The sequence below is a fragment of the Pseudobacter ginsenosidimutans genome (assembly GCF_007970185.1).
Classification (GTDB): Bacteria; Bacteroidota; Bacteroidia; order Chitinophagales; family Chitinophagaceae; genus Pseudobacter; species Pseudobacter ginsenosidimutans.
On the sequence record NZ_CP042431.1, the window covers coordinates 6,574,549 to 6,632,219 of the forward strand.

The following is a 57,671-nucleotide window of genomic DNA, read 5'->3' on the forward strand; positions in this document are numbered from 1 at the left end:
TTTTCTGGAGGGCATCCACCAAACTGTTCTTCGGAAAGTTCTTTGTTCCCTTGAAAGCCATATGCTCCGTGAAATGCGCAAGGCCGCGCTGATCATCTGTTTCCAGCAGTGAGCCCACTTTGTTCACCAGCATCAGGTAAGCCTGCTGGCGGGGCTCGGCATTCTTCCTGATATAATATGTGAGCCCGTTGGGCAATACGCCTGTTCGTACAGCAGTATCACTGGGCAACGGATTCACCTTTGTTTCCTTACAAGCCACGGCAATCCCGATGATCAGCAGGAAACAGGAAAACTGTAAAATATTTTTCAATGGTAGTTTCATAATCTTCAATATCACTTATGGATGTGTGTTATATACTTCTTCGATCTCAGACAGCATATCTATTATGCCTTCCTGCCTGATGATAACCATACCATGACGGTCATTCGATATACCGTTGGTAAGCTCGTAGGTGTACACAGGCGAATTGCCCTGCATCACGGTTGGCATGAATTTGAATTGTATGCCTGCTGTATGCAGGCCCAGCGCTGTTCCCACTTCCACAATATGTGTGGAGATGATGAAGATGCAACGGTTGAAATCATGGAATGCTTTCGAGAAAGCGAGTGTGGCATCGTAAGCATCTTTTACGTTCGTTCCCTTGAACAGCTCGTCGAACATGACGAACAATCTTTTTTGTGCCGATACCTGTTCTGCGATATGTTTCACACGCAGTACCTCTGCATAGAAATGACTGTAGCCCATATTAAGGTTATCAGCCACATTGATACTGGTATAGAGGCCTTCCATGGGATGAAAATGCATGTTGCGGGCGGGAACGGGAAAGCCCATATGAGCGAGGTAAACGCAAACGCCGGTCGTTTTCATCAGGGTTGATTTACCGGCCATATTCGCTCCTGTGAGGAACATGAAATTGGATGACGCCCCGAATTCAATATCGTTCCCCTTTGCATTGGTAATGGCCGGGTGGAAACCACCTGTAATATTCAATTCATTGCCTGCTCCCTCCAGGGCCTTTGCAAAGGAAAGCCCCAATCGTTTGGCTGTATTGCCAACAGAAATATTTACATCGAGTTCATATAAAAGATGAAGCAGATTTGCAATCGATTTATTCATCTTGTTGAACAGCCAGATCTCATATCCGATCAGCTCCTTCCAGCCGATCTCTGCAGCGCTTTTGAAAGTCTGCGCCTGTTTCAGTTTCGGATCAGCAAGAAAAATGTTCGCTACATCGATGGCTGCTTTAATTTTTTCAGGCGCTTCTTTTACCCAGGCTGCATCCAGGAATACACGTACTGCATTCAGCACCTGCAATGTTGCGAACAATCCTTCTGCTGCTTCTTCCATTTCTTTCTTCACCCCAAGCATGTTCAATGCCTGCCTTCTTGTTCCACGCATGAACAGTTGAATACGGGTATCGAAAGGTCTGTCCTTCACATAATCCTCCATTCGCACAAACTGTGCAGGACTTACCGGGAACTGAAGTTGCTGACTGCTGAAGAAGGAATAAATAGCTGCGCGTTCATTGATGGTTTGCGCATTTGTAAGCGGATTTGTGAAGAGCTGGTCCAGCTTACGTTCGCCGTCCCTGGTTTTGGTGGCATTGAATATACTGAAGATGGAATTCTGTTTGTATTTGCCAGAGATGTTCAGGTCTTCCATCGTTTGCTGATCGGTTTGAAATGCGCCCTGCCCTGTTGAAGTCTGAACAGCAGAAGATTCACGAAGCATATCCAGCATGCCTTCGTTCTGAATGATCAGCATACCATGACGATCGCCCGTCACTCCTTCTTCCAGTGTATAAGTATAACGAGGTACAGACCCCTCCATGTATGTAGGCATGTATACATACCTGATATTATCGCAGCGCTGCTTCAGTTCATCGGCCGCTTCGATGATATGGGTGGATACAACAAACAATGTTTGCTTTTGCATGGCAAATGCATGCGTGATGGCCACAGTGCCATCGCCTGCATCCTTCACATTGGTGCCCCTGAACAGCTCATCGAAGATCACGAAGAGATTATGCCCCTGCCTTACCTGCTCCACGATATTCTTCACGCGCAACACTTCAGCATAGAAATGACTATGCCCCATGTTGAGGTTATCGGCCAGGTTGATGGTGGTAAAGATGCCATCGCGCACGGAGAATTGCATGGATTTTGCCGGAACGGGGAATCCCATATGCGCGAGGTACATGCAGATGCCCATCGTTTTCATGAAGGTGGATTTGCCGGCCATATTGGCTCCGGTGAGGAATACCACCTGCTGTCCGGGCAATAGCTCAAAACTGTTGGGCACAGCCCGCTCCACCAGCGGATGCCAGGCTTTGTTCAGCATCAGTTCCGAATTGCCATCGGTGGCTACAGGGAAAGCCAGTTCCAGCTTCGTGGCAACATTGGCAACACAATGGTAAAGATCGATCGCATAACAGTAATGCACAACCTTCATGATGGTTTCCCGCAGCGTGAAACGATACAGTTTGTCCAGCAGCGCAGTATCTTCAAAGGACCTCTTCTTCAATGCGGCCAGTTGCAGCACCTGTTTAAATGCAGGGTCTTCCATACGGGCAAGCACATGCGCTGTTTCCTTTTCTATATCCTCGTTCCCTTTCAGCACATCGGAGTTCACGAAAGCATAGATGGCTGTAACGATATTCGAAACAGCATCCACACCATTCGCTACAAACTGAAACGCAGTATCGGACCCGATGAGGGAGGAGAATTTCCGTTTCAGGCTATTGTCTTCATGCGTCAAACGTGTACGTGCATCCGAATTCTCCAGGTAATGCCCGGCAGCATCGAACCACATTGACTGGAAAGGCAGCTCCGGTTTGCGTTGCTGGAAATGGCGGAAAATAGCGCTTCTGCGATTGATATCTTCCCTGTTAGACAGGGGAGCGCGGAACATTTGTTCCAATAATTCCGCGCCCCCTGCCGTATGGGTCTGATTAAAGAACGCATAAATGGAAGGTTTTCCACTTTTGCTGAATATGCTGATGTCGTTCAGCGTTTGCTGGTCTGTAATGAAACTCATTATTTACCTCTTCTTTTGATCCACAGTAACAAACTGAATGCAAAGAGCCCGATAGGTAATACCCATTTGAGGAAGATCTTGAAACCTGTCCATACGCCTTCGCTGGTGCTGGCAGTATAATCGGTAGGATCGGGCCTGCTCATATCGATGGGCACTTCATTATCGGAAAGCCAGTAGAAAGAAGCAAGGATCAGGTTGAAATTGGAAGCATTCATTTCATAGCGTTGTGCGCCAAGCTCTCCATTGCTGATCCAGTCTGCATCACCGGTAACAATGATCTTCTGTGTTCTTCCTTTCACTTCTCTGCTGAGCGCCACCACAGTGGGGAATGGTTCAGCCTTCTCTCCCACTCCGGGATTGAGAACAGCTTTCTCATCGATGAAATTGGTTGTTTCCAGTTCATTCCATGAACCTGTGGAGTCTGAAGTGAGCCAGGTAACGGCCTGGAATCCCTGTGTGGGGTTCACAGACAAGGGACTTGCATTCGGCATGGTCACCACACTCTGTCTTTTCTTCAGATCATCCAGGTACATATTGGAAGCAGCGCCTGCAGCTGTGGGTTTGGACAGCAACAGATCTGTCTGGTACTTCGCAGAAGGTTTCACCAGGATGCCTGGCTCCAGCTGCACGCCAAGTGGCGCAATGATGGGGTTCACACGATCACGACTGGCAGGATCACCCAGCACAATCATATTGCCACCGCGTTCAATATAACGTTTGATACGGTCTATCTCTTCCTGGCTCAATGCAGTGCGTGGCTCTGCCAGGATGAGGATGCGGATATCATCAGGCACATCATTGGCCAGCGTGAAATCCTTTATATCGAAGCCCTGGTTGATCAGCGCATAACGGAAAGTTTTTTCCTGCGCAATGAGATTGTAACCACGATCCTGGAAAGATGTGCTCTCGCGTTCACCATGCCCTGTAATGAAGCCAACTGTTGGCAGGTCCATCACCAGGCGTTTGAACGCCGCCGTTATCTCGCGTTCTGTTGGCATCACCTGGTTATCGTCGAACACACGCAGGAAGGTTTGTTTGCCATCTGCTTTCTGCAGCAGTTTCACATAGCGGAACCTTTCGCCGGAGAGATCCACCTGTTGTTTGATCTCGTCATAGGATTTCACGGGGAAAGTCAGGTTCATCATTTTGGACATCGTGTCCCAGCGCTGCTTGCCGTTCATGTTCGCATACTGCTTATCCATCATGGGATTGGCCACCAGTTCATAGTAACGCTCGGTCTTCATTTTGATACGGGGCTTGAAGCGGGTGTATTGCTCAAACAATTGCCTTTCGAACATATACATGGCAGGCAATGCGTAGAAGAAATGCTTCTCCAGCATGTTTGCGTAGGTATGGATCGTCAAATCATCTTCCCCAAGTTTTGCCAGTACATCCTGGCTGGATTTGGTAAGCGTGTTCAGCTTCGTACGCGTTACATCGTAATACCCTTTGAAAATGGGCATGGAAGTGAAATAGCCGAGACCGAACACAACCACCAGTACCACTGCATATTTACCGAAGGAAATGAAGAAAGAACTTTTATGTCTCATGGAATTCAGGCGGATGGCCGTAAATGCAATGAACATAAGAGAGATGAGCACGAAATAGATCAGACGGTCTGTAGTGATCATACCCAGTACAAATGCATCCACCCTTCCGGAGATCGATAACCAGTGCGTGAGCTCGCGCAGTCCTTCAACGTCCTGCCAGAGTGTACGTGTGTAAGACAGTACAGCCAGCAACGCCAGCGTTCCCATGGCAGACACAACAGTGTAAGACGTGAGGGAGCTCATGAACAGACCAATGGCGGCATAAGTACAGAAGAGCAGATAGATCCCAAAGATCCCACAGAGGAGCACAGGGAAATCAGCACTCTTGATACCGATCACACTATGGATCCCGAACACAGCCAGTACGCCCATCAGCAACAGGCCGTAAACGAGTAACGACAAGTATTTGCCGAAGATGATCTGGTTGGTGGTAACGGGAGATGAATAAAGCATTTTGATACTGCCTGTGCTCAGCTCTCGACTAATCACGCCCATGGTGAGCAGCGGCACATACAGGTAGAGATAGCTGAGTACATGATTGAACACGCCGGTTGAAGAAGACCAGATATTGACTGTCTGGCTCATGGGTACATTCAATTTGATATATCCCATGGTAACGGCACGCATCAGGCTATCGTAGTTGCCGGTATAAACCATACCTACCTGGAATGTAAAAATTATCAGTATCAACCAGGCAACAGGCGAATAAAACATAGCCTGTAATTCCGCCTTTGCTATTTTCCAAATGACTTTCATTTTGTATTCGTTGTAGGTTAGGATTGTGATTGTTTGTTGGACAATTCAATGAAGACGGCTTCCATGGAGCTCTTCTCGAGATTGATCTCCACCAGTCGCCAGCGTTTTGCCTGGCTGACCTCGATGAGCTTCTCGGCCGCTTCAGGCCAGGCTGTGAACCTGACGCGCATTTTGGTGCCATCCAGTTCCTCAACACCTGTAACGCCAGGCACAGCCATCAATTCTTCTTTGGATGGTTTGGCGAGGAAGGATGCCATCAGTGAGCTCGGTGCGATATAGTTATCAAACTCATCGATTCCGCCGGAGAAAACAACGGAGCCATCATTGATCATCCAGATATGATCGCAAAGCGCCTGCACTTCCTGCAGGATATGGGTAGAGAGGATCACTGTACAGTATTCGCTGATCTCCCTGATCAGTTGCCTTACTTCAAGGATCTGGTTGGGATCGAGGCCGTTGGTAGGTTCATCCAGCACCACAAATTCTGGCTTGTGGATGATGCTTTGTGCAATGCCTACGCGTTGCTTGTAACCACCAGATAAATTCTTGATCAAGCGCTCACGCATATGCGACAATCCGCATTTCTCCATTACCTCTGTAACGGCAGCAGGGATATCCTTGTCCGGCATCAGCCTGATACCGGCTGCATAGGTGAGGAATTCCTCTACATTGAATTCTCCCTGGAGTGGTGGCTGCTGTGGCAGGAAGCCCATGTATTTTTTCGCTTCCACAGGATTCTTCTGGATATCGATCCCCTTGATGGTGATGCTGCCCCTGGTAGGCTTGATCACACCACAGACAACATTCATGATGGTGGACTTGCCGGCGCCATTGGCACCCAGCAATCCAAAAATACCACGCCTGTTCAGCTCGAGGTTGATATCACGAACGGCCCACTGCACACTGTACCGGTGTGAAAGCCCTTCGATTTTTACAATTGATTCGGCCATTATTTACTGTTTGTTTTTTTGAGCAAAAGGATCCCCTGCACCCGGTTTACTCAGGCGTTCAGCAGGGAATACTGTTATATTGTTATTGGATTATGCCTATTGTGGTGATCCTCCCCTTAAGCTGATATCAGCAATGCGTCCGAGCCCGCTCAAACGGTGCAGCTCAACCGGTCCTCCACTCAGCAATGACTGGCTGGAGATATCGTATAAGATCACAGTACCATCCGCAAGGCCCACGGCCAGTTGCTGACCATCCTCACTCTGCGTAAGCGCCGTGATGGATGCAGGAAGTGTATGGTATTTTTTGGTAGCGCCGCCGATGCTCACATCGTAGTAATACAAACCTTTGTTATCGGCATCTCCGGAGAAGAACAGGAAGCTCCTTGTTTTGATCGCCACGAATTTTGTATTGGCATTCAGGTATTGCTTACCGGTGAATGTTTGCTTCATGCCGGGAGTATGGATGGTTTGGATGCCCATGAGGTTCATGAATGTGAAAGGTTGCAGGTATACCTCACCGGTAGCCTGCTCGCGCACAATGAACACAGGGTTGGAGGAAACTATAAGGTCATCCTTGAATGTACCGCCCCAGATATAGTCGTAACCGGTCAGCGGTAATGATGGATTGATATAGCCAGCCGGTACAGGTAAATAAACAGGAGGAGGCGGAAATGTATCGATCTTCAGCGTAGCTCCGAAAGTGATATTCTGTACCAGTTTCAGCGAAGCATAGAGCAGCCTGTTGTTCAGTTCATCATACATCACCGTATACATCGTATAGCCTGACTGCACATCCCAGAGATGTTTGATCTTCATTCCCTTGCTGACCTCCAGTGGAATGTTCAGCCAGGGAACAGTGAAGGCGATCGGGTTGGTCTGGAAGAGACGGGCATACAATTTTCCATCATCGTTCACCAGCAGGTCGGCAGTTTCATAGAAACCCGCATTCACGGGATTCAGTCCTGCGGGTCTGCCGCCCACGAAGGATTCATTTACCACCAGCCTCTTTTCGTAATTGAAACCAGAAAGCTCTACCGATCCCTGTCCACCCTGCTGAATAATGCCCACGCCCCTGCCTCCGTTCACGTAGTAATCCTTGATGCGGAGCGGATGACTTCCCAGGCTTTCACCATTGTTCTTGTCTTTATACAGGGCCAGCTGATCACGATATCCTGTGGGTGTTTTGCGAATATGCGCAATCTCAGATTCCCCGTCCTTTTCATACAGAACAACCCAACCGGTTTCATAGGGAGAGATCACGGTCATAGTAACAGGACCCGTTTCAAATCTCAGCCCTGTTTCCTTATCGATCATGTAATAATTGAGCATTACATATCCCGGTTTTGAGCCGAGGTAAACGAGATCAGCATCTTTTGATAGCAGCTTCCCATCCTGATACCATTCATGATCATAATCATTAATGGTTTTGCCGGCCACTTCAAATTCCCTTTTGGGCACAATGTCAAGCGGCTCATCGATCACGGCTACCAGAGCACTGGTGATATCGAAAGAGAGCTTAACCGGATTGCCTTTTACGTAGTCGAAATTGCTCGTGTCTTTCACACAGGACAACTGCAGGAACAGACCTGTGATGAGGAGCAAACGAAAGATATTACTGGTTTTCATTGTAGTCAGTTTGGTTGAATGATTAGCCAAGCAATGGAACGGTACTGAGCATGTCTGCGCCATCTTCCATATACACCGGGGTACCATTTTGCTTTTGGTTGATCAGGTAATATTTGAACTGAAGGAAATAGATCAGCCGCTGGTTATTGTTGAGCGGTTCCAGATCGCCCACGCCTGTTACTTCCATGAATTTTCGGAATTTCTTTTCACTGTAGCGGCCCAGGTAATACAGATCCATATTACTGTCCCACCAGGTTGGCTTACTAACGCTGGCAGTCAACCGAATGATCTTATACGTGGCTTCCGTCTGGCCGGGCTCAATCTGACTACCTCCTTTGAGATGCAGTACCAGCCTAAGGTTGGAGGTTTCCAGCCCGGGTGTATTCTTTACAGTTATCCAGGCGGTATCACGGGTAACTCCTTTTCTGAATACCTGTGCTGCAGGCAGACTGTAATTGGCTGCTGTAGCAGTTCCTTCTGAAAGCAGGGCTTCCACGGTGTATTGCTGGTCTTCTGAAAATAACTGGCCTATAAGTTTAACAGGCATCCCGATGGTCACTTCATTTTTTCCCAGATGATAGAAAAACGAAAAAGAGATGGAATCCTGGAAAGGGGTTACAAATTGCAGATACCTGCCGCTGTTGTAAACGCCTATTTCTTGTTTTTTGCAGGATGCCAAAAACAAAATGGAAGCAACTGTTCCTGAAAATATGATGGTTGAGATTGTCTTTTTCATGCAGTCTTTTTTCCTGTTACTAGAAAATTTGCTCTTGCTGAGGGATGGGCAATATGAAACGATCGTCCAGCACAATCACCTGCGAGCCACGCATCAGGTTCCGCTGCAGGCGTTTGTAGGCAAAGAAGGTTTGTCCTTCATTAATGAACTCACGGCGATATTCCGCCAGCAGTTCCTGGTAGAACGCTGTTTCATCTGACTGGGAGAAAGTGGTAAGCTTACCTCTTGCATTCCGCACCTGGTTCAGCACGTTCAGTGCCTCATTGGTCTCACCGTCTTTGAACAGTGTTTCACTGTAGATATAATAAACCTCGCTCAGGCGAAGAACCGGCACAATGGTATTCTGCGCTTTCACATCATAATTTATGGCCCGGCTTTCCAGCCATTTATCAGAAACCTTTCCTTTCTGATTTTGATTGTCTGTCTGGAATTCACTGATGAAGCCGGCACGGAAATCACGGTCTGTTGCAGGAAACCACTGATCAACATCTGTTGAAAGCCTGTAACTGTTCTGATAATTTGCAGAAAGATTGGCAATAAGATCTGCATCATACGCAGCGAATAAAATATCATCGGCCAGTTTGCTGTACCTGTTGCCACTGGTGGTGGTAGCATTGAGCTCCGAAGTGAATTCCGAGAATTTCAACCGGCCATGCGGTCCGAAATTCTCATACACATATTTAGCGGACTGTTTTGCTTTCGCATAATTGCCTGCATAGAGATACACACGGGCCAGCAATCCATGAATGGCAAGATAGTTGAGTCTGTGCATCCTGAAAGCGAAGAAAGCATTCGCCTGGGTAAATCCCACACTGCTCAGCTTGTTTTGTAAACCATTGGCCAATCCGGACCTGTTCACGATGGTATCATTTTCTGCCACCAGCGATTGTGCCTTTTCAAGATCAGCAGTGATATTGTCTATCACCTGGCTGGTTGCTACGGGCGGGTTCAGTTTGGCAGGATAGGTATTCACATAGGGAATAAATTTTCCGTTGGGATCCTTTGCAGGTGCAGGAGCATAGAGCCTGAGCAATTCGAAATGCATCAGTGCGCGCATAGCCATAGCTTCACCAATGATGAGATTGCGTTCGGAACGTCCCTGTGCAAAGCTGCTTTCGGAAAGTGCTTCGATCTCCTTCAGGAGCTTGTTGCAGTTGGCGATATTATTGTATGCTTTTGTCCAGATCTCGTTTATGATGTCCTGGCTGAAAGGATTCGTTTTATCGAAATTATAGGCAAGGAATCGATCGTTCGACATATGCGCGCCATCATACTCCTGCGAGTAGGCAGTATTCAGGCCCCAGCTCAGGTTCTTACCAAAGAGCTCTTTACCGGCAGCCTGGATATATACACCATTCAGGGAATGGCGGAAGCCCTGGGCCTGGCTGAACAGCTCTTTATCCACGATCTGATCAGAAGGTTGTACATCCAGCCATTTCTTACATCCTGTAAGAGAAGAAATGATAACAAGTAGTAGGGTGATTTTTTTCATGATCAGTAAGTTTTAAAGTCCTGCTCTGAGTGTCAATTCGAATTTGCGGTCAAAGGGAAAATCCAGGCCACGCTCCTGTTGTATGGAAGAAATGGTTGCCAGGTTATTGCCGGTAAGCTGGATCTTCAATCTCGACAATCCCATTTTGGCCACCTTTTGCTGAGGAATATCGTAAGCGAGGGTCACGGCGTCGATCCTTACGAAATTATTCTTCTGAATGAAACGTGATGTGGGTCTTGTGATGTAAAGCCTGTCTGCAATATCTTTCAGCGAAGTGAGTTCGCCGGGTTGCTGCCAGCGCTGGTCCAGCACCCTGCGGTCTGCATTGGTATTGTAGAGGTCCACATTTTCCACTTTACTTACGAGTGTGTAATTGTAGTCAAGTCCACCGAACTGGTACATAAAGTTGGCGTAGAGTGAGAATCCTTTGTACACTGCATTGAAGGCAAAGCTTCCCTGCCCTTTCGGAGTTGCATCGCCTATCACCACCTGGTCGCCTGCAGTCCATACATACGTGATGGAACCATCAGGGCGCATATACACTTCCTTTCCATCAGCAGGGTTCACGCCCAGTGAACGCATACCATAAATGGCCGTTACGGAAGCACCTTCAACATATTTGGTATGGGCTGTTGTATATTTCTTTTTACGGGCAGGGTCTTCAGTAACTGCCAGCGCATCATTGAAGTCTTTGTACTCATCATTCACCAGCTCATTGTAACGTCTGAGTGAATTGGATAATTCAAGAAGTGTATTCTTGTTGGATGCGAAAGTGCCGAATACGCTGAAGTAAAAATCCTTTTTCCTGATGATATCGTAAGACAATCTCAATTCGATCCCGCGGTTCCTGATCTTGCCTACATTGTCCTTGTAAGTTGGGAAGCCGGAGGAAATGGGCATATCAACATCATTCACGAGGTCCTTCGTTACCTTATTGTACCAGTTGACATTTACCATCATCTTGTTCTGGAGCAAGCTCATTTCAACTCCCAGATCAGTGGTATTGGTGATCTCCCAGGAGAGCAGCGGATTCTCCATTGCTCTTATGAGTACACCTGTACCGGTGCTGTAAATAGACTGGTTAACGGTATAAGTTCCTTTGGCAGCGTAGGGAGCAAAATTCGTTTTACCCAGCTGTCCGAAAGAGCCGAACAATTTCACACGGTTGAAGACCTTGCTTTTGAAGAATTCATAGTTGTGCAGGTTGATGCCACTACCTACACTCCAGAAAGGAGCAAACCTTCTTTCGTCTCCGAAACTTGAATTACCATCCACCCTTCCTGCAAGGTCCAGCAGGTAGATATCCTTGTAAGTATAGTTCAATTGTGTGAACATACCTATCAATCTGTTGACGTTATCAACGTAGGTGGATTTGCGATCCATGAAAGCAGCATAGTTGGGAGAGTTCAATTCGCCGGAAGGAAAGCCGGCATAGAATTCAGATACCTGGGAGCCTTTGTCTTCTTTTATATTCACACCTCCGGAAAGCATCATATTATGTCCTCCGAAATTATTCACGTAGCTCGCAAAGATATTGGTGTTGAAAGAGTAGGCGTCCCTTCTTCCGATGGTGAGTTTTCCTTCCCTGCCCTTGTCGTCAATGCCTGTTTGTGTGGCAGAAGCCGGATCGATGAATTTGTCGGACCTGGCAATGTTGCGTCCCAATGCGATCTCACCTCTCACTGTCAGTTTGCTCAACGGCGTCCAGGTGATGCCGGTATTATTGGTGATGGCCTGGTAGCTATTGGTGCTGAAATTTCTGGTCATGAGGGCTTCATACAAGGGATTGACGCGCGCCAGTTCGGAACCCATCCAGCGCCACCTTGTTGTTTTGTCCAATGGTTTTCCATTTGCATCGAAAGCCTCATCATAAGGGTTCTTCCTGGTATAATCCGAAAAACTACCATAAGGTGAGTCCTGGGCATCCACGATATCGTAAGTGAAATCATTCTTTATCTGGAATTTCTTCAGCCGGTAATCGATCTGCAGGTTAGCGCTTTTACGTTCGCGGCCTGATCCTTTCATAACACCCTTCTCTGTATCATAATTCAACCGGAGAGCGAACCTCAGCTGATCGAAGCCACCATCGAAACCCAGTGAATGTTTCTGGTTGAGCGCATTTTGAAGGGGCTGTGCAATCCAGTCCGTATTAACACCGCGTTTGATCTGGTTTCTCTTGGCCAGTAATTCCTGCGTAAGATTTGCGTCAGTGTATGAACCTTCGGGCTTATAATACCCCGCCAGTTCTTCTGCACGTATTTTCTCTTCGGCATTCATCAGGTTGTAATCACGCAGATCAGGTACACTGAGTGTGGAGGTATAATTGTAATCCACATGCAGTTTACCAGGCACCGGCGCTACTGTTTGTATCACCACCACGCCATTGGCTGCACGTGAACCATACACGGCTGTTGCAGCAGCATCCTTAAGAATGGTAACACTTGCAATACGGTTGATATCGAAATCATATACACGTTCTACGGAGATCTCAAATCCATCCATGATGAAGATGGGAAGGTTGGGATTGTTGCTGAGCGCGGCTTCCGATACATCCACCGGTTCCAGGGATTTCTGACCGATGCCGGAGCGGCCACGGATATAGAATTCCGGCATTGTATTGGGATCCGCTCCGCGGAGATTGTTCACCTCCAAACGGAAGGAGGGATCAAATGCCTGAAGGGCGCTGATCACATTCCTGTTGCCCAGTTTCAGGATCTCATCCTTGGTTACACGGATGGAGTTGCCGGTAAAACTTTCTTTCCTGAGTTTAGTATAACCTGTTACTACTTCATCCATTCCTTTGGAAGAAAGTTTCAGGTTCACATGGAACACAGGCGCAAGGTATTTGATAGTGAGCGTGGTGGTTTCATAACCAACATAACTCACTTCAATCACGTCTCCGATCTCCACCTGGATCTCTGCGATACCATCGGTATTGGTGACTTTGGAGATCTTTTTGTTCCTCACCATTACAGAAGCCCTGGGCATGGGAATACCCAGCGTATCGATCACCCTGATCTTTACAGGGAATGGTATCGGTTCATCATTACCGATAGTAATACTTTGAATAGGTTTAGGATTTAAGGGTACGGGTGCATCAGGTTTCTGGAACAGGAGTATGCTCCTGTTGTTGATCTCGTATCCTATGGGTTGGGTTTTGAACAGTTCTTTCAGGAACTGCTCCAGGGGAACATTGCTGGCGTGAATGGTCACGGGGTGTGCAATGGTGAGTAAGGAACTGGGATAAAGGAAACTGTAGCCTGTTTGCTTTTTGCACTCGGCAAACACTTTTTCGATCGGCACATTGCTTCCTGTAAAACTAATGTTCTGGGAAAAGCTCTTGGCGCTTACGTTGAGGAAAGCAGCAGTCAGTAAGAGTACAGTCAGTTTCATACCTAATAGTATTGGCTTTAATTTCCGCCCGGCCGGCAGCAGTTCACGGCGCGTAGCGGATTTCCCCCTTCTATGGGAGAAGGAAACCACATTTTGCATAACTTTGGTACGTTTGGGTGAAGTAATAAGCAGTCTTTCGCGAGACCTGTTTTTAATTAATAAACTCGAACTCTGCCGGGAGTGACGCAAACACTTCCGGTTTTGTTTTTTAATGCCATCTCATAGTTTTGGTTTACGGCAGAATTGTAATGGTCCTGCCTTCTCTTTCGAACTTTATATTCAAGCGGGAAAGATACTTGAGTACATCTGATAACGGGATCTGTCTGTCGAGATCTCCATTCAGTTTTACTGTGGGTATAGCACCGCGGTATTCTACCTTGATATCGTACCATCTTTCCAGTTGTCTCATCACTGTTTCAATGTCCGCTTTCTCGAAACTGAAGAAGCCATTCTTCCAGGCCAGGATATTCGCCAGCTCAGGACTGAATACTCCGGTGATCTCGCCATTGTTTGATGAAACAGCCTGCTGGCCCGGTTTCAATATTACATTACCGCTGTTGGACTCTAACGGCGACACACGTACGCTTCCGTTGACCAGTGTGGTCCTTACTACCCTTTCATCATCATAAGCATTGATATTGAAACTGGTGCCCAGTACCTGTACGCTTGTATTGCCGGCCTTTACCATAAATGGCGACTGCTGGTTCTGCGCCACTTCAAAATACACTTCACCCGAAACTTTAACTGTCCGATCCTTACTGCTGAACTTCGAGGGGAACTCAACGGATGAAGCAGCATTCAACCATAGTTTCGATCCATCAGGAAGTACTGCCTGGAACTGTCCTCCACGTGGTGTGGAGAGTGTGATCATCTTATTTGTTTCCGCGATCTTTTCTCCATCATTATAGACGATGGCATTGCCTGCGGTAACGATGCCTGATTTCTGATCACTGAGATTGATCACGGAATCACCGATAGTAAGAATGGCCTGGTTCTTTCCGGGCAGGATCTCCGTATTCTCCACAACTGCCACAGGTTGTGTGTCCGTTTTTGCAACAAGAAAATACACACCTGAACCAATTGCCAGGAACAATACAGCTGCAGCTGCATAATGCCAGGGTTGACGGAATAAGCGCACCACTTTCTTTTTATCCGCAGGCGTCCATTTACCGGAGGCCACCATTTTGTTCCAGGCTGCATTTTCATCAAACTGCTGCAACTCATCCAGCTTTGATTCCAGTAATTCCTTGTTTTGAAAACTGTTGTACAGCTCCCTGTTCTCTGAGGATGCTTCCAGCCATTGATTCAATATCTCCTCCTCAGCGGCGTTGAGGGGCTGCTGTAATTGCTTTATCAGTAATTCTTCTATCGATGGTTGATGCGCCATTCTATTGTGTTAAGACAGGTTTCTAATACTATTACAGGCAGTGGAAGGTTTTTCCATCGCGAAAGGCAAAGTTTTTTTTTCGATGCTTATAATAAGAGCATCAATCCGCGCTTAAGGAGCAGCGCTTTCAATAGTTTGATGGCTTTCAGTTTTTGATTCAGCACATTCTTGGTGCTGGTGTTGAGCAGCTCTGCAGCTTCGCTGGTAGTCTTCCCCTTGAAGTAGATCAGCTCAAAAACCTGAGCGCATTGTTCAGGTAAGGTTTGTAATTGCTGGTATATTTCGTTGATCAGTTCGGCATCGATGCGATGGCGGTCATGATCTTCTTCATTAATATTGGAGAGATAACCGATCTCCTGGTGCGAACGATTGTGCCTTTCGGTTTCCTGCAGGTGATTGATGCAGGCATTGCGGACCGTCAGGTAAAGCCAGGATTTGATATGAGAGGGATTATCGAACTGCCGGCGGCGGTCCCACAATTTGAGCAGGGACTCTGTGGTAATATCTTCCGCCTGTTCCGGGTCACCGATCAGCTTGTTGGCGAAATAAGCGAGCCTTTTGAAGTAAGTTTTGTACACCTGTTCAAAAGCCGCGTTCTCGCCCTGTATGAAGGCTTCTATGATTTCCTTTTCCAATAACATCGGGTCTCCGGGTTAGGGATTAAGCAGTTAAGGGTACAATAATAAAGAAATATTGTGTATATCCCGGATGCCCACTTGCCCCCATTTTGCAACTTATTCAGATAATTTTGCATCTTAAAGGAACTGTGCTAACTTGCACGGCTTTTTAAACGGGAGTTTCCTTCAAACATGACAGACCTATCGCATTTCGATCCCAATGGGGCGAGTAATCCGAACAACAATATATTTGGTTTACCCACCAATGAAGAGGATGCCAGACTGGTGATCCTGCCGGTTCCCTGGGAAGTGACAGTAAGTTACAACGCAGGCACTGCCAGGGCCGCTGATCATATCTTCAAGGCCAGCATGCAGGTTGACCTCTTCGATGCAGACTGCAAGCAGGCCTGGAAAGAGGGATTCTTTATGCGGAGCCCAGACAGGAAAGTACTGCTGAAAAGCGACTATCTCCGCAAGGAAGCCGAGCTCTACATCGACTATACCAGTAAAGGTGAACTGGTGGAAAAGAACAGCTTCATGTGCAAATCCCTCAAAGAGATCAATGAAGGCGCAGTTTACCTCAACAACTGGGTATACGAACAAACCCGCACCCTGCTCCAGCAAGGCAAACTGGTAGCCCTGCTCGGCGGCGACCACAGCACGCCACTCGGCTATTTCAAAGCCATCGCTGAAAAACACAATGATTTCGGAATTCTCCAGATAGATGCGCACTGCGACCTCCGCAAAGGCTACGAGAACTTCACCTACAGCCATGCCAGCATCATGTACAACGCTCTGAAGGAGATCCCGCCCCTCAGCAAACTGGTACAGGTAGGCGTTCGAGACTACTGTGAAGAAGAATGGGACTTCGTTCGCGCCAATACCAGCCGCGTAACCACTTACTTCGACAAAGACATCAAAGAAAGATTATTCGAAGGCGAAACCTGGAAGAAGATCGCAGATGAGATCGTAGACAAACTGCCCTCACAGGTATACGTTAGTTTCGATATAGACGGACTGGATCCCAAACTCTGCCCCAATACCGGCACACCGGTTCCCGGCGGATTTGAAGCTGCCCATGTTTTCTATCTCCTGAAAAGGGTGATGCAGAGCGGCCGCACCATTATCGGTTTCGATCTTGTTGAAACCGGAGTGGGTGATAATGAATGGGACGCCAATGTTAGTGCCCGTATTTTGTGGAAGTTATGTAATTTGCTGGTGGCAAGCAATTCATAACTTATCCGGCAAATATGGTGTATCAATATGTAGTCAGCCTTAAAAACCAACACAGCAAAACCATCGATATTTTCGGCATCCTCCTGAGCGCCGGCTCGGTGGTATTCTTCGTGTGGGAGCTGATCCTGCAACAACATATAAGTTTTGCATACTTCATCGGCTCCATCGTTGTTACCGGCGTGCTGGCATACAATATATGGGCTTCTTCCAAAGGCAGAAAGGTATACTACAGCCGCGCCCTGCTCCTGGCTGCACTCGTATGGATGAAGATGCCCTATTTCCAATGGATCAGTTTTCTTTTTATCATTCTGGCATTACTGGAATACCAGGCAAAATATTCACTGGAGATCGGGTTTACAGACAGTCAGGTGGTGATCAATTCCCTCTTCAAAAAAAGATATGCCTGGAGTCAGTTCAATAATATCGTATTGAAAGATGGCCTCATCACACTGGACTTCACCAATAATAAACTGCTCCAACGGGAAGTGGTAGACGATGAAGAGGATGAAGCCGACGAAGACGAGTTCAATCAGTATTGTCATGAACAATTAAAAAAAGCCGGACAGATCCCTGTGGAATAATTCCATTTTTGCATCTTACGCCAAATTGCACTGTATGAATTCCCTTTCCCTTCCGGTAGTGCATCCAGATTTCCAGAGGCTGAAACGCTCCGGCAAATTCCTTCATTTAGCTGCTGCGGGCTTTATCCTTCTTCATGCACTCACCCATGCCTTCTCTCATCACGCCAATTATTTTTATCTCGGTTGCCTCCTGCTGATAGCGGCGGACATCCTGATACTGGTGTTTGCGGGCTCCAATATCCTCAAAGCGATGCCCAAAGTGAATCTCTTCTTCCGCCTGGTGGAGTTCTTCTTCTTCCTGGGCATCGGCATCACCCTCCTGCTGGAAAAAGCCTGGCTGTTCGGCTCCGTGCATGTGGTTCTGAGTGCCGCCTATTTTTATCTTTTTTACCTGGAAAAACAGCTCCTCACGGAAGAATACCTGGCCATCCACCATACCGGTATCAGCATACCCGATCTGCCTGAGCAAAAATTCTTTATCTGGAGCAATATCAATGGGGTAAATGCCCGGTACGACAGCATTACGGTACAAACTTCCTCCAATAAATCTTACCATTTCGAGCTCCGGAAGAATCTTGAATTCGAAGAACTGGATCAAATTCACGAATTTTGCAGGCATTATTTAGGAACAAGCAGGTTCTGAGCGATGGATCCGGGATGGCCCGGCCCGCCGGCGCCCGCTAAAAACAAGGATCCCGATGGCTGCATTACAAGAGAGTCCGTATTTATTGTATTCCGATGGAAAGGGAAATATCTTCGAAGACATATCCCTTTACGCAGTAGGCCGTGCAGGATGGGACGCATTTCCCATTCCCGTGGAAGACTGGATCCCACTGCCCGAAGGAGGCACCCTGTACGAACTGCCCGGCCGCCGGGGAATCGGCATCGATGTAAAAACCGGCGAAATGAGATTGTGTGAACTGGGATGGGCTACCGCTGCTTTCATTCCTCCGGCTCATACCGGACTTTACCTGGCCGCGTATGAGACTGGTCATGATGCCCCCACTCTTCCGCTCTTTTGTTATACTGCCGCCGCCTGGCACAATGATAAATTCTATGTACCCGCCGTTCGCATCGAACAGGATATCCGCCAGGAATGTGGCGGCTTCGATGATGTGAAGATCCAGGGCGGCGTTGCCGAATTCCTCAAAGCTTATCCGCATAACAGGCTGGTGAAACACCTGGCGGAGAATTGTTGTCTCACGTATAACTGCCCTGCCGCCAGAAATTATTTTATGGGAAGATGGGAATGTCCGATCCCAAGTTCTCCGGCCTGTAACGCCAATTGCATCGGTTGCATCTCCTTCCAGCCAAGCGATGAAGAGATCGTGAGCACACAGGACCGTCTTACTTTCAAACCATCCGCAGAAGAGATCGTGGAGTTCACTGTTCCGCACCTGGAAAGCGCTCCCTACCCTATCGTGAGCTTCGGACAAGGTTGCGAAGGTGAACCGCTGCTGATGTGGGAAACCATCCGCCGCTCCATCATTGAGATGCGCAAGCATACACAGAAAGGTTCTATCAATATCAATACCAACGGTTCTAAACCGGATGCAGTTAAAGCATTATGCGAAGCAGGGCTCAACTCCATCCGTGTAAGCACCAACTCTGCACGCAAACATATTTACGAAGCTTATTACCGCCCCAATAATTACCAGTTCGAAGACATTATCGAAAGTTTGAAAGTGGTGCGCTCCTTCGGCGGCTGGACCAGCATCAACTACTTTGTATTCCCGGGTATGACAGACTCCGTGGAAGAATATGAAGCGCTGCGCAAACTGATCATCGATACCGGACTGAATATGATCCAATGGAGGAATTTCAATATCGATCCGGATTGGTACCTGGGCAAGATCGGATTCCATGGCGAAGTGGAAATGATCGGCGTAAAACAGATGCAGGAGTTGATCCGTGAGGAATTCCCCGATCTGAAATTCGGTTATTTCAATCCACCGATGGAAAGGATCAGGGGAGATTATGAAGCTGATTTCGCACACTAATTCCACTCATGATCGCGCTTTGTATTGTAGCTTTTCTGGCAGGATTTGTTGACGCAATTGTAGGTGGCGGAGGTTTGATACAAACACCCGCCGCTTTAGTGTTGTTGCCGCAGTACCCCGTAGCAACGGTGATCGGTACACTAAAAATACCCGCCTTCAGTGGCACATCCGTGGCAGCCTATCAATACGCAAAAAAAGTAAAGCTTAACTATCCCATGCTGGCATTGATGGCCGGCATCGCTTTTTGTGCCGCCTTCTGTGGCTCCAGATTACTGACGATGGTAAGCAACAGTTTCATGAAGCCATTACTCTTGTGCGTGCTGGTGGTGGTAGCCATCTACACCTATACCAATAAAAAATTCGGATCACATACTGCCAGAGAGCATTCTGAAAAAGAGCAATGGTGGTATGCTGCGCTCATCAGTCTTGTGCTTGGATTTTATGATGGTTTCATCGGACCGGGCACAGGCAGCTTTCTCGTGCTGGCCTTTATCGGCATACTTGGTTTTGATTTTCTGCAATCCAGCGCCAACGCGAAGTTCGTGAACCTCAGTACCAACCTGGGCTCTATCGTTTTCTTTTTATTAAGTGGAAAGATCATCTTTGCAGTTGCCATTCCCATGGCCATCTGCAATATGATCGGTGGCTGGTGCGGCGCAAAACTGGCATTGCTCAAAGGCAATACTTTCATCAGGGTCTTCTTCCTCATTGTTGTATGCGCTACCATTCTTCGCTTTGCATATGACATCTTTTTCAAATAGACGATTTTCAGCGTTCGTTTAACAATTAGCATAGTATTTGCAACGTTTAGAGGAAACATTGGTACATTCGTACATAGAATTCCCGGCGTATGACAGAAAATTTTGAATCGAAGAAGAACATGCAGGCGGGCACTTACACTGCCATCATTTGTGGCGCCCTGTTACTGATCTTCCTGTTTGTACGATGGTCACTACCACCGATCCCCGAACCTCCTGTTGAAGAAGGTATCGAAGTGAATCTCGGCAGCAGCGACCAGGGCTTTGGCGACGACCAGCCCTTCGAGCCCGGCTCTCCTGCGCCGGCAGAACAGGCCAGCTACACACCTCCTCCTCCCACACCCACTCCCGATGCACCAGATAAAGAAGTGGAAGCAGATGATGCTCCCAGTGATCCTGTGGAAGTGAAGAAGCCGGAGGTAACCAAACCAGAGGTGAAGAAAGTTCCCGAGAAAGCAACAGTGAAAACACCTCCCGTAAAGAAACCTGTTGAAGCGCCTCCTGCTCCCACACCTCCCAAACCGAAAGCAACCATGCGTGGCGTTGGCGGCACAGGCACCGGTGGTAACGAAGCAGACAGTTACAAGAAAGGCGGCAACCAGGGCGTTGCAGGCGGAACCGGCGATCAGGGAAGACCCGGCGGCAATCCCAACTCCGATAATTATACTGGCGGCGGCAGAGGCAATGGAGTAACCATCTCCAAAGGATTACAGGGAAGAAGGATCACAGGACTGCCTTCTTTCAAAGATGATTTCAATGAAAATGCCACAGTGTATGTAGATATCCGTGTAGATGAAAATGGTAAAGTAATTTCTGCCACTTTTCAGCCAAGAGGTTCCACTACTTCTGAAGCACAATACAAAAGCATCGCCATTCAAAAAGCACAACAGGTAAAATTCAGTCCTGGTGATGGCGAATCAGTTGGAACGCTCAAATTCAATTTCAGGGTTCAAAACTAATCCTCGCATATATACCACAGTTATTTTAATTATAAAAGCCCGCCTCTGATGAGTCGGGCTTTTGATTTTAGGAAAGCCTGCTATTACTCAAGCAATCCAGGGATCAATTTTCCATCAGGGGCTGTAAATGATAATTTCAATATTGCAGCCAGTAGAGGAGCGATATCGGTTACACACAGATCTTCGATCACCTTCCCTTTTCGGATACCGGCGCCGGCTGCAATGAATCCCGTCATCATTTCGGGGCGCTGCGGATCATATCCATGCGTAGCTCCTCTGGTTGGAAACCAAACAGGTTCTTCATCTCCATTGAGTAAAGCACATCTGGGATGTGCAGATAAGGCGAACACTGCATCAGGGTCTGCTCCCATTGTTGTGAGACGGTCTTTTTCAAGGATCGTAAAACATTTCCTGCCATAGAGCGTATCGAATAGTTCCCTCGCCTTCCTGATGGCGAAAGTATCACTGCCATAGAGAAAGGAAGCCCCATTGGCAGATTGAAATTTGACTTTCTCCGCCAGTCCTGCATTCTTCAATAATGAATTCGGACGGATGGCAACGCGCGTATCTGAAAATCCATGATCGCCTACCACCAGGATAGTTGTGGACGAACTCAATTGGCAGTCCTCTACAGTTTTCAGGATATGACCGATAGTGCTATCGATAGTCTTCAATGCCTGTTTTACTTTCTCATCATCACGGCCATTTTCATGTTGCTGGTAATCTGCCCCTGTAAAATGAACCGCCAGCAAGCCGGGTGTATATTTCCTGAATACATAAGCAGCCATCTTACCGGCATTGACATCCAGTTGTGATGTGTGCTCACTCATGTTCACAGCATCGAGTCTGCCGGTTGCATGCAGCTCCAATTCCTCAACAAGTCCTGTTGTTGCATACCTGCGCGCAACAGTGATACGATCATGCGCCCTAAGCGTGTCCCATATTTCAGGAACATTATAGGTTATATCATCGCCCACACTTATTGGCCATTGTATGGCAGCAGTCCTGATGTTCCGGATTTTGGCAGCCTGCCAGATGGTTGGAACTTTTATATCGCTCAGCATCCAGTTCCATTGCTTCAATCCTCTTTTTACATTGTAGTGAATGCCTGATCTGGCAGGCAATGCCCCGGTCAGCATTGCAGCATGTGAAGGATAGGTATAAGAAGGGAACACGCTTCGCATTTGCTTGGCATAAGCACCCTGCTTCATGAGCTGCTTCAGATGCGGAGTGGGAAAACTATCGGAAAGATAAAACTCCGGCCGCATCCCATCGATGCTGATAAGGATAACATGCCGGGAGGGCTGTGCCCCTGCGCCCTGCATCATCAGGAGCAACAGACAGATCAGGATATTACATTTCATCTTTATCATCTTTAATAACTACCACTTTCATTTCTTTTACAATGGAGATCACATCAAATCCATGCTCGCGCAAGGCACGGCGGATATCATTCAGATCATTGAAATCACAATACACCTCTATGTCAAATTCTCCGGTGATACCAGTCTGATCAAAGATGGGAATGCCGGATCCAAAATATGTTGCATTGAAATAGTACGACATTATATCATTCACCGTTTTGAACCTGGAGCGTGAGGCATTTACGTTCTTTACCACTACCGGAGCCACTTTGGCAACCTTCACAAGTGCCTGCACCGGCATTTTTCTCTTTTCAACAGTCACTGCAAATCCAAAACAATTCTTCAGATCACGCTGCAGTATCTTTCTGATATTGGACTCTTTCGCTCTTCCTTCAGGCAATTCGATACTATAACAAAAAGTATTCGTCCTCAAATTCCGGTTGGGTTTGAACAGAGAAGGATCGGCCAGTTCCAATACTACATTCCGGTAGTATTCACTGTACTGGCGCTCATCCAATGCGATGTATCCGGATCCTGTATAGGCATAGCGATAAAGGGATGCGAGATCAACCCCCATTACCTGCATTTGATTTCCTTTGATGCGGAACTGAGATTGACCATGCATATAATCCTTGTACGGAGATATCACGGAACGGTATAAGTAATCAGTGGCTGCTCCATTGTTACCATCGATCAGGAAAGGACGGGTATCTTCATAAGTGACCTTGTTTTCACCTTTTCTCCATGCCCTGGGTAATTTGGGTTGTTTCCCTGCAAGGAAGTCTTCGATATTTTCCTTTGTCAACATATACGTGATACCACGAACGATCCCGGACGGATCGATGATAAAAATATGCGGACAACTATAGATGCTGAACCGGTGAAATATTGTTGAATCGAAGGCTGCCGGGAATGTAAGATCATGTTTCGCCTTGTACTTTTCAAAGTCAGCTCTGATGGCTTTGTCAGCCAATTCGCCGCCATACTGTGAACCATTATAACCCACCATGATGAACTGCATTTGTTGCCCGTATCGTTTATTGAACTCATTGATCTTCGGCATACTTTCCACGCAGGAGCCGCAATAACGGTTCCAGCAATCAAGCACCAGCCACTTACCTTTGAAATCCGAAAGGCTAACAGTTTTCTTTTCAAATTGCTGAACACCTTCAAGCTCGAAATCGGGCATTTTTTGTCCTACCTGCGGGAGGATATTCAGCGTAGTATTCACAGCTGTTTGCGCATTGCCAGGTAAATGATACAGGCATAGCAATCCTAATGAGAAGATGACTCTTTTCATGACATTTAATTTATTGGTATGGTAAAATCAATCCGGGGAAATCAATATCCCGGGTTTTGTGTGAGGAAGGGGTTTGCTTCTATTTGTTCGTATGGTAAAGGCAAAAGGGTGTACTCCGTTTTCCATGCTCCACCTTTTTGAGGGGTGATGATATTCATCAGAGCGTCCAAACGATTGGTCCGCTTCAGATCTGTGAACCTGTGTCCGAACTCGCAGAACAATTCGATACGCCTTTCTTTCAGCACAGCATCGATCAGTGATGACTGATCATTTGCTGTTGTGGGATCGAGACCTGCGCGCGCACGCACCAGGTCCAGGTCATCTTTTGCTCCGTCCACATTTCCCAGCCTGGCCCTGGCTTCGGCTCTGATCAAAATAGTTTCTGCGAGCCGGAATACAGTGTATGGTTCTGCAGGCTGACCGGCTACGCCTCTTCTTACCTTATACTTGTAAGGATAGTTAAATGGAATATTCCCGATGGTATTGGTGCGCGTCCATTCCTGCTGCCGCAGGTCATTGTTTTCAAAATCATTCCATAACCAGTCTGTGAGGGTATACCGTGGAATGGTTGTTTCATTCAATGGGATAATCCTTGATCCTTCCACAGTTTGATTTCCATCCGGGGGTAACAACTGCCAGATCGCTTCCCTGCTGTTGCGCAGAAAAACATTCCCGATATTATTTTCCAGCGCATAAGTATCACTGTTATTGATCAGCAGACTGGCTTCCTTTTCTGCATCTTCCCAATTTCCCATTTCCAGCCGGATGCGGGCCAGCAATGCAATCACTGTGTACTTGTTAGGACGCGCCCTGCCTTCAGTTGGATAAGTGGCTGGCAACAGTTCCTTTGCCGCTTCCAGATCAGCTACCACCTGGTCCAGCACTTTGTTTGCCGGATCACGCGGCATAGAAGCATTGGTGGCAAAATCTGTGGTAAGCGCAAGTGGAACTGCTCCAAAGACCTTGTGCAGGTTATAGTACATGAAGGCACGAACGAATTTCGTTTCGCCGGTCAACCGGTCCTTAACATGCTGTCCAAGGGTGCCGCTTGCTTCAATTCCTTCGATGCATGCATTCGCTTTATATAGCGTCAGGTAAGCTGATCTCCAGAATGTCCAAATCACCGAATTCTTTTCATTCAGGTTGTTCAAATAAAATTCTGTCTCATACTGATCAGTAGAACCGGCCATTTTGAGCTCATCGGTATACAGACCTGTATAGATGGTCAGCCCTCCATTGAAAATATCCGGGTATTGCTTATTTGAGATGGCATCGATATAAATCCCCAATACCGCTGCTGTTGCATTGGCACTGTCGCTGAACACCACTTTACTACTCAGCCTGTCTTTGGGAGGATCGAGCTCTACAAATTTCCTGCAGCCGGTTATCATCAATATGGAACAAAACAGGCAGACAATTAAACAGCCTGGTAATATATGTTTGAATGATTTCATTTTTGATGCTTTTATAAGTTTACCTTAATACCAGCCACCACTGTCTTCACAGGTGGCACATTGGTGTATGCCTGCGTTTCCGGATCAGCGCCCTGGTATCCGCTGATCGTAAATAAATTCTGCGCATAAGCGAACAACTGTATATCCATCCACTGCATCTTTTTCAATAAATGCCGGCTAAGATCATAAGAGAGCGCAATATTCCTGACCTTGATAAAGGATGCATCGCCATAAGCTGCATCTGAGGCGCCGAAATACATGCCGGCTATATAAGCATCGCCTGAATAACCTGTTGTCAGTTTTTGATATTCGGAGACATCGCCAGGCTTTCTCCAGTGATTGAGCAATGCTTTGGGAAGGTTGATGCTCCGGCTACCGATGGGAGCTCCGGTATAAATAGATTGCCGGAATGTGGCGCCGACCTGCTTTCTGAACTCAAGCATGATATCGAAAGTAAAATCACCAATACGTATCGAGTTGTTGATACCACCTGTAAACTTTGGAGTAGCAGGGTCCAGGTTGATAATGCGATCAGTCTTGTGCTCAGGTTCCACTGTTTTGCCATTGGCAGCAGAATAATATTGAAATACGCCGGTAGCAGGGTCCACTCCCAGTAAATGATAGAGTTTTCTTACGTTCACGGATTCACCTACAGTATAAGTATTGGCATAGCTGGAGGTTTCGATACCCGGGAAGTCAATGAGCTTGTTCCTGCCAATATTGATATTCAGACTGGTGGTCCAGTTAAAACCTTTCTTCTTTACATTTTGCGTGGTAAGCACAAAATCGAAACCTGAATTTTCCACTGTAGCATTCTGGTTCATGGTCACATTTGCAAAGCCGGTTTGAAAAGGAAGTCTGTAAGCGAGCAACTGATTGCCACACCTGTTCCTGTACCAGGCCAGCGTGAAGAACAGTCTGCCTTGCAGGAATTCCAGCTCAGTACCTATTTCCAGTTTCTTATTCACGGCCCAGCTAAAATCCGGGTTATAGAGGTTCATCGGATTATAACCAACAGAACCCTGGTAGGAATTGTAAGTAGGTTGCCAGTTATCGATGAATTGATAATCCGAAATAGCATCATTACCGGTAGTGCCATAACTTGCCCTTAGCTTACCATAGCTGAGAAAATTGAAATGATCGCGTATCAATGAGGTTTCGGAAAATATCCAGCCCAATCCAACAGAGCCGAAATTGCCTACCTGCTTGCCAGGCCCGAACCTGCTTGAATAATCCCTTCTCAGATTGATATCTGCGATATACCTGCTCTGAAGGATGTAATTGATCCTGCCATACAGTGAAGCATATTTGAATTCCCGTTCTCCGATATTACTCTTTTCGATCACAGTGGCGCCAGCCAGAGACTGCAACAGCAGATCATTGGTATAACCCGATCCTGTAATCTCAGAGGAAGATTCGAATTCTTTCTGAATGGTGGATCCTCCCACCATCACCAATTTACCTTTCCCTATGATCCGTTTATATTCCAGGCGCGGCTCTACGGTCCATATGCCTGATGTCCTTTTACCGAAAACGGATACACCCGATTTGAATGTTGGGTCCATCGCCTTGATTGGCCTCATAAATACCTCATCAAATGAATTGGTATTATAACCCATGATAGTAGTGAATTGCAGCCCATCCAGGATCTTATAATTGATGGTCATATTGGTAAGCAGGCTGTAGGTCCTGCCTGTATACCCCTGCTTCAGGTACTGCATAGGATTATTGGAGATCTCTATTCCCTTATAGGACCAAACCAGGTTACCATCCTTATCCAGGAAATCAGGATAATTGGGCAACGTTGTAAAGTTTCCCAGGGCATCAGATCTGCCTGCCGAATTGTTGGTTTGAAAAGTATAATTCGCGCCAAGGTCCAGCGAGAAACGTTTGTTGGGAGTCTCATGATGAAGGCTGAAATTAGCGCCCATCCGCCTGTCGAGGAAGTCGCCTCTCATTACATAGGTCTCTTCCCGGTAATTGGCAGAAAGCCTGAAACTGGTATTGGCGCTGCCTCCCGACAATTGTGTAAATGCATCTGTAACCGTACTGGATTTTCCCAGGAAATAATCTGTCCAGTCTGTATCTTTTGTTGAATCGAAAACCAGCAGGTCAAAATCCTCCGCCATATTGGGAGTCCGGCCATCATTCGCAATGGCTTCTTTTCTGAACGCCCTGTATTCTCTGGTGTTCATTAGCTCAACCGTTTTACCGATCCGGCTTACACCTTTGTACACAGTAGTATTCACTCTCAATTTGCCTTCCTGTCCTTTTTTGGTAGTGATCATAACCACGCCATTGGCGCCCCTGGAACCGAATATGGCCGTAGCATCAGCATCTTTCAATACTTCAATGCTTTCGATATCTGCCGGATTGATAGCAGTCAATGGGCTGATACCGCTATATTGATTTCCATAAAAGGCAGCTGTTCCCGGCGCCGCGAGTGAATTGAGTTGATTCACATTTCTGTTGTTGGGCGCAAAAGGAATACCATCGATGATGATCAGCGGATTATCGAATGGCATCACATTGTTGTTGGTGGTAGGATTCAGGGTATTCTGTCCCCTGATCTGTATCTTAAAAGCTGCGCCAGGCAAGCCGCTGGTACTTGAAACGATCAAACCCGGCACCCTGCCCTGCAGTGCCGCAAGCGGATTGGCAACCGGCTGCCGTCCGATCTCTGCACTGCTTACTTTGGATATGGATCCTGTACTGTATCGCTGGGTTGTAATTCCATATTTGATGAATTGAATTTCGTCCAGCTTACTTATTTTTTTACTGGCAGATAAAAAAAGCTCCCTTCTTCCATTCAATTTTATTTCGATGGTTTCGATATCGGTGGAGCTGAATATGATCGTGGCTTTTTCATCCACCGCCTTCAATTCAAATTCGCCATTGCTATTGGTGCTGGTGGCTTTCGCAGTGCCTTTCACTGCTACAGTGGCGCCCGCAACCGGATCACCGCCCTCATTCACAAGGCGCCCTCTTACATCCACCAGCGGAGGAAGCAGCCGCATTTCTTCAGGTATAGTATTAACAGGTACCGGGGCTTTCGCCTTTACCACAATGAATTTTTTCCTGAGGGTATACGATAATGGTTGTTCTTTGAAGCAAAGCGCCAGTACATCTTCCAGCTTTGCATTCTCCACTTTCATGGTTACTGTTCGGGCGCCTGACATTTCTGTTTGGGTATACACAAAACTGTACCCTGTTTGTTTCTCGATCTCCCTGAATACATTTTCGATTGGAACATTTTTCAGAGAGAATGTGAGTTGCTGCGAAAAACTTTTCGCACTCACCTGTATGGCTACAGTCAATAGTAAGATGGCCGTCAATTTCATAGCCATTAGCGCCAGCTTTACCCGCTGGCAGGTTTTGGTTGTTGAAAACTCATCCCATAGGAGAGCTTTACAAAGAGCCCTGAATAGCATAACTTTGCTTAGTTTGGGTTAAACAATAAACAGTCCGACAGATTGAATATTCGGGTTAACCTGAACAATTCCGGGAAGTGCTGCAATCACTTCCCTTTTTTGTTGGTCAACACCTTCAAAAGATTTTTCTGCTTCAATTATTTCATAACGATAATTTTCCTTCCTTCGATCTTGAAATGTACCCTGTCTGTGAGTTCCAGCAGTTTCAGCAATTCAGAAATGGGCTCATTCCTTGGGATTTTTGCAACAAACAGGTGCGGCACGGCATCCTGGTATTCCACTTCAACATCATACCATCTTTCCACTTCGCGCATGATCACTTCCATATTGCTGTTATTGAAATAGAACCTGCCATTTCTCCAGGCCATCACGTTTTCCAGATCAGCATGATCTATCACTTCGAGGCCGGCGGCAAGCCTGGCCTGTTGCCCCGGTTTCAGCATGGCAACAGTTCCCTTACCACTCACACGTACTTTTCCTTCCAGGAGAGTGGTGCGTACCGCGCCCTCATTGGTATAGGCATTGATGTTGAAATGGGTACCCAGCACTTCTACTTCAGCGCCATTTGCCAGAACCGTAAAACGTCTTGAAACATCTTTGGCCACTTCGAAATATGCCTCACCTGTTATTTCCACTCTCCGTTCCTTATCATTGAAGGAAACAGGAAAGCGGATACTGGAAGCAGCATTGAGCCATACTTTGGTGCCATCAGACAATTCAGTTGCAAATATTTCTGCTTTGGCTGTAGTGATAGTATTATAAAGCACTTCCTTTGCTCCTGCTCTTTCTTCATAGATCAGCCTGTTACCCTGATGGATAACCGATGTATTGCCCTGTGTGGTCAACTCCCCTATTGCAGCGCTGTCGAGAATGATGATGCTGCTATCAGCCAGCATCAGTCTGGCACTGTATTTACCGGGATTCACATCATTCCTGAACCGCTGTTCCTGGCTCAGGGGCGTTTTGGTTTTATCAACGGACCTGTTGAATAACATGAGGTAGCCTCCCGCCGCCAATAACAACAGGATTGATGCAGCAGCAACCAGTTGCTTCCAATGAAACTTCCTGATCACAGGCTGCCTGCCATCCAGTATGCCTGACAGGAAATTTTCGGCTTCTTCTTCTTCCATTGCCACCAGCGGCTCCTTTTCCCAATACTCCTGCTCCAACCTGAGCAGAATGTCCTTGTTCCCGGGATCAAGAGCAAGCTCAGCCAGTTCCTTCTCTTCTGCCGCTGATATGGTCTTATCCATATACAGTCCGAAAAGATAGCGGATGCGATCGAACATGGGCCATTCGTTTATTTGAAATGATAGGATGACTGCTTTTCAGGAACAGTCCGATAAGAAAGAGACATCAACCGGTCCCAGGTACCAGAAGATTTACCAGTTTTTTTTAAATAATGCCATGCAGTACAAAAATGGCTACTGCATATGGCCCATAGGAGATATGGATATCGTTCCTCATAGATTGTAAGGCTTCTGAAATGGTATTTGAAACTGTGCGGCGGGTGATACCCAGCAGATCTGCGATCTCCTGGTGACTAAGCCCTTCATCCCGACTGAGCAGCAGGATCTTTCTTTGTTGAGGAGTCAGCCTTTGAATGGCTTTTTGAATAGCGGACTGAACTTCCCGGCTGGTGATCCTGTCTTCTCCTTCAGATTTGATATTTATGGAGTCCGTCTTTTGAAGTTCAGCTACAATCAGCGTTTCCTTTGCCCGGCGCTGGAAGCTGCGATGCGCTGCATGCCGGGCTGCCGCAAACAGGTAGCTGTCGAATTGATCGATGTCTGCCAGTTTATGCCGGTTCTTCCAGATGTTCAGGAAAACATCATGCACGATATCTTCAGCCGTTTCTTTTGAAGAGGAAATTTTGAGAATATAGTTCCTGAGCTTACCTGCGTACTGATGAAAGATGATCCGGAATGCATCCTCACTACCTTCTGCAATCTTTTGCAGGATCAGCTTTTCATCGTATGTAGGGCTCAGGTGCAAAGGCTTTTGGTTGACTCCGCTAAAAGTAACAAAATCCCGACATATGTTTACTTTATCCTTGTATTAGATTTTCTCGATAAAAACAGCCCGCCTCTTAGTCGTTGCTGTCCTCCCCTTCCTTTATGGGGACGATCTAAAATTTTGTCAGCTTTGCAGGTTCCTTAGTTTTGTGATCCAATACTGAAAATGACCTATCAGGAAACGATCGATTATCTCTTCAACCGGCTGCCCATGTTCAGCCGCCTGGGAGCTGCGGCCTATAAAAAAGACCTGCACAATACCATTGCCCTTTGTGAATTCCTGGGCAATCCGCAACAGCGCGTCAAAACCATCCATATTGCCGGCACCAACGGGAAAGGCAGCACCAGTCATATGCTGGCCGCCATCCTCCAAAGTGCGGGTTATAAAACAGGGCTCTATACTTCGCCTCATTTAAAAGATTTCCGAGAGCGGTTCCGCATCAACGGTGAAATGATCAGCGAAGCATTTGTGACCAGGTTCACAGAGAAGATCAAACCTGCTATCGATCAGATAGAGCCCAGCTTCTTCGAGATCACCGTGGCCATGGCCTTCGACTGGTTTGAGGAAGCACAGGTAGACATTGCCGTTATCGAGACCGGTCTCGGCGGTCGTCTCGACAGTACCAATGTGATCAGCCCCGAGCTCAGCATCATTACCAATATCGGTTATGATCATATGAACCTGCTGGGTGATACGCTGGAACTGATCGCTTTTGAAAAGGCTGGTATCATCAAGCCCGGCATTCCGGTAGTATTGGGCGAAACCAGCCCGGAGACCAGGCCGGTATTTGAAAAAGTAGCGGCAGAAAAGCAATCCCCTCTCCTCTTTGCAGATCATCTCCGCTATGCAGCCGACTGGCAATACCAACACCATCAACTGGTGGTGCAGGTAGCTAATCATACCAGCGCAGACAGAACAAGCTATACCCTGGATTTGCCGGGATTCTACCAGACAAAGAACCTGATGACCATCCTGGAAGCCGTTCACCAGCTACAATTGAAGCATTGGAATATTCCTGCTGAAGCCGTTCAGAAAGGACTGGCGCATGTGAAGAAACTAACGGGTCTGCATGGCCGCTGGGAAGTGGTGCATACCAGACCGGTGATAGTACTGGACGTAGGACATAATGAGGATGGCATCAAACAAATTGTAGCGCAACTGGAACTTACACCATACCGTCATCTGCATATCGTGATCGGTATGGTCAAGGACAAAGAGATCGATCATGCACTGGCTCTCTTACCCAAAGAAGCTGTGTATTATTTCACGCGCGCACAGATCCCAAGGGCACTGCCGGAAGATGAACTGGCTGCAAAAGGAGCGGGTTACGGTCTTAACGGTCACCATTACCCCAGCGTACCAGATGCATTGCAGGCTGCGAAGCAGGCTGCGCATACGGATGATCTGATACTTGTTTGTGGTAGCGTGTTTGTAGTGGGTGAAGTGCCTGAATTATAATTAGCTTCTTATATAATAAAACAAGCGGCCATATCAGTGTTGATATGGCCGCTTGCTTTAAATAAGCTTCCGTTTATTTTACTGTAACAGTCACTCTCCTGTTGAGACGCCTGTTATGTTCAGAAGTATTGGGAACAAGGGGTTGAGTTGAACGGGCAGAGCTCAACTCCATGCGGCTTTCAGCAATACCCTTATCACGCAGATAAGCAGCCACAGCTTTTGCACGGTTGATCCCCACAGTTTCATTTTCCTTTTCGGTACCGATATCGCAGGTATGTCCAACAAGAGCCACCTGCAGATCAGGATACTTGTTCAGGATATTCGCAACACTGTCCAGGTGCGGCTTCAAAGCCTCAGGCACTGCTGTGCTATTCAGTTCACTGAAGACCACAGGAGCTTGTACCTGTTCTGTTTCTGCTTTGGTGATCACCGGAGCAGGAGCAGGTTCAGGTTTCTTTTCTTCCACCGGTGCGGGTGCGGGTGCGGGTGCAGGCGTTGGTTCCTGAACGGATTTGGGTTCTTCCTTCACTTCAACAGGGGCTGCAACCACTACTGGCTCAGCCACTGGTTTCGCATCTTTCTTTTTCTTCACAAAACCCAGTTTCACCTGCAGGCCGTAAGCCAGCAGTTTGGCATCGCCGCCTTTGAGAAGCAATCCGGTCACCTGTACATTGTTGATGCCGGTTGGACTGTAATTCACCAGGGCAGCAGATTCGTCTCTGTTCTTGCGCATATCGGTGAGGCCGTAATCGATATATACGCCGGTGTACAATCTCATGGAAGAACCAAGAGGGAAGCTAAGACCGGTAGCAGCGCTGAGAGTGGCTGTGGGCTTCAGTTCGGGCTCATATTCTTTTTCCAGGTTGTTCACAACGCCAAATCCGTGCTGGGGTACATTATCCAGTTCCACATTGAAGTCGGGATAATATCCACTCATCGCCAGCTGGCTGGCAGATGCTTTCGATTTCACATTGAAGGGAAACAGGAATTTACCGCCGCCATTCAGGTACCACTGTGTTTTACCGGTAGTATGGTATTGCAGCATCAGTGGAATGCCGGCAGTGAAGAAGCTGAGCTTTTCTTCATATCCTTCCGGCTTAACCCTGAACTCGAAAGCTGATTCTTCTTCGTCTATCGCATAGGAACTGAAGAGAGAGCCATTATCGAGCGTGGTTTTGGTATTGTAATAACCACCGGCGAGGCCGGTGATCAGTCCCCATCTCTTTCCTAACGGAAAAGTGTAATTGAAACCGAGTGCACCGCCGGGCTGTATTTTGGCCTTGCCGCCTGTTATATCATACTGCAGGCCCTGTAATCCTCCATTCAATTCCACACCAAACTCCTGTGCATTGGCATGCACAGCGATGACCATGATACTGCCTGTTGTCAAAATCCGGAATAATGTCTTTTTCATAATCGAAATTTCCCTTGCTTGTTATTTGGATAATACGTTTACGGATGCTTTTTCACCAGTTTGCAATACCAGTGTGATCACATACAAACCGCTGGTGGCCGGCAATGTGAGCTGGATTACAGGCTGCACATTGGTGATCTGCTGAACCTGTGAGCCGCTTGCTGTAGTGAGCAGTAATCTCGCTCCCACCAAAGCGGATGTATTGTAATTGCAGGTAACAGTGATGGTTGAACCAGCTTTGGCTGGGTTTGGATTCACTTTGATGCCACGCGCTGCAGTGCTGCCACTGGCAGTTAACGGACATGCTTCCACGGAGTTCCCATTCCTGTCTGTAACCACTACATGATATGCTCCATTCAATGCTGCCGATTCACTGCAGAATGCTTTTGTAGCGCCTGTTATGGCGTTTCCATTTTTATACCATTGCCATTGTACATAATTACCGCTGGAGTTATCGAAGATCAATACATCACTGAATTGCTGACGGATAGCGCCGGCCAGACTGTATTTGAAATCCTTCACTACGGTTGTAGCGGCTGAATGGTTCTGGTCTCCCGGCTGAGAGGCTGTGATAGTGGTAGCACCTCCGTTCACAGGTGTGAGTATATCGCCGTTAACAGTTGCAATACTGGTATTAGCCACAGTATAAGTGATGGGCAGGCCGCTGTTGCTGCTTGCCAGCAGTTGAACAGTTGCTGTGCCATCGCAGCCTGCTTCCAGATTGGCCTGCGCCCAGGTAATGGTTTGTGTGGCTTTGGTGATGGTGAGTTTGGCTGAAGTGAAACTGATACTGTAGTTGGAACCGGCAGAGAAGGTACCCTGTCTGATATCGTAAGCGCCGGCATTTTCTCCTGCGTCCCTGCTCAATGAGCCACTGATGAGGTCATTGCCGATCAGTCCGGTTTCAGTATAGGTGAATCCGGGGTCCGGTTCGCCGTACACTTTCGTTTGTGCATTGGCGGTAATTGATACGTGAGCCGGAGTGATTGAAGCATTGCTGAAGCTGAGTACGGTACTGTTTCCGATCACATAATTACCTGCGTCATTGCCAGTGAGACCGATACTGCTGAGGGGCAGCTCAATGGTCTTGCCAGTGCCTGCATTCTTGTTATCATAAGAAACCGCTGTTGAGCTGAGTGAAGCTTGTACCTCATCGCTATTGATGATGTCTCCGCTGGCGAATTCCAGGTCAGTGGCGGCAATGGTTCCATTGGTATTGCCATCATATACCTTCGTGATAGTGGTGGAGGATCTGATGCCTAATGTTACACTCTTTTTCCCAATGCTGAGATCGAAGGTTTGATCTGGTGCAGCAAAATATGCGCCGTTACCTGCCTGGCTGGCAGTGATGGTCACTGTTCCTGCTTTCAGGATCCTGATCTTCCATTTATTATTGTCCGCAGCATCCTTGTAAGCTTCTGCAATGCTATTGTTGGCAGATGCATAGCTCACAGTGAGGCCGGAGCTGGCGGAGAATCCGGGCTCAAAATTCGCATCGCCATAGGTTTTGGTGATATCACTGACGGTAATGGTTTGAGCAGACATTTGAATTTCATACGCGCCCATATCCACCGCGGTTCCAGAAGTTCTCGGATTGCCAGCCAGGTCTTTGCTGAGTGAGGCGCTGAGCCCTGCCGGCCAGATGAATGCACCATGAACGCGAATGGACGTAAGCAAGCCCACCAATTGCGTGAGGTGTATCCTGGCGTAAGCTGCATCTGCATTGGCAGTAATACCTATGTAATTTACTGTTTGTCCGTTCAGCGTGGTAGTTTGAACACTGGTAAATCCATTCTGAGATTGTAGTTCGTTACCCAATGCATCATACAGAACGATCTTGACATTCCCTAACAATGTCGCATCGAGCGCCAGATTATTTTGTGAAATGACGAAACCTACAAACTCTCTATGGTTAATGGTTTTGCCCGCCCAGGCCAGGTCAAGTTGTGCAGTGCCCAGCACACCGATCAGTCCAACAGGAATATTCAGTAAAGCATAATCAGAATATGAAATAGCATCTTTCGCCAGCTCAGGATTTACAACGCTGCAGAGCAGACCAGAGCATCCCGAAGCAATCAATTCATCGGCCATTGAAGCAGGATCGATGGTGGTTCTATCCACTCCAATGATCTTGCTGTTATCGCCTGCATTGATAGCAGGACTGGAGGGCTGTAAAGTATAATCTCCCCCTGAATTGGGAGAGGTTGCATAATGCGGCGCGTCAACAAGCACCGGATTGGCTCCGCTATTTCCTGCTCCTGCATAACCTCCCCTGACAATGCTATTGGTAACTAAGGCCTGATCCGCTGCAATCTCCACCATATTGCCATAGATAATAGAATTGGTGATCTGTGGTTTACTACCGGTATTCATGATCACCTGACCATTCCCGGAGTTTCCACAGACAGTTGAATTCACAACCAGGATACTGCTGTTGTTGCCACCAATGGCCACACCAGTATATCCTAAATTTCCGGAGATGAGTGTATTGCTGATCACCAGATTTGCCTGATCGCCAAAAATAGCGGCTGTTCCTCCCGTTCCTATATTGGCTTTGAAAGCACAATTACTGATTTCCATTCCTGCATTCAACACTGCAATTCCACCCCCCTGGTTACCGGGCAGGTTTCGCGAGGCTACAGTCATGGGAATTCCCGGAAATCCGGCATAGCCGCGCATTACAGTAAAGCCATCCATCAGATAATCACCACCGGCTGCAATTACAGTATGAAGGATGAATTCGCCGGTGGGGAGACCAGTTGGAGGATCATTGTCTTCCATATCTCCGCTGAGGATGCTCTTGTTGGCGGCTATCGAAAGGTCGCGTTGGGAAAGACTGGTTTCCGTTCCGGCAAAACCTCCGTATAGTTTTATGTTGTTCTTAAGCAGGAAACCTCGTGTGCGCGCATCCGTGGTAGTGCCGGCATCTCCACCGCTATACATGGGATGATAAGTACCGCCTGCTACCCAAATTTGTTTGATGGAAGGATCTTCTTCAGCAAGTTTCAATGCTGCTCCCAGCTCTCCCGTGGCATTGCTCCAGGAACCTCCTCCTCCGGTTCTGCCCTTTTTCACATATAGGATGCCGTTAGCATCGGGGCCGGCAGCTTTTTTCCGGTAAGCAGAGTAAACCCTGAGATCCCACAATACAGTGCCATTTACGGAGGATAGGGTGATCTTCACCCTGTTGAATATTTTCGTTGGCTTCATTACCAGCTCAATGGAATTTTCATCCACTATGCGGAAATTGGATCCCCTGGCAAACACAGTGTCTTCATTAGTAGTTACATCGTTGAATGTTTCAGCAAACACGTGCTTATACAAATCTTCAAGATCAGAAGGCAGGCTCGCACCGAGACGAATGATCAGGCTGTCTGATCCACCATTGGCATTCAGGGAAGGGAAAACCAGCAATTGACCCAGGTACGCATCATATGTACCTGCCGGTATCGTTATAGTGGAGTAATCTTCCAGATCTGACTGATCAACTGATCTGTCGGGGTCTCTTACGGCACATAGTGAGCAAGGGCCACTGGTAATCGGGCTCATCTGATTGTTGGCATACACTTTTTGAGCAATGGTGTTGCCAAGACTACCAAGAACGATCATCACGAGCAGTAAAATAGTTTTCCAGGGATTCGAAAACCGGGCTGCAGAGCGGTTTTCAGAAGGATGCGGAAATAAGGTTTTTGTCATATATCGAATAGTAAGGAATACAGTCTCATCAGGCTGGAACATAATAGCAATACCAATCCCCTGCTGCCTAAAGCAGAAAGGAATCATTACAGCACAGTCAAATTCAGTTGCGCCGTTATAGTCCGGCTTTTGTAGTAGTAGATTTTGTGGACCTTTTCTTCAACTGATAGGAACATCGGTCAACGTGGGTTGTATGATTGAATAAACCGTAGAAAAGGTAGTTCTTCAATGCCGGTGGATATAGGATTAATATTCAGCAGTAAAAATAGGAATGGGAAAGATAATATGCAAAAAATAATAACGGGCCTACATGCCGAGCTTTTTCAGTGCATAAAATATTGTAGTAACATGCATGCTCTGCACAATCTCCTGCCGGTGTAGAAGATCCTTCAATTCATCGATAGAGAAGAGCTGTACTTCGATCTCTTCATTGTGATCGAGCTCCTGGTCCTTCACTTTTTTTCCACCGGTAGCAAGATACATATGCATCCAGTTATTGTTGGTTGATGGATTGGAAGAGGTTTTGCCGAGGTATTCAAATTTGGAAAATTCATACCCGGTTTCTTCGAGCAATTCCCTTGAAGCAGCGTATTCGTAAGAGGGGTCGGTATCGTCCACGCAACCACCGGGCAGTTCCCAGGCGGTTACTTCGAGGGCATGGCGGTACTGTCTTTCCATGATCACTTTTCCATCTTCCGTTAATGCAAAAACAGTAACCCATGTAGGGAATTCATAAACATAGTATGGATCGATGATGGCGCCATCCTGTCTTTCACAAATATCTTTGCGAACAGTGAACCATATGTCTTTGAAGAGGTATTCTGAGGAGAGCTTTTTCCAACGCAGGTCTTTCATTCTATTTGCTTTTGATTAGTCCCATCTTTTTCTTTCACGCAATGAAGTGATATGCGCAACATGATGTTTGCCATGCCAGGCATACATACCAAGCAGCAGCCAGAGGCTCATTTCTTTCTTATGCTCGGGATGGAAAACGGTACGCTGCCATTCCTGGTCTGTGAGGTGAAGGATGGCCGCATGCCAGCGTGTGTGAAGGGTGTAGAGCAAAGTGATGCTCATATTGATGGGAACGGCCTGTACATCCTTGAGTTCAGCCCAGCGGGCTTCATCGTAGGGTTTGATGGTTGGATTATCTTCGGTGAGACCCAGTTTGAAACGGACATAGGCGTTCATATGACTGTCGGCCACATGGTGGACCACTTGTTTAACGGTCCAGCCGCCATCGCGGTAAGGCGTATTGAGTTGCGCTTCATCCAGGTTTTCGATGGCGGTTTCCAGCAGTCCCGGAAGAAACTGGATATCCTGCAACCAAAGTCTTTTCTGGTTGGAAGAGAACGGCTGGGTTTCATATTTACCGATCGGATAACGAAGGTCCATTTTCTATTTATTGATATTTGGAATTGTTGGTTTACTGTTCGCGCAGCGCATGACCTGTGAGTTGGATGAACACATCTTCCAGGTTGGCTTTCTTGATATCTTTCGGTCTCTCGAAACCGGTAGCCACCAGTGCATCGATGAGATTATCTGTTGTATCGAGCGCCACGATCTTTCCTGAATCGATGATAGCGATGCGGTCGCAGAGCAGTTCCGCTTCGTCCATATAATGGGTGGTGATGATCACGGTAGTGCCTTTACTGCGGATCTGTTTGATCAGGTCCCAGAGATTGCGACGCGCCTGGGGATCAAGACCGGTAGTTGGTTCGTCCAGGAAAATGATTCTCGGATCATTGATCAGCGTGGTGGCGATGGAGAACCTTTGTTTTTGTCCGCCGCTGAGGTCTTTGAATTTGGCTTTGGCCTTGTCTTCCAGGTTCACACTGCGGAGTAATTCTTTGGGATCCACTTTCCGGTTGTACAATCCGGCAAAAAGCCCGATGAGCTCTATGAGGTTGAGACCGGGATAGAAACCGGATGTCTGCAGTTGAACGCCGATGATCTTTTTGATCTCTTCAGGATGGGTGTCCAGATTGTAGCCGGCTACGATGACCTGTCCGGAAGTTTTATCGCGTAGGGTTTCGATGATCTCCAGGGAAGTGGATTTACCGGCTCCGTTGGGGCCGAGAAGGCCGAATATCTCCCCTTCGTACACGTCGAAACTGATGCCCTTCACTGCTTCAAATTGTCCGTATTTCTTCACCAGGTCCTTTACCGAAATGATCACATTGCTCATGTTGAGGGGATTTGAAGGCACAATTTAGGGAAAATTGGAGTTCCCGGGTAGCCGGACCTTTCACCTCTGGAATTCCGGATGCGATTCCTTTGTAAACCCAGCATACAAGTTGTTCAGATTGGCCAGAGTCAATTCAGATGTCAGCACGATGGTCATCACTGCAATGGAACCTTTGGAAAGGATCAGTTTATCAAACAGGCGCCGGCAAACGCTGACGCCCATTCAAATTAATACTCTTCTATCGATCACGCAAATTTCTACTTTATCTTTTTCAGCAACTCATCCAAAGAATACTCCTGTTCTGTAAAACCTTCCTGGTAATCGAAGAAAAAAACCTTGTTCTTTTTATCTTCTGCCTTGATCCCGATATAACAGGTCTGATCAGTGAGCGTCGCCAATGGCAGAAACACTGAAGCTCCATCGAAATAACCATCATTGCTGAAATCGATCAGCATGGTCATTTTTTCAAGATCGATCTCGAGGATCGCATCGTCTTCCATGAAATATCCTTTGAGATGACCGGTGATATTTTTCTGATCGAGGATGTTGTACTGTTTTTCATTAAAATATTCAAGTCCCCTGGGAGGTACTGCTGCATTCGTCAATTCCACGAATTCCTTCAGGTAAGCATCGATCAGTTTTTTTGTAAGTGCCATACGGATAATTTCCCTGCAAGTTGCAACCAGGCGACTTATCTCAATAGAACTGTTGTAATGAAGCACCTAATATTTTTGTTCAATAGTTAATCAGGAGTATTGAACTGCTGCTTCAGGTCAATCTTCTTTCAATTGCAGCGTCAAAACGTGGTAAGCATTTGTCAGTAACCTGTTTTCAGACACTTTCACATCATTGATCACATACGATGCTCCATCCATCAGTATACTGGACGGCCTGTAATCAACAGCTTTTCTCAATGCATCTTCACTGCTGTGAATCACCGGTCGATATGCCTTCAGAAGATCGCTCAGTGTATCTTTGATTTCTTCGAGAGTCCCCCCCGTTTCTTTTACCCGCCAGATATAGTACTTACGGGAATCAAAGTCATGCAGAACCGCTTCGTTCAAAGAAGGAAATGAGGAGTTCAATTCAATCAACATGAACCTGCTGCCATTATTAAGCGGCATAAGCGCTGGAATATCCTGCCAGTAAATAGCCTTCGCGATAAAACTGTCTTTCAAAGGCAGTCTAAAATTAGCCGTATCAAAATAATTTTGCCGTACTACCATATATTCACTGGCTTTCCTATTACCGGTTGTGCAATGAGCGATGCAGCTCCCAAGGATCACAACAATGAATAATAAATTCCTTTGCATTTCAATAATTGAATTGAAAAATAAACCCGGAAAGATCAAAGATCAATCCGGGTAATACAATATAGAATTACATTTCTTATCGCGCAAATATCTGCGTAAAATACAACCTGCTTTGCTGGTCTCTCGCAACGCCAATCCCTGTGAGCTTATAATTCCCTTCGATATTCTTTTTATGTCCGGGACTATTCAGCCAGCCATCCACCACTTCTTTGGCGGTGCTGCTGCCGAAGGCCACATTTTCTGCAACGGCATTGGTGCCGGGCACTTTTGACGTTACGATCTTGCTCCTGATATTGAAGCCATCATGACCGAAAGCGATCCTTTTGGTGGCCATCGCCATGCTGTGACGGCGGGCTTCGGTCTCGATCACCAGGTTATTGGTGAGGGCTGGCAGACCTTTCGACTGCCTGTGCTTATTGATCAGGATCAGGATATCATCTTCCAGTTTGGGCGCGGTGCTGGCGGTGCCTACCGGCCTTGGGGCAGAAGTGCTGCTTCCGGAAGATTTAACACTGGTTTTTGACGTTGATGCTGGTTTGCTTGCACAGGCGAAGGTTGCCACCAGGCCGAAGCCCAGTAACAATAACAAGATCGGGCGCACATTCAACAGTTTATTTGTCATTGATACTGATTTTAAACTCACAACTCCAATTTCATACCAGAAAACAATAACAATATGCAAAACTATCAATACTGCGCCATGCAGGCGTCCAGTTCGTCCATCATGCCCTTGCTGCCGATGAACAGTGGCGTACGCTGGTGCAGTTCGGTAGGCACGATATCCAGGATACGTTCTTTGCCATTGGTAGCGCGGCCACCGGCCACTTCCAGGATGAATGCGAATGGATTGCTCTCGTACAGCAGGCGCAGCTTGCCTTTGGGCTTGTCTGTTGTACCCGGGTACATGAAGATGCCGCCCTTGATCAGGTTGCGGTGAACGTCTGCCACCATGCTGCCGATATAACGCTGCGTATAGGGGCCGCCGTTATCTTTGGTCCTGCGCTGGCAGGCATCGATATATTGCTGCACTCCTTTGGAGTACTGGAAGAAATTACCGTGGTTCACAGAGTAGATCTTTCCCCATTCAGGGCATTTGATATCGGGGTGACTGAGGCAAAATTCCCCGATGCTGGGATCCAGGGTAAAGCCATTCACGCCGCGACGTGTGGCGTACACCAGCATGGTGGAAGACCCATATACCATATAACCGGCGGCTACCTGCATCCGGCCGGGTTGCAGGAAATCCTCTTTGGTAACCGGCGTGCCCTGCGGCGTAACGCGGCGGTATACACTGAAGATGGTGCCGATGCTCACATTCACATCGATATTTCCTGAGCCGTCCAGCGGATCGTATAAACAAACGTATTTGGAATTTTTGCTGACGGCGTCGTCGAAGGCAACAAAATCGTCCAGTTCTTCGGAAGCGATACCGGCACAGCTGATACCATGCTGCAATACACCGGTGAACTGGTTATTGGCGAAAACATCGAGCTTTTTCACGTCTTCACCCTGAACATTCACGGCCCCGGCATCGCCAAGGATGTCTACCAGTCCGGCTTTATTCACTTCTACATTCACTCTTTTGGCGGCGAGGCCCATATCCCGCAGCAGTCCGCTCAGCTCTCCCGTAGCATGTGGGAAGTCGCGCAACTGCTGGATCGTAAATTCGTCAAGGGTCAGTACTTTCCTGCTGACAATACTCATAGATGGCAAGTTTTAAAAGGTTTGTCGGCCACAAATATAGGGAGTGGCCGCTAATTGGCATTTTCCGGATTGACGAAAGGGTTTTTATCAAAGGTTTACCGACATTTGCCACGGTTAAAACATTCCAACTCATTATTTATCGTTCCAGTTATGAAGGTGTTCAAATTCGGAGGAGCCAGTGTTCAGCAGACAGAAAAGATCCAGAATGTAGCCAATATCATCCGCTCCTACTCTGATCAGCCGATCCTGATCGTTGTGTCCGCCATGGGCAAAACCACCAATGCCCTGGAAAAAGTGGCCGAAGCCTTCTTCGAAGGGCGCCAGGATGAAGCCCTGAAGCTCTTCGAACTGATCAAACAAACACATATCAACACCGCCAAATACTTACTGGTAACGCATTTCAACGCACTGATGGACGAACTCGCCAATTTCTTCACGGAAGTGGAATGGCTCCTTCATGATAAGCCTGTTCGTGAATACGATTATTATTACGACCAGATCGTTTGTGTGGGAGAACTGCTCTCCACCGCCATCGTAAGCGCTTACCTCAACGAATCAGGCATCCCCACGCAATGGGTGGATGTACGCGACATCTTCCGAACCGACGATAATTTCCGGGACGCGGCCATCGACTGGAATTTTACCAGTCAGCGTGTACAGGAAGACATTATTCTACTTTTCCAGGAAACGAATATTGTACTCACCCAGGGATTCATCGGTTCAACAGATGAGAACGAAAGCACCACCCTGGGCCGCGAAGGCAGCGATTACTCCGCCGCCGTATTCGCCAATCTCCTCAATGCAGAAAGCCAGACCATCTGGAAAGATGTGGAAGGCGTGATGAATGCCGACCCCAAACAGTTCCCCGATGCCCAATTCATTGCGGAGCTCAACTATGAAGAAGTGATCGAGATGGCCTACTACGGCGCACAGGTGATCCATCCTAAAACCATCAAACCTTTACAGAACAAAGGCATTCCACTTTTCGTGAAATGTTTTCTCGATAAAAACCTGCCCGGTACCGTTATCCATAATAAAAAAGTACACGGATTGCCACCCATCATCGTGATTAAAAAAGAACAGGCCCTGCTCACCCTGCATTCCCGCGATTTCTCTTTCGTAGGAGAAAAACCCGTAGCCGATCTCTACCAGCTGCTCAGCGATATCAAGATCAAACCCAATATCATCCAGACCGGCGCCGTGAGCATCCAGGTTTGCCTGGACGATAAGCCGGAAAAAATCCAGAAGCTCGCCCTCGACGCATCTGAATTTTTTGAAGTACAGGTGGAAAAAGGATTGACCCTGCTCACCGTTCGCCATTACCAGGAAGAGCAACTGCAAAAACTCACCAATGGCCATCGTATCAAACTGAAACAACAATCACCGGAAACTGTGCAGGTGCTTATGCAACCGGCTTAATCCGTTCAAACCTTATCTATGCAATCTCCCGCAGCATACTACCAGCAAAGGATCCAGGAATTACAGGAACACCTGAAAAAAGTACAGCAACAACTGATCGGCGTATCTGTGGCAAGGCTGCTCAGTTTTCTCTGCGTACTGATTGCAGGTTATTACTGGATCAAAAGCGATAGCTCAACATTACTACCGGGCATTACCGTTATATCATTGATAATATTCATCATTTTTGTGAAACGGGCCTTCAGACTGAATGATGATAAGGCGCTTACCAACAAATTACTTTTCGTCAACACCAACGAAGACGGCATCCTCCGGCGCCAGCAAAGCAAATTCCCCGATGGCCGGGAAGCCGCAGCACAGTCGGGTTACGCGGCAGACCTGGATATATTTGGCCCCAATTCATTATTCCACCTGCTGAACCGTACCACCACCACACATGGCACTACTGCTTTACAGCAGATATTGCAGCAACCGGAACTGGACCCTGTTGTGATCCGCAACAACCAGGAAGCCATCAAACAATTGTCCACACAAACAGAAACGCGTCAGCTCCTCATCGCACATGGATTATTGCACGGCGAGAAGGAAGGAAATCTGCACGAGGTGCAACGCTGGCTGCAAATGCCTACCCTGCTCTACCAACTGAAATGGGTACGCGCAATTCGTTTCATCATGCCCGCTATCAGCCTGGCAGGATTGATCGCTTTCCTGGCAACGGATACCTATCAATGGCTGCTGCCGGGCATCATCGTCAGCTGGCTGATCACGGGCAGCTTTACCAAAAGAATCCTTCACCAGCATAACCTGCTCAGCAAGAAACAAACCATCCTGGAACAATATGGCAGCATCCTGCAATTGTTCAGCGAAATAGAGACAGGCGATTCCTCCGTACTGAAAAAAGAAAAAGCGACAGCACAGGATGCGAGTAAAGCCATCAAGCAATTGTCGAATCTGGCCGGGCTTTTCGATCAGCGGCTCAACCTGCTGGTGAACTTCTTCCTGAACAGTTTTTTATTGTACGATATCCAGTGCATGTATGCGTTAGACAAATGGAAAACTGTAAACAGGGAAAAGTTCGATCACTGGATCCACGGCGTGGGCACTATCGAAACCCTGAATTCATTGAGCGGCTTCACTTTCAACAATCCTGATTTCAGCTGGCCGGAAGTACAAACGGAAAAGATGATCATCTCCGCTACGGCGCTGGCGCATCCGCTGATTGCCGCCAATGAGCGGGTGGCCAATGATTTCACCATCGGCGAGCAGGAACAGCTGATGCTGGTGACCGGAAGCAATATGAGCGGCAAAACCACCTTCCTCCGTACTATCGGCGTTAACCTGTTGCTGGCGCAATGCGGAGCGCCGGTCTGTGCCGGAAAGTTTGTGTTCATGCCGATGAATATCCTCAGCTCCATCCGCGTGAGCGATTCACTGCAGGAACATACTTCTTACTTCATGGCGGAGCTGAAGCAATTGCAACAGATCATACAATTTTTACAATCGGCTTCCAGTCCATCACTGATCCTGATCGATGAGATCTTAAGAGGAACGAATTCAGAAGATAAGACCCACGGTTCTGATCAGTTCATCCGTAAGCTGTTGCAATACCGTTGTCTCACTCTTTTCGCCACGCACGATCTGGCGCTGAGTGTACTGGAGAATGAACTTCCCGGCAGGCTCAGTAATTATTGCTTTGAAAGTATTATCAGGGATGGCGAGCTGATCTTCGATTATACATTGCAGCGAGGAGTAGCCAAGAATAAGAATGCGAGCTTTCTGATGAAGAAGATGGAGATCATTTAAGAATAATTGAACTTCGGAGACCACTCGCTCGCCTCTGGCGAGTGAGGATTATTTGTTCGCCTCCGGCGAACACCGCGTCGCCGGAGGCGACAAAATAAAAGTCACTCGCCGGGAGGCGAGCGACTGCCAGCAGCATAAGTATTAGGGTGTTTTCACCCATTCTTATCATATTCTAATGCAGAAAAGCAGGGTACCCCCTCCAAAAGCAGTCCTGTTTTGTTATTTTTGGTATCTAAACCCTCGCCTCTATTCTTGTGTGCACGAAACACAAATTGAAACTGCTGCTGATCATAGCCATCCTTGCATGTGTACTTAACGTGCAGGCACAACCTCCTTCCAGGGTACTCGACAGCTTACATTCCATCAAACATAAGGCTTCCACCATTGAACAGATCACGGATGCGCTCAATGCGCTAGCACTGGCATGGCGCGGTGTGAACAGCGATTCCGTAAAACATTATGCGAAGGAAGGATTGAAAGTCTCCGCCAACCACTATCCGGCAGGACGGGCCGCTGCATTTACCAATCTCTCCGCCGGCGCACGCACGGCAGCCGACTACAAAACCGCGATGGACGCAGGTCTTCAAGCCATGCGCCTTTTCGATTCTTTGGATCTGAAAGCCGAAGAAGCTGATGTGGTGCTTGATCTCGCGCAATTGTACAAGGATATTTCCGGCAGCAACAATACAGAAGCTTACCTGGACCAGGCCATCGCCTATGCATTGCAGTCGTATGGTCTTGCTGCCTCCATCAAAGACACAGTCGCCATGGCTGACGCTCTCAACATGAAAGGCATCTGCCTTCGCGATAAAGGAAAACAGTACAAAAAAAGATACTATTACGACAGCGCCCGGATCTGCTATGAACGCGCACTCGGGCTCATTGAAAGATCAGGAAAAGGACTGGGTGTTCAGTCCCGGCTCTACAACAATATGAGCCAGATCTACAACGAACACAAGATCGATTACCACAAAGCCCTCGATTATCTTTTCAAAGCCGTTGACGCAAACAAAAAACGGAACAGCATCAGTGGCCTCAGCTACAACTACGGCAATATCGCCTATGCTTATACGATGTTGGGCAAGCACAAAGAATCCCTGCACTATGCAAGACTAATGCTCGATGCAGGCCAGCAAATGCAAAGACCCGACAGGCTGCAGAATGCATATGGACAAATGTACCGTTCCTTCAAAGGCGCGGGCATGATCGACTCCGCACTCGCCTACTATATTTTGCAGGACAAGCTCAATGACTCTCTCACCAATCTCGGTAAAACCCGCGAGGTACTTGATCTTCAGGCCAGGTATGAAACCAATCAAAAAGAACTGGAGATACAGCAACTGCAGGTGCAGCGCGAAGCAAGCACCAGGAATATTATCTGGTTACTGGCAGGCATCGGCTTGCTGACCGGTATCATGATCTGGCTCTTCATCCTGTACAGGAATATGGCAAAACAGAAAAAAGAGATTTCAGAACAGAGACTCAGACTGGAAGTGATGATGAAGGAATTGCACCACCGTGTAAAGAACAATCTCCAGATCGTGAGCAGCCTGCTTAGCCTGCAAACCAACAGGCTGGAAGACGAGAACGCCATCGCTGTTCTGAAGGAAAGCCAGCTGCGTGTACAGGCCATGAGCTTCATTCACCAGCGACTGTACAAAACAGACAGCATCACTTCAGTTAACATGAAAGAATATATCACAGACCTTGCTGAATCACTTGTTGCCAGTTATGGTTACCACCGTGATGATTTCGATCTGCAACTGGAAGTGAAACAGGAGTTCCTGGATATCGATAAAGCCCTGCCCGCCGGACTGATCATCAATGAACTGGTGACCAATGCACTCAAATACGCATATGGGAATGTGCAGCGGCCCCTGTTGCAGATCAGCCTGCTCAATAATGCCGCCAATGATGTAGTGATCGCTATTCGTGATAATGGCAAGGGCATCGATGCGGAAGCCTGGACAAAACAACGGAACAGTTTCGGTAAACAGCTGATCACTGCCCTTTGCAAACAATTACGCGCCAGCCAGGAACTAAAAGTGGAAAACGGGACACAGTTCACCATCACCATTCCTGCGCAGGCAGCATAAACAATTGGTATGTCTGAGAAAATAAAAGTACTGATAGTGGAAGATGAATCCATCGTTGCGATGGACCTCGCAGCCGGACTGGAAACCGACGGCTACGAAGTGGCGGGCATTGCAGATAATGCTGCTGAAGCCATAGATCTCTTCCAGAAAAATGAGGTAGACATCATCCTCATGGATGTTCATATTATCGGAAAGAAAGATGGCATCGACACTGCTGCTGAACTATTGCAGCAGCGCTCTGTGCCGCTGATCTACCTCACTGCTTTCACCGATGCCAAAACCATTGAGCGCGCCAAAACCACACACCCGGCTGCTTTCCTTGCCAAACCATACAGCATCACCAACGTACGGATAGCCATCGAACTGGCCATCAGCAATTTTGCCGTAACGGCACAACAAAGCAGCAAAGTAATTCCCATGGACAACCAGAACTCCGTAGCCAGCCTCACGGAAAAAGAAACCATTCTCCAGATGAACGATTACATTTTTGTAAAGAACAATTATGTATTCGTGAAGATCAAACTGGATGAGATCCTCTATGCGGAAGCAGATAATAATTACGTACAACTGGTGACCACAGAAAAGAAACTCTTACTCCGCCTTTCGCTCAGTCAACTGCTGGAAAAGATCAGCTACAAACCACTTGTACGTATTCATCGTTCCTATGCCGTCAACATTGACATGATCCAGTCTTTCTCCGACCAGGAAGTGAACCTGCCCAAAATGCAATTACCGATAGGCAGAAGCTATAAGGAGGATTTTTTGAAGCAGTTCAATTTCAGGTAAGTAATTCTTCCTCATATCCATTCACATACAAAATTCCGTTGTTCACATACTCCTCCCGCGGAAAGCCTTTCTTTGCGGCATAATTTTACGCAGTATCCTTATAGGAGGCTAAACATTTCAAATTTTCACATTTCTCAACTGGTACTAAGGGTGGTATCAATGGTAAGTCAGTGGCCGGCGTCTGTAGTAGTGCGCCGGTTGGCTGCTGCCATGATTCCGTACCTCATTTACCTTTCAAACTTTCAAACTTTCAAACTTAAACTCCCGTTCCAACAAATCAACAATTCTTACCATATTCGTTGCCTGCCAATTAGTATCATTAACGGATTCAGGATCCCAAAAATCGTAGTATGTATATGCGTCATTGGAAAGAACCTCAACGGAGTAAACAACTCCATCCACCCCGCTCTGACTGACATTGGATAAATCTCGGATCTTTAATAACTCCAGTTCATTAATCAATTTCTTCCAACTGGATGCAGGTTCAACCTTTTTCTTTGTGAAGCTTTCAATGATATTGTAATTGGATGTGTCGATAAATTGGACGTTTATCACGTATAACTTGCCTTCCCATTCTTTTTTCCCTTTCTCGAGAACGATCAAATGCTTTTTATAGGCAAGTGAATGATCAAACCATACCCTGATCTGTAACGAATCAAATCCCGTATCACCTGAATTCAGCCCAAGTTGCTTACTTAATTGTCGCACATTATGAAGACTCCCCCCACTTAATAAAGTATCAACCCGAATATCCTGAACAATTGTCTTTCGAGTCTCTTTAAAGTTTTTTTGTTGTCTAGCTCCACTTTGATCCATACACGAAACCAAAGTCACAAAATAAACGAGGAGTATGTAATTACTTTTCTTCATAATAACTGTTGTAGCTTTTTATAGGCTGGTCTGGTCTCATTTTTCCGTTATCCATTGCACGCTTCATTTCTTGTGCTTTTTGCCTGTTTATTTCTAATGGTGACAAGTGGCTTGTTGACTTGCGAGTATCTTTGGGCTGATATAAGAATATTACAGGCCATAAATCCTCTTCTTTCGCTCCTGGTCCAAGATTTTCCCAATATATCTTTTCTTCTTGATATTTATGCCTTGATTCAGGATCATATGGAAGACAATCGCAAATAGGAATAGCATCAGATCTCTTTCCGTTTTTCTTACCCGTATATAAAGATAACTTTCCCCCAGGGCTAGCCAAAAATATTGGTAAAAAGTGATACCTATCTGTAATGTCCATATCAGCAATAGAAAACGATTCTGTGTTAAAGTCTGAATCATAAGCTCCATGAGAATGAATAACCGCAACAGCAGTTCCTTCTTGCGGAACGCTTTCTATATTTTCATTAACTTGAGAACCAGTTACTCCTTTTTCTTTACCAATTGTAGGTTGCGTCCAGGTATAATAGTTTTTCCCTCCCATTTTAATTTTGTATATAGTTGAGAAGTATTCTTTATTGTCTCTAATTGAAAGGCCATTATATGCCTTTGCCCATGCAATAATTTTCCTGTACGACCATCAAAATTGAACTGGAAAATATCTTGTTTTACATCTCTTTGCCTGTTTACATATTCTATACTAAAATTGTCATTAGGTGTGCCAGCCTCTTCCAGCTGTAGCGCAGTTCTGATTTCATTCCTGCTGCCATAATATCCACCAACTCCATCATCTGGCAAATCCCGGATTGTCCTTGTAATTACTCCGCCCGCAAACAAATTCCAACCTAACCCTACCCAACCAGGAATATCGGAAGGCTTATTACCTGTACTATTGTAAGAAAGAGAAACTGGCAATGTTAATTTACCACTTACTATTTTAAACAATGGAATGTCGATATTGACCTGTCCCGAAAACAAACTAACTGGATAATCGCCATATTTCCCTAAAGAGCCGGCAGTAGGAGAAGGTGCAATTAACCTGTCACTTTCAGCTGTTTGCTGAGCAAACAATGAATTCACCAAAAACAAGAATGCTAAAAAGTGAGTAAATTTCTTGTTCATACTAATCTAATTAAGGTCTAAAGAAAAATAATATCAACACAGTCTAAACGAGGTTAGTTTCTATTCACCTCTTTATTTTCTAATTCCGATATTTTCCTTTGCTGTTCTTCGATCTTCTTATTTTGTTCAATAATATATAATGTCAGTTCTTCTATCTTCTTTAATAACAATGCCTGGATCTCTCCTACATCAGTACCATTTTTTTCAACTTCAGCAGTAGTAGGTACACCAGGCAAATGCTTGTGAGATTTGATATATTTTTCCACTTCGCTTAATGCAGGCAAACGATAATCATCATTGAACACATAATCAGCCCAACCTGTCTGTGTTATTTTCAGTTTTTTCGCATACACAGCTCCGTTTACTGCGAACTTTGTTTCAGCATTCGGTTTTGTGGAAGTACCAATACCCACAAACCCATCTGACAAGATTGTCATACGTTCTGCATTATTGGTTTTAAAAACCAATCGCTTGTTATCTGTCGTACCAAGAAAAACGCTATCCGGATTGGTTCCCTGATTTCCCAGTAATGACCAACGGGTAGAAGGATTCACTATTATAGTAACCGGAAGAGACAAGCTATCTGCATTTTGGTTATCGTAAGCTTTGGCTCTTAAACTATAAGTCCCGGCCTGTACATTCGCCCAGGTGAATGTATAAGGAGCTTGCAAAACTTCCCCGAGTTTCTCTAATCCCTGGTAAAATTCCACTTTGGAGATGGAACCGTTGGGATCATTAGCTAGTGCCGTCAGTTTGATATTAGCACCTGAAAAAAAACTGGCATTGTTTGCTGGCAGGGTCATACTAACAGAGGGCCTGGTATTACCAGCCAATGAATTATAAATCTCAAGTTCAGACATTTCGATACTCGCCCAATTGTTGACACGGGTAGCAATGAGAATCCTTACATAACGCCCCGTTCCGTTCACAGTAAAGGAATCAGTACTGGCGTTATTATTAGTCCGGGAGAATATATCCGTCCAGTTGGTGGCGTCAGTAGATACTTGTGCTTTGTAATCCTTACCTCTTCCATCTGTTTGCCAGATAATTTTGATTTTGCAGATATTGTAGGACTGTCCAAGGTCAACATAAATGTAATTATTGTCTCCTGGTGCGAACCAACCTGAAGAAACGTTTCCATCCACAGCATCTGCTCCAACATGGTACTGTTGCTCTGCAGAAACTGTCACAGGTTTGCCCAGAGCGATATTGGTAATACCGCAGGTTTGAGCTTTCACAAAAAATGGCAGGAGTACAATAAGGATTAATACGTTGAGGGATTTAACAAGCATGTAATGTGAATTTCGGATTAGGAGTAATGTTGATAACACACAATTCAATAGCATAACTGTCCTTCGTAGTTCTGTGAGACAGTTTATGAACTTCAATACAAGAAATCAAATGTGGGGAGAAATGCAACTATAATGTGAGAAAAAAGAATGCCGTAGTTGCTTATTCAAAACATGAGATCTGAAAAATAAGGATCGGGCCACTTGCCTAAAAATAGCAATCATAACATAAGGGGTTATGTATTCCAAGGATGCGGGCTGATCCATTTAAAAGATAATTATCCCATAGCAAAAGGAAAATTATTTCAATTTCCTTCCTTTTTTATGAAATATCAAACACCATTTATTTCTTCTTCCTCTTATCCTTCCCCAGCCCTATCTTATAATCATCCGGCGTACCGGTGATCTTAATATTCATAAAACGCACGCGTTTGTCCTTATCCCTGAACTCGATATCATCCACCTGGTCCAGATCAACCTCTTCCTGTTTCTTTCCACCAAACAAAGCCCGGAAACCAACCTGCGTCACCATTTTCAAGGGAATACGCATATAGTATTCCATTTTCATGTCCAGTGATTGCTTGCCGGAAATTTCCATGAAACCAAGTGAAGAGTTGATATTCATGCTGGGGATATCCAGTGTCCCATTAGTGAAAGTGAGAACATTTTTCAAAGTGTCAAAACGCACCATGCGCAGGTTCTTGTCTTTGAAATAACCGCTCATGGCCTGCATGGGCGCAAAATCCACCAGCGTGCCATCGCGGATCTCCACATCCAGTTCGGCTTTTGAATCGTTGATCAGTGGCACCAGGTCAGGATGAACCTGCACATGGCTCCTGATCTTGCCCGTTAGTCTGCCTTTGATATTCTTGTTGATCACCATGTCCTGCCCAAAGTGATCAAGACGGATCATCATTTTTTCGAGATCCACGTCATTCACGGTGATCCTGCTTCTGAAGAAGATCTTATTCGGATCAACACCATTGAGATATCCCCTGATGCCCATACTGCCATCGGCTACATTCATACCCAGGGTATCGATATGGATCATATGATCTTCCTGCATGCGCAGTTGAGCTGTGATCTTTGAAATGCCCAATCGTTTGTAACGAAGTCTTCCCACTTCTGCTTTTACTTCAAAATCAGAAAAAGGGATCATAAAGATATTGAACGCCTTTGCATGATTGGATGTATCGGGATTGCCAGCCCGCACCACCTGTGTTTGATTACCGGGCTGAAGTACGGCATTGGTGATCACAGGAGCATCAGGTACAGCCGCAGGAGCGGCCCTGAAGGCGGCCATAGATTCAAAGTCGAGACTCATCAGCTCGTTGGCATCAAGGAGTCGTGATTTGAAATGGAGATAGTTTGTCTTTTTCTTGAATTCCGGATTATCGCCGGTATAGTAACGAAGGTTAAGATCGAAATCGGTACGGCCGATCTTTCCTTTGAGTGTATCCAGTTTGAGGATCTTATTGCCGTAGAGCAGGCCGCCGCTGATGCTGTCCAGTTTAAGCTTATGATTTTTCAGTGATCCCGACACATTCGCGATTTTCACTTTTGCAAATTTGAAAACAGAATCATACCTGAGATCGGCTTTGGCGCGGAGCCAGATATTGCTGCCCTGCTCCTCCTGGTAACTCTGGCTCACCCAGGTTTTGCTCACAGGTCCCAAAAGATCCTTCAATGCAAGACGGGACGATTTGAAATCGAATGCCACCTGGGTTTTTCCTTTCTTCACAGACTGGAACCAGATGGGATAATTCACTACCCTGCCCTTCAACTGCAGGTCTGAACTATCGATCATGCCGGTAAAATTACGCAGCAGCAGCGCCGTATCATTGATACTAACGGTTGCGCCCAGGTGATGGAACACATGCGGATATTTCTTGAACGATGCTTTTAGTTCTTTCAATTCAAATTGTCCTTTGGGCAGCGGCGCAGGATTGCGTAATTCCTTTACAGTTGTTGCAAGCTGGATACCCAGACCAAATCCATTGATCTCTTCCTGTACCCTGTTGGCTTTTGCCGTATCGTGAGCAAACAGATCTTTCAATGCGATCTTATTACTATGCAGGTTGAGCGCCAGCGTAACAGGCTTCTCATTCTCGTGCAGCACAGCCAGCAGATCGCTGAGCATGCCATTAGCGCGGAGATCTGAATTACCTACTTTGAGACGAAGGGTATCCAGTATTATTTTTCCATTGCGCATTTCTGCATGCAGGTTCATGTCACGAACCGGATGCGGATAATTTGGGATCCGGAAACTGAGATCAGTAACGGTGAGCTCACTCTGTACACCTTCTTTCAATTTGTGTAGTGCCTTTTCAGGAAGGTTGAGATCGGTGAGCTCTTTGAAATTCATGTCCAGCTTTACCGTACCGGTAATATGTTTAAGATCGGGAATACCGAGGAACTCTCCTACAAATTGCAATTCCAGCATTGATTTCAGTTGCATCATCACATGCGGATCAGTGAAGTCGCGCACTACAAAGTTCCCATCGAACAAACCTTTTCCCGGCCTGGCGCTCACATTGGTCATGCGCAGCTCGGAGGTTTTCAGGTTGTGTTCTTTTCCATTTGTATAGAATCCTGCAAAGCCGAATTTGTCCACTTTCTTATCAGCATTGGTATTGTGGAACCAGGCGTCTTCCAGTCCGAAATTGAGCTCGATGAGCGGTAATTGTCCTTTTGCGAGAATGCCTTTGATCTTACCATCGAAATAAAGCCGGCCATCATATTTGAATGGCTTCAGTATTTCCTTGATATTGTCCGGGATCAGCGCAGACACAAATTCCATATTCGGTTTATTGCCTTTTACGGCAAGGTCCAGGTCAAGCGCTTTGTTGAGCGCAGCAGCAGTACCGGTGAGTGAGAGCTCCGCTTCTTCCAGCTTGATGCCTCCTTCGGACAGTTGCAGGAATTTCTTTTTTTTATCATAGCTGGCCAGAAAATCGAGTGCTATTTTCTTGTGGCGAAAGAATGTAGTGTCGGTTGGACTGGTAAGATCCAGTTCCAGGTTGGTTTCCAGGCTCACTTCAACTGCGGCGCTATCTGTCTTGAAACTGGAAGTGAGTTTGCTGACGATGGCATTGTAATAGCGGCCATCGGTCTTATCGAGAAAAGAAATATTCAGGTCTTTCAGCACTGCTTTTTTGAGATCGATCTGCAATGCAGCGGCAGTGTCTGGTTCTGATGACGTGGTAGTATCTGAACCGAGGTTCTTCGCTTCCATCAAATTGAATTGTCCATTTTTCTCCCTAACCAGGTTCAGCTTCCCTCCTTTCAGGAAGATGCGGCGCACATTGTATTGCTGCCGGAAGATATCCGGCAGGCTGAAGCCAACATATAATTTTTCGGCTTCATAGATGGGCGTACCGGTTTGCGATTTATCGGGAAAGAAACGAAGCTCATGCAATGCGATGGACACATTGGGCCAGTTCCTGAAAAGATCGATACTGCTTTTTTTGATGGCGAACGCCCCCTTGAATTGTTTGTTGAGCTCTTCAACAGCCATATTGGTGATACGTTGCTGCTGTGTGAACAGCAACACCACAGCAATGATAACGAGCAGTAAGAAACTGCCGGCAGTGATCATCAGTGCTCTCAGGATACGTTTCGCTATGCTTCTCTTTTTCTTTTCGGGCCTGGACATACGTTATGGGACTGTTTAACAAGGTATAACGTTGCATCACCCGGTTTATGTTTACAAAACCATTAGTATTCCATTAAAAAACGTTTTTTATCTGCAAATGGTCCAAAATCACAACTCAACTCTTGTCCAGTTATTGCCAGGCGCCCATGTCAGCAGACTGGTCTGTTCGTCTTCAATAATAATGGGCGCCACAATGGAATGCTTGTTCTTATTCACGGCGAGGTTTCCATCCGGCTGCAACTCTACCAGCAATTCACCGGTAACGGCATCTACGGCCTGAATGTGGATATTCCTCGCAAACCTTGGTGCAGCAGGGCTTGGGCTTCTTTTGAAATAAAGGATCTGTATATCCAGCGGCTGGCTCATTTCTCCATATCCCACATTTTCAAATTTCTCCTCCAGCTCTTTCAGGTTCACAAATGTGTTCACGGAATCCCTGAATAATCTAAAGGTTACTTTTCTTTCTGTTCCATTTTTTTTGATCTTATTAACAAGCTGGATCCTGTAGTATTCGTTGGGAACGGGATCGGTATTGTCCGTTCCCTGTTTCATGAATTGTCTTACACCGAGTGTATTATCCACCAGGATCTTGAACGCGTTGAGATCCTTTGGTTGGAAAACTGAATCCAGGTACAGTTCTCCGCTGGTTGCATCTTTGATGGAAAGGGTCATTTTGTTGCTGTTATTTTCCTTCGGCAACAATTTGCTGATGGATACTCCGGGATCGAGCAGGCCAACCGGCAATTCATTTACGAAAACAGACAATTGCGGTACATCGGAAAACAGCATGCTTTCTACAGCTATTTTGGTGAAGGCCGGCGTTTCGATCACGCTTGCTTTTTTACATCCGGCAAAAACGATAAAAAGAGAAACGATTGAGAAAAGAAGGAGTTTCCTGTTCATAAAACATTTGAGTTGATATAAAGTGGTTGGATACTGAATATCCAACCACTTGAATGAGATCTGAGTTACAGAAATTAGTCTTCGAAGATTGCCCAGTTCACAGCCCAGTCGTCTCCCGCAGCACTTCCGAATGCACCGCGATAAGAGATGCCGGTTGTAAAGGAGAATGAGCATGCATTAGGTGCTCCGGGGAAGCTGCAGTTTGTGAATCCTGAAATGGCAGGTGATGCAGGCGAAGTAGTTGAAGGACGGTAGAATCCTGTTGTGCTGCGCACGAATGGATTCACCAGCCTGATATCTGCATTCGCATTGGCATTCACGAAAGCACCATTATCCTGGATCGCGCAGGAAGAACCTACAGTGGTTGCCTTAGCCAGGAAATTTGCGCTCGTGAATGCAGGAGAACAAGCAGGAGAACCTCCTGCAATGTAAGCGCTGCTGGTGTTGTAAGCATGTACCAGGTTACGTTTCAGAGAATCCACCAGAGAGCTTCCTGTTCCAAGGTACTTGGTCTGTGAAAGACAGCCATCCAACAGGATACCTTCCTTGAATCCTAACACGATCGAGTTTTGCAGAATGAAACCTGCATTCCTGCGCCATTGGTTACCCCTGCCCCTGAGAGCAGTGTTGGCGAGTGTTGATGTTGAATAACCGATCAGGGTCATGTTAGAGATAACAGGACGTGTTTCCAGTGTGGTAACAGTACCGCCGGAATTGTTGTCGGCCTCGATACCATTGGAAGTGCTCTGGTCTGCACGTGACTGATCTGCAAGACCAAGCGCCCACTGGATCTTACCGGTGTAGCCATTGTCGAAATCAAACATGTCGTCCAGGGGATCCACCGCAATCAGGTGGGTAGCATTCACAGTACCACCAAACCATTCGAAGGCGTCGTCATTGGCTTTGAATACTTCAACATAGTCGATAGTGGTTCCGCAACCAACGCCCGCCATGGTGAGACCATTGATCTCCACATTGTCTTCCAGCGGGAAGCCGGCATACTTGATCACAACATACTTCAGGATACCTGAGTTGTCGTTGCTGATATTGCCACCATAGGTAGCATCAGCAGGCGGGTTGCTGGGAACGCCTTCTACGATGTTGGAAGTGCCGTTGTTGGTAGGCGCCTGTCCTAACAGAACAACACCTGCCCAGTCACCTGAAACGGGAGCGCCATCGGGGTGGCCTGGTTCATCTCTCCATGAGGTGAAGGTAATGGGACAGGTTTCTGAGCCTTCGGCAATCAGCTTTGAACCTTTGGTGATGATCAGACCACCACCGGGCGTGCGGGGATTGGTGG

43 protein-coding genes (2 of these 43 only partly in view) are annotated in these 57,671 nt (G+C 46.8%); 11 read left to right on the forward strand and 32 right to left on the reverse strand.

Annotated features, from left to right (window positions below):
* From FSB84_RS25750 to FSB84_RS25795, 10 genes are all read right to left on the reverse strand, one after another.
* Window positions 1–322, reverse strand: partial view of a M16 family metallopeptidase gene (locus FSB84_RS25750; protein WP_130540709.1) — the start only. 2,483 nt of this gene lie to the left of the window's left edge; only the first 322 of its 2,805 coding nucleotides appear in the window; the start codon lies at window positions 320–322; the stop codon falls past the left edge of the window.
* A 15-nt stretch (window positions 323–337) separates the two neighbouring features.
* Window positions 338–3,037, reverse strand: a complete 2,700-nt coding sequence (locus FSB84_RS25755) for a MutS-related protein (protein ID WP_130540710.1) — start codon at window positions 3,035–3,037, stop codon at window positions 338–340.
* The gene (locus tag FSB84_RS25760; protein WP_130540711.1) at window positions 3,037–5,343 is read right to left on the reverse strand and encodes a Gldg family protein; all 2,307 of its coding nucleotides are present in this window, start codon (window positions 5,341–5,343) and stop codon (window positions 3,037–3,039) included. The genes FSB84_RS25755 and FSB84_RS25760 overlap by 1 nt, the downstream gene beginning before the upstream one ends.
* A gap of 17 nt (window positions 5,344–5,360) precedes the next feature.
* The gene (locus FSB84_RS25765) at window positions 5,361–6,293 is read right to left on the reverse strand and encodes an ABC transporter ATP-binding protein (RefSeq protein ID WP_130540712.1); all 933 of its coding nucleotides are present in this window, start codon (window positions 6,291–6,293) and stop codon (window positions 5,361–5,363) included.
* A gap of 96 nt (window positions 6,294–6,389) precedes the next feature.
* Entirely contained in the window at window positions 6,390–7,919 is a 1,530-nt protein-coding gene (locus FSB84_RS25770; protein WP_158644120.1) for a PKD-like family lipoprotein, read from the reverse strand.
* Between the two features lie 22 nt (window positions 7,920–7,941).
* Window positions 7,942–8,655 carry a DUF4843 domain-containing protein gene (locus FSB84_RS25775; RefSeq protein WP_130540714.1) on the reverse strand — a complete coding sequence of 238 codons (714 nt, stop codon included), beginning with the start codon at window positions 8,653–8,655 and terminating at the stop codon, window positions 7,942–7,944.
* Window positions 8,656–8,674: 19 nt separating this feature from the next.
* Entirely contained in the window at window positions 8,675–10,147 is a 1,473-nt protein-coding gene (locus FSB84_RS25780) for a RagB/SusD family nutrient uptake outer membrane protein (protein ID WP_130540715.1), read from the reverse strand.
* A 12-nt stretch (window positions 10,148–10,159) separates the two neighbouring features.
* On the reverse strand, window positions 10,160–13,540 hold the full coding sequence (locus FSB84_RS25785; protein WP_158644121.1) for a SusC/RagA family TonB-linked outer membrane protein: 3,381 nt from the start codon (window positions 13,538–13,540) through the stop codon (window positions 10,160–10,162).
* A gap of 232 nt (window positions 13,541–13,772) precedes the next feature.
* Window positions 13,773–14,927, reverse strand: coding sequence for a FecR family protein (locus FSB84_RS25790; RefSeq protein WP_130540717.1), 1,155 nt, complete (start codon window positions 14,925–14,927; stop codon window positions 13,773–13,775).
* A gap of 86 nt (window positions 14,928–15,013) precedes the next feature.
* Window positions 15,014–15,568: an RNA polymerase sigma factor gene (locus tag FSB84_RS25795; protein ID WP_130540718.1), complete on the reverse strand. Its 555-nt coding sequence runs from the start codon at window positions 15,566–15,568 to the stop codon at window positions 15,014–15,016.
* A gap of 168 nt (window positions 15,569–15,736) precedes the next feature.
* Between FSB84_RS25795 and FSB84_RS25800 the strand changes: the two genes are divergently transcribed.
* The 6 genes from FSB84_RS25800 (at window position 15,737) to FSB84_RS25825 (ending at window position 21,078) form a co-directional block, all read left to right on the forward strand.
* A complete protein-coding gene (locus tag FSB84_RS25800; RefSeq protein ID WP_130540719.1) occupies window positions 15,737–16,780 on the forward strand; it encodes an agmatinase family protein in 1,044 nt (347 codons plus the stop codon).
* Window positions 16,781–16,794: 14 nt separating this feature from the next.
* Complete coding sequence (locus FSB84_RS25805; RefSeq protein WP_130540720.1) at window positions 16,795–17,361, forward strand: hypothetical protein; 567 nt, start codon at window positions 16,795–16,797, stop codon at window positions 17,359–17,361.
* 34 nt (window positions 17,362–17,395) lie between these two features.
* Window positions 17,396–18,004 (forward strand): hypothetical protein, encoded by a 609-nt coding sequence (locus FSB84_RS25810; RefSeq protein WP_130540721.1) that lies wholly within the window; start codon window positions 17,396–17,398, stop codon window positions 18,002–18,004.
* 55 nt (window positions 18,005–18,059) lie between these two features.
* Window positions 18,060–19,361 carry a radical SAM protein gene (locus FSB84_RS25815; protein ID WP_130540722.1) on the forward strand — a complete coding sequence of 434 codons (1,302 nt, stop codon included), beginning with the start codon at window positions 18,060–18,062 and terminating at the stop codon, window positions 19,359–19,361.
* Window positions 19,362–19,369: 8 nt separating this feature from the next.
* Window positions 19,370–20,122 carry a sulfite exporter TauE/SafE family protein gene (locus tag FSB84_RS25820; protein ID WP_130540723.1) on the forward strand — a complete coding sequence of 251 codons (753 nt, stop codon included), beginning with the start codon at window positions 19,370–19,372 and terminating at the stop codon, window positions 20,120–20,122.
* An 89-nt stretch (window positions 20,123–20,211) separates the two neighbouring features.
* Window positions 20,212–21,078, forward strand: coding sequence for a type 1 glutamine amidotransferase family protein (locus FSB84_RS25825; protein ID WP_130540724.1), 867 nt, complete (start codon window positions 20,212–20,214; stop codon window positions 21,076–21,078).
* Window positions 21,079–21,161: 83 nt separating this feature from the next.
* Here the strand turns inward: FSB84_RS25825 and FSB84_RS25830 are convergent, their stop codons facing one another.
* From FSB84_RS25830 to FSB84_RS25855, 6 genes are all read right to left on the reverse strand, one after another.
* On the reverse strand, window positions 21,162–22,442 hold the full coding sequence (locus FSB84_RS25830) for an alkaline phosphatase family protein (RefSeq protein WP_158644122.1): 1,281 nt from the start codon (window positions 22,440–22,442) through the stop codon (window positions 21,162–21,164).
* Window positions 22,432–23,742: a TlpA family protein disulfide reductase gene (locus FSB84_RS25835; protein WP_130540726.1), complete on the reverse strand. Its 1,311-nt coding sequence runs from the start codon at window positions 23,740–23,742 to the stop codon at window positions 22,432–22,434. Before FSB84_RS25835 ends, FSB84_RS25830 begins: the two co-directional genes overlap by 11 nt.
* A gap of 41 nt (window positions 23,743–23,783) precedes the next feature.
* The gene (locus FSB84_RS25840; protein ID WP_130540727.1) at window positions 23,784–25,196 is read right to left on the reverse strand and encodes a RagB/SusD family nutrient uptake outer membrane protein; all 1,413 of its coding nucleotides are present in this window, start codon (window positions 25,194–25,196) and stop codon (window positions 23,784–23,786) included.
* Between the two features lie 11 nt (window positions 25,197–25,207).
* Complete coding sequence (locus FSB84_RS25845) at window positions 25,208–28,543, reverse strand: SusC/RagA family TonB-linked outer membrane protein (protein ID WP_158644123.1); 3,336 nt, start codon at window positions 28,541–28,543, stop codon at window positions 25,208–25,210.
* Window positions 28,544–28,764: 221 nt separating this feature from the next.
* A complete protein-coding gene (locus FSB84_RS25850) occupies window positions 28,765–29,916 on the reverse strand; it encodes a FecR family protein (RefSeq protein WP_130540729.1) in 1,152 nt (383 codons plus the stop codon).
* A 106-nt stretch (window positions 29,917–30,022) separates the two neighbouring features.
* Window positions 30,023–30,622 (reverse strand): RNA polymerase sigma factor, encoded by a 600-nt coding sequence (locus FSB84_RS25855; RefSeq protein ID WP_158644124.1) that lies wholly within the window; start codon window positions 30,620–30,622, stop codon window positions 30,023–30,025.
* Between the two features lie 186 nt (window positions 30,623–30,808).
* Between FSB84_RS25855 and FSB84_RS25860 the strand changes: the two genes are divergently transcribed.
* On the forward strand, window positions 30,809–32,101 hold the full coding sequence (locus tag FSB84_RS25860; RefSeq protein WP_130540731.1) for a bifunctional folylpolyglutamate synthase/dihydrofolate synthase: 1,293 nt from the start codon (window positions 30,809–30,811) through the stop codon (window positions 32,099–32,101).
* Window positions 32,102–32,174: 73 nt separating this feature from the next.
* On the opposite strand, the gene FSB84_RS25865 is transcribed toward FSB84_RS25860, so the two are convergent.
* The 9 genes from FSB84_RS25865 to fbp form a co-directional block, all read right to left on the reverse strand.
* Window positions 32,175–33,515, reverse strand: coding sequence for an OmpA family protein (locus tag FSB84_RS25865; RefSeq protein WP_130540732.1), 1,341 nt, complete (start codon window positions 33,513–33,515; stop codon window positions 32,175–32,177).
* Window positions 33,516–33,536: 21 nt separating this feature from the next.
* Window positions 33,537–37,211: an MBG domain-containing protein gene (locus FSB84_RS25870; RefSeq protein WP_130540733.1), complete on the reverse strand. Its 3,675-nt coding sequence runs from the start codon at window positions 37,209–37,211 to the stop codon at window positions 33,537–33,539.
* A gap of 306 nt (window positions 37,212–37,517) precedes the next feature.
* Window positions 37,518–38,066 carry an NUDIX hydrolase gene (locus tag FSB84_RS25875; protein WP_130540734.1) on the reverse strand — a complete coding sequence of 183 codons (549 nt, stop codon included), beginning with the start codon at window positions 38,064–38,066 and terminating at the stop codon, window positions 37,518–37,520.
* A 15-nt stretch (window positions 38,067–38,081) separates the two neighbouring features.
* Window positions 38,082–38,606 carry a YfiT family bacillithiol transferase gene (locus FSB84_RS25880; protein ID WP_130540735.1) on the reverse strand — a complete coding sequence of 175 codons (525 nt, stop codon included), beginning with the start codon at window positions 38,604–38,606 and terminating at the stop codon, window positions 38,082–38,084.
* Window positions 38,607–38,637: 31 nt separating this feature from the next.
* The gene (locus FSB84_RS25885) at window positions 38,638–39,399 is read right to left on the reverse strand and encodes an ABC transporter ATP-binding protein (protein WP_130540736.1); all 762 of its coding nucleotides are present in this window, start codon (window positions 39,397–39,399) and stop codon (window positions 38,638–38,640) included.
* Between the two features lie 257 nt (window positions 39,400–39,656).
* Entirely contained in the window at window positions 39,657–40,055 is a 399-nt protein-coding gene (locus FSB84_RS25890) for a hypothetical protein (protein WP_130540737.1), read from the reverse strand.
* Between the two features lie 117 nt (window positions 40,056–40,172).
* The gene (locus FSB84_RS25895) at window positions 40,173–40,625 is read right to left on the reverse strand and encodes a hypothetical protein (protein ID WP_130540738.1); all 453 of its coding nucleotides are present in this window, start codon (window positions 40,623–40,625) and stop codon (window positions 40,173–40,175) included.
* A 163-nt stretch (window positions 40,626–40,788) separates the two neighbouring features.
* A complete protein-coding gene (locus FSB84_RS31270) occupies window positions 40,789–41,334 on the reverse strand; it encodes a CAP domain-containing protein (protein WP_207234226.1) in 546 nt (181 codons plus the stop codon).
* Between the two features lie 65 nt (window positions 41,335–41,399).
* The gene (fbp, locus tag FSB84_RS25905) at window positions 41,400–42,416 is read right to left on the reverse strand and encodes a class 1 fructose-bisphosphatase (RefSeq protein WP_130540739.1); all 1,017 of its coding nucleotides are present in this window, start codon (window positions 42,414–42,416) and stop codon (window positions 41,400–41,402) included.
* Window positions 42,417–42,566: 150 nt separating this feature from the next.
* Here fbp and FSB84_RS25910 point away from each other — a divergent pair, with 150 nt between their 5' ends.
* From FSB84_RS25910 to FSB84_RS25925, 4 genes are all read left to right on the forward strand, one after another.
* Window positions 42,567–43,835 carry an aspartate kinase gene (locus tag FSB84_RS25910; RefSeq protein WP_130540740.1) on the forward strand — a complete coding sequence of 423 codons (1,269 nt, stop codon included), beginning with the start codon at window positions 42,567–42,569 and terminating at the stop codon, window positions 43,833–43,835.
* Between the two features lie 18 nt (window positions 43,836–43,853).
* The gene (locus FSB84_RS25915; protein ID WP_130540741.1) at window positions 43,854–45,638 is read left to right on the forward strand and encodes a MutS-related protein; all 1,785 of its coding nucleotides are present in this window, start codon (window positions 43,854–43,856) and stop codon (window positions 45,636–45,638) included.
* 254 nt (window positions 45,639–45,892) lie between these two features.
* Window positions 45,893–47,734 (forward strand): sensor histidine kinase, encoded by a 1,842-nt coding sequence (locus tag FSB84_RS25920; protein WP_130540742.1) that lies wholly within the window; start codon window positions 45,893–45,895, stop codon window positions 47,732–47,734.
* 9 nt (window positions 47,735–47,743) lie between these two features.
* Entirely contained in the window at window positions 47,744–48,520 is a 777-nt protein-coding gene (locus tag FSB84_RS25925; protein WP_130540743.1) for a response regulator, read from the forward strand.
* Window positions 48,521–48,754: 234 nt separating this feature from the next.
* Here the strand turns inward: FSB84_RS25925 and FSB84_RS25930 are convergent, their stop codons facing one another.
* The 7 genes from FSB84_RS25930 to FSB84_RS25955 all read right to left on the reverse strand — a co-directional run.
* A complete protein-coding gene (locus FSB84_RS25930; RefSeq protein ID WP_130540744.1) occupies window positions 48,755–49,390 on the reverse strand; it encodes a DNA polymerase alpha subunit B family protein in 636 nt (211 codons plus the stop codon).
* On the reverse strand, window positions 49,377–49,991 hold the full coding sequence (locus FSB84_RS25935) for a DUF4329 domain-containing protein (protein WP_225980121.1): 615 nt from the start codon (window positions 49,989–49,991) through the stop codon (window positions 49,377–49,379). The genes FSB84_RS25930 and FSB84_RS25935 overlap by 14 nt, the downstream gene beginning before the upstream one ends.
* Window positions 49,886–50,524 (reverse strand): hypothetical protein, encoded by a 639-nt coding sequence (locus FSB84_RS31275; RefSeq protein ID WP_225979890.1) that lies wholly within the window; start codon window positions 50,522–50,524, stop codon window positions 49,886–49,888. The genes FSB84_RS25935 and FSB84_RS31275 overlap by 106 nt, the downstream gene beginning before the upstream one ends.
* A 53-nt stretch (window positions 50,525–50,577) precedes the next feature.
* Window positions 50,578–51,816 (reverse strand): discoidin domain-containing protein, encoded by a 1,239-nt coding sequence (locus FSB84_RS25940; protein WP_158644125.1) that lies wholly within the window; start codon window positions 51,814–51,816, stop codon window positions 50,578–50,580.
* Window positions 51,817–52,156: 340 nt separating this feature from the next.
* On the reverse strand, window positions 52,157–55,468 hold the full coding sequence (locus tag FSB84_RS25945; protein WP_130540747.1) for an AsmA family protein: 3,312 nt from the start codon (window positions 55,466–55,468) through the stop codon (window positions 52,157–52,159).
* Window positions 55,469–55,576: 108 nt separating this feature from the next.
* Window positions 55,577–56,371, reverse strand: a complete 795-nt coding sequence (locus FSB84_RS25950) for a hypothetical protein (protein WP_130540748.1) — start codon at window positions 56,369–56,371, stop codon at window positions 55,577–55,579.
* Window positions 56,372–56,445: 74 nt separating this feature from the next.
* A protein-coding gene (locus FSB84_RS25955; RefSeq protein WP_130540749.1) for a hypothetical protein crosses the window boundary here: on the reverse strand, window positions 56,446–57,671 show its 3' portion. Its footprint extends 310 nt past the window's final position; the window shows 1,226 of its 1,536 coding nt (coding positions 311–1,536); its start codon lies beyond the right edge, outside the window; the stop codon is at window positions 56,446–56,448.

Bases quoted from the DNA above. Each gene is read 5' to 3' on its own strand.
- FSB84_RS25795 (WP_130540718.1), bottom strand. From the start codon at position 15,568: ATGTTATTGGAAAAGGAAATCATAGAAGCCTTCATACAGGGCGAGAAC.
- FSB84_RS25760 (WP_130540711.1), bottom strand. From the start codon at position 5,343: ATGAAAGTCATTTGGAAAATAGCAAAGGCGGAATTACAGGCTATGTTT.
- FSB84_RS25925 (WP_130540743.1), top strand. From the start codon at position 47,744: ATGTCTGAGAAAATAAAAGTACTGATAGTGGAAGATGAATCCATCGTT.
- FSB84_RS25850 (WP_130540729.1), bottom strand. From the start codon at position 29,916: ATGTTCGATCGCATCCGCTATCTTTTCGGACTGTATATGGATAAGACC.
- FSB84_RS25890 (WP_130540737.1), bottom strand. From the start codon at position 40,055: ATGGCACTTACAAAAAAACTGATCGATGCTTACCTGAAGGAATTCGTG.
- fbp (WP_130540739.1), bottom strand. From the start codon at position 42,416: ATGAGTATTGTCAGCAGGAAAGTACTGACCCTTGACGAATTTACGATC.
- FSB84_RS25870 (WP_130540733.1), bottom strand. From the start codon at position 37,211: ATGACAAAAACCTTATTTCCGCATCCTTCTGAAAACCGCTCTGCAGCC.
- FSB84_RS25765 (WP_130540712.1), bottom strand. From the start codon at position 6,293: ATGGCCGAATCAATTGTAAAAATCGAAGGGCTTTCACACCGGTACAGT.
- FSB84_RS25815 (WP_130540722.1), top strand. From the start codon at position 18,060: ATGGCTGCATTACAAGAGAGTCCGTATTTATTGTATTCCGATGGAAAG.
- FSB84_RS25800 (WP_130540719.1), top strand. From the start codon at position 15,737: ATGACAGACCTATCGCATTTCGATCCCAATGGGGCGAGTAATCCGAAC.
- FSB84_RS25810 (WP_130540721.1), top strand. From the start codon at position 17,396: ATGAATTCCCTTTCCCTTCCGGTAGTGCATCCAGATTTCCAGAGGCTG.
- FSB84_RS25915 (WP_130540741.1), top strand. From the start codon at position 43,854: ATGCAATCTCCCGCAGCATACTACCAGCAAAGGATCCAGGAATTACAG.
- FSB84_RS25945 (WP_130540747.1), bottom strand. From the start codon at position 55,468: ATGTCCAGGCCCGAAAAGAAAAAGAGAAGCATAGCGAAACGTATCCTG.
- FSB84_RS25950 (WP_130540748.1), bottom strand. From the start codon at position 56,371: ATGAACAGGAAACTCCTTCTTTTCTCAATCGTTTCTCTTTTTATCGTT.
- FSB84_RS25805 (WP_130540720.1), top strand. From the start codon at position 16,795: ATGGTGTATCAATATGTAGTCAGCCTTAAAAACCAACACAGCAAAACC.
- FSB84_RS25840 (WP_130540727.1), bottom strand. From the start codon at position 25,196: ATGAAATCATTCAAACATATATTACCAGGCTGTTTAATTGTCTGCCTG.
- FSB84_RS25845 (WP_158644123.1), bottom strand. From the start codon at position 28,543: ATGGCTATGAAATTGACGGCCATCTTACTATTGACTGTAGCCATACAG.
- FSB84_RS31275 (WP_225979890.1), bottom strand. From the start codon at position 50,524: ATGAACAAGAAATTTACTCACTTTTTAGCATTCTTGTTTTTGGTGAAT.
- FSB84_RS25830 (WP_158644122.1), bottom strand. From the start codon at position 22,442: ATGAAATGTAATATCCTGATCTGTCTGTTGCTCCTGATGATGCAGGGC.
- FSB84_RS25910 (WP_130540740.1), top strand. From the start codon at position 42,567: ATGAAGGTGTTCAAATTCGGAGGAGCCAGTGTTCAGCAGACAGAAAAG.
- FSB84_RS25790 (WP_130540717.1), bottom strand. From the start codon at position 14,927: ATGGCGCATCAACCATCGATAGAAGAATTACTGATAAAGCAATTACAG.
- FSB84_RS25885 (WP_130540736.1), bottom strand. From the start codon at position 39,399: ATGAGCAATGTGATCATTTCGGTAAAGGACCTGGTGAAGAAATACGGA.
- FSB84_RS25940 (WP_158644125.1), bottom strand. From the start codon at position 51,816: ATGCTTGTTAAATCCCTCAACGTATTAATCCTTATTGTACTCCTGCCA.
- FSB84_RS25775 (WP_130540714.1), bottom strand. From the start codon at position 8,655: ATGAAAAAGACAATCTCAACCATCATATTTTCAGGAACAGTTGCTTCC.
- FSB84_RS25835 (WP_130540726.1), bottom strand. From the start codon at position 23,742: ATGAAAAGAGTCATCTTCTCATTAGGATTGCTATGCCTGTATCATTTA.
- FSB84_RS25895 (WP_130540738.1), bottom strand. From the start codon at position 40,625: ATGGTAGTACGGCAAAATTATTTTGATACGGCTAATTTTAGACTGCCT.
- FSB84_RS25865 (WP_130540732.1), bottom strand. From the start codon at position 33,515: ATGAAAAAGACATTATTCCGGATTTTGACAACAGGCAGTATCATGGTC.
- FSB84_RS25860 (WP_130540731.1), top strand. From the start codon at position 30,809: ATGACCTATCAGGAAACGATCGATTATCTCTTCAACCGGCTGCCCATG.
- FSB84_RS25780 (WP_130540715.1), bottom strand. From the start codon at position 10,147: ATGAAAAAAATCACCCTACTACTTGTTATCATTTCTTCTCTTACAGGA.
- FSB84_RS31270 (WP_207234226.1), bottom strand. From the start codon at position 41,334: ATGACAAATAAACTGTTGAATGTGCGCCCGATCTTGTTATTGTTACTG.
- FSB84_RS25770 (WP_158644120.1), bottom strand. From the start codon at position 7,919: ATGAAAACCAGTAATATCTTTCGTTTGCTCCTCATCACAGGTCTGTTC.
- FSB84_RS25880 (WP_130540735.1), bottom strand. From the start codon at position 38,606: ATGGACCTTCGTTATCCGATCGGTAAATATGAAACCCAGCCGTTCTCT.
- FSB84_RS25820 (WP_130540723.1), top strand. From the start codon at position 19,370: ATGATCGCGCTTTGTATTGTAGCTTTTCTGGCAGGATTTGTTGACGCA.
- FSB84_RS25930 (WP_130540744.1), bottom strand. From the start codon at position 49,390: ATGAAGAAAAGTAATTACATACTCCTCGTTTATTTTGTGACTTTGGTT.
- FSB84_RS25785 (WP_158644121.1), bottom strand. From the start codon at position 13,540: ATGAAACTGACTGTACTCTTACTGACTGCTGCTTTCCTCAACGTAAGC.
- FSB84_RS25875 (WP_130540734.1), bottom strand. From the start codon at position 38,066: ATGAAAGACCTGCGTTGGAAAAAGCTCTCCTCAGAATACCTCTTCAAA.
- FSB84_RS25755 (WP_130540710.1), bottom strand. From the start codon at position 3,037: ATGAGTTTCATTACAGACCAGCAAACGCTGAACGACATCAGCATATTC.
- FSB84_RS25825 (WP_130540724.1), top strand. From the start codon at position 20,212: ATGACAGAAAATTTTGAATCGAAGAAGAACATGCAGGCGGGCACTTAC.